The organism is Hydrogenophaga sp. (assembly GCF_030651625.1).
In the GTDB taxonomy this organism is placed as follows: domain Bacteria; phylum Pseudomonadota; class Gammaproteobacteria; order Burkholderiales; family Burkholderiaceae_C; genus Hydrogenophaga.
This window is the reverse complement of the sequence record NZ_JAUSCF010000022.1, coordinates 113,173-170,843: the sequence shown is the minus strand read 5'-3', so window position 1 is coordinate 170,843 and position 57,671 is coordinate 113,173. Positions and strand designations below refer to the sequence as shown.

The 57,671-nt window shown below is 62.8% G+C and carries 47 protein-coding genes and 2 pseudogenes (2 of these 49 only partly in view); 35 read left to right on the top strand and 14 right to left on the bottom strand.

Annotation, left to right across the window (positions count from 1 at the left end):
* From Q7V46_RS08720 to Q7V46_RS08690, 7 genes are all read left to right on the top strand, one after another.
* Window positions 1-721 carry the 3' portion of a nodulation protein NfeD gene (locus Q7V46_RS08720; protein ID WP_370690318.1) on the top strand. Its footprint begins 674 nt before the window's first position, so 721 of the gene's 1,395 nt are visible here — the last part of the coding sequence; the start codon falls outside the window, past its left edge; the stop codon is at window positions 719-721.
* Window positions 721-1,509 carry a slipin family protein gene (locus tag Q7V46_RS08715; RefSeq protein ID WP_370690317.1) on the top strand — a complete coding sequence of 263 codons (789 nt, stop codon included), beginning with the start codon at window positions 721-723 and terminating at the stop codon, window positions 1,507-1,509. The genes Q7V46_RS08720 and Q7V46_RS08715 overlap by 1 nt, the downstream gene beginning before the upstream one ends.
* Before the next feature lie 3 nt (window positions 1,510-1,512).
* Window positions 1,513-3,294 (top strand): acetate--CoA ligase, encoded by a 1,782-nt coding sequence (acsA, locus tag Q7V46_RS08710; RefSeq protein WP_304913133.1) that lies wholly within the window; start codon window positions 1,513-1,515, stop codon window positions 3,292-3,294.
* Window positions 3,291-4,301 carry a pyruvate dehydrogenase (acetyl-transferring) E1 component subunit alpha gene (gene pdhA, locus Q7V46_RS08705; protein WP_304913132.1) on the top strand — a complete coding sequence of 337 codons (1,011 nt, stop codon included), beginning with the start codon at window positions 3,291-3,293 and terminating at the stop codon, window positions 4,299-4,301. The genes acsA and pdhA overlap by 4 nt, the downstream gene beginning before the upstream one ends.
* Before the next feature lie 126 nt (window positions 4,302-4,427).
* A complete protein-coding gene (locus tag Q7V46_RS08700) occupies window positions 4,428-5,420 on the top strand; it encodes an alpha-ketoacid dehydrogenase subunit beta (RefSeq protein ID WP_304913131.1) in 993 nt (330 codons plus the stop codon).
* A gap of 2 nt (window positions 5,421-5,422) precedes the next feature.
* Window positions 5,423-6,652: a dihydrolipoamide acetyltransferase family protein gene (locus Q7V46_RS08695; protein ID WP_304913130.1), complete on the top strand. Its 1,230-nt coding sequence runs from the start codon at window positions 5,423-5,425 to the stop codon at window positions 6,650-6,652.
* Between the two features lie 21 nt (window positions 6,653-6,673).
* On the top strand, window positions 6,674-6,916 hold the full coding sequence (locus Q7V46_RS08690) for an acyl carrier protein (RefSeq protein WP_304913129.1): 243 nt from the start codon (window positions 6,674-6,676) through the stop codon (window positions 6,914-6,916).
* Window positions 6,917-6,922: 6 nt separating this feature from the next.
* On the opposite strand, the gene Q7V46_RS08685 is transcribed toward Q7V46_RS08690, so the two are convergent.
* A complete protein-coding gene (locus tag Q7V46_RS08685) occupies window positions 6,923-7,198 on the bottom strand; it encodes a VF530 family protein (RefSeq protein ID WP_304913128.1) in 276 nt (91 codons plus the stop codon).
* A gap of 153 nt (window positions 7,199-7,351) precedes the next feature.
* On the opposite strand from Q7V46_RS08685, the gene Q7V46_RS08680 reads away from it, so the two are divergent.
* Window positions 7,352-8,677, top strand: a complete 1,326-nt coding sequence (locus Q7V46_RS08680; protein WP_304913127.1) for an MFS transporter — start codon at window positions 7,352-7,354, stop codon at window positions 8,675-8,677.
* A 39-nt stretch (window positions 8,678-8,716) separates the two neighbouring features.
* Here the strand turns inward: Q7V46_RS08680 and Q7V46_RS08675 are convergent, their stop codons facing one another.
* The gene (locus tag Q7V46_RS08675) at window positions 8,717-11,560 is read right to left on the bottom strand and encodes an AMP-binding protein (RefSeq protein ID WP_304913126.1); all 2,844 of its coding nucleotides are present in this window, start codon (window positions 11,558-11,560) and stop codon (window positions 8,717-8,719) included.
* 119 nt (window positions 11,561-11,679) lie between these two features.
* Here Q7V46_RS08675 and maiA point away from each other — a divergent pair, with 119 nt between their 5' ends.
* Both maiA and pgeF read left to right on the top strand, forming a co-directional pair.
* A complete protein-coding gene (gene maiA / locus Q7V46_RS08670) occupies window positions 11,680-12,321 on the top strand; it encodes a maleylacetoacetate isomerase (protein WP_304913125.1) in 642 nt (213 codons plus the stop codon).
* A 20-nt stretch (window positions 12,322-12,341) separates the two neighbouring features.
* On the top strand, window positions 12,342-13,121 hold the full coding sequence (gene pgeF, locus Q7V46_RS08665) for a peptidoglycan editing factor PgeF (RefSeq protein ID WP_304913124.1): 780 nt from the start codon (window positions 12,342-12,344) through the stop codon (window positions 13,119-13,121).
* Here the strand turns inward: pgeF and Q7V46_RS08660 are convergent.
* Window positions 13,038-13,364, bottom strand: coding sequence for a hypothetical protein (locus Q7V46_RS08660; RefSeq protein WP_304913123.1), 327 nt, complete (start codon window positions 13,362-13,364; stop codon window positions 13,038-13,040). The two genes, pgeF and Q7V46_RS08660, sit on opposite strands and share 84 nt — an antisense overlap.
* A gap of 126 nt (window positions 13,365-13,490) precedes the next feature.
* Between Q7V46_RS08660 and Q7V46_RS08655 the strand changes: the two genes are divergently transcribed.
* The 5 genes from Q7V46_RS08655 to Q7V46_RS08635 all read left to right on the top strand — a co-directional run bounded on the left by Q7V46_RS08655 (window position 13,491) and on the right by Q7V46_RS08635 (window position 19,603).
* Complete coding sequence (locus Q7V46_RS08655) at window positions 13,491-15,344, top strand: alpha/beta hydrolase (protein WP_304913122.1); 1,854 nt, start codon at window positions 13,491-13,493, stop codon at window positions 15,342-15,344.
* A 143-nt stretch (window positions 15,345-15,487) separates the two neighbouring features.
* Entirely contained in the window at window positions 15,488-16,666 is a 1,179-nt protein-coding gene (locus tag Q7V46_RS08650) for an acetyl-CoA C-acetyltransferase (RefSeq protein WP_304913121.1), read from the top strand.
* Between the two features lie 97 nt (window positions 16,667-16,763).
* Complete coding sequence (gene phbB / locus Q7V46_RS08645; RefSeq protein WP_304913120.1) at window positions 16,764-17,501, top strand: acetoacetyl-CoA reductase; 738 nt, start codon at window positions 16,764-16,766, stop codon at window positions 17,499-17,501.
* Window positions 17,502-17,663: 162 nt separating this feature from the next.
* Window positions 17,664-18,698: a tRNA dihydrouridine(20/20a) synthase DusA gene (dusA, locus tag Q7V46_RS08640; protein ID WP_304913119.1), complete on the top strand. Its 1,035-nt coding sequence runs from the start codon at window positions 17,664-17,666 to the stop codon at window positions 18,696-18,698.
* On the top strand, window positions 18,695-19,603 hold the full coding sequence (locus Q7V46_RS08635) for an alpha/beta fold hydrolase (protein ID WP_304913118.1): 909 nt from the start codon (window positions 18,695-18,697) through the stop codon (window positions 19,601-19,603). The genes dusA and Q7V46_RS08635 overlap by 4 nt, the downstream gene beginning before the upstream one ends.
* A gap of 69 nt (window positions 19,604-19,672) precedes the next feature.
* On the opposite strand, the gene Q7V46_RS08630 is transcribed toward Q7V46_RS08635, so the two are convergent.
* Window positions 19,673-20,308 (bottom strand): GntR family transcriptional regulator, encoded by a 636-nt coding sequence (locus Q7V46_RS08630; protein WP_304913117.1) that lies wholly within the window; start codon window positions 20,306-20,308, stop codon window positions 19,673-19,675.
* A 138-nt stretch (window positions 20,309-20,446) separates the two neighbouring features.
* Here Q7V46_RS08630 and scpA point away from each other — a divergent pair, with 138 nt between their 5' ends.
* The 7 genes and pseudogenes from scpA (at window position 20,447) to Q7V46_RS08595 (ending at window position 29,193) form a co-directional block, all read left to right on the top strand.
* Entirely contained in the window at window positions 20,447-22,609 is a 2,163-nt protein-coding gene (gene scpA / locus Q7V46_RS08625; protein ID WP_304913116.1) for a methylmalonyl-CoA mutase, read from the top strand.
* Window positions 22,610-22,672: 63 nt separating this feature from the next.
* A pseudogene (locus Q7V46_RS08620) lies at window positions 22,673-22,930 on the top strand (GIY-YIG nuclease family protein); the annotation flags it as partial.
* A 255-nt stretch (window positions 22,931-23,185) separates the two neighbouring features.
* Window positions 23,186-24,199 (top strand): annotated as a pseudogene (gene meaB / locus Q7V46_RS08615) (methylmalonyl Co-A mutase-associated GTPase MeaB); the annotation flags it as partial.
* An 81-nt stretch (window positions 24,200-24,280) separates the two neighbouring features.
* On the top strand, window positions 24,281-25,813 hold the full coding sequence (locus Q7V46_RS08610) for an acyl-CoA carboxylase subunit beta (protein ID WP_304913115.1): 1,533 nt from the start codon (window positions 24,281-24,283) through the stop codon (window positions 25,811-25,813).
* A gap of 136 nt (window positions 25,814-25,949) precedes the next feature.
* Entirely contained in the window at window positions 25,950-27,998 is a 2,049-nt protein-coding gene (locus Q7V46_RS08605) for an acetyl/propionyl/methylcrotonyl-CoA carboxylase subunit alpha (protein ID WP_304913114.1), read from the top strand.
* Window positions 27,999-28,088: 90 nt separating this feature from the next.
* Entirely contained in the window at window positions 28,089-28,676 is a 588-nt protein-coding gene (locus tag Q7V46_RS08600) for a class I SAM-dependent methyltransferase (protein WP_304913113.1), read from the top strand.
* Between the two features lie 19 nt (window positions 28,677-28,695).
* Window positions 28,696-29,193, top strand: coding sequence for a VOC family protein (locus tag Q7V46_RS08595; RefSeq protein WP_370690308.1), 498 nt, complete (start codon window positions 28,696-28,698; stop codon window positions 29,191-29,193).
* On the opposite strand, the gene Q7V46_RS08590 is transcribed toward Q7V46_RS08595, so the two are convergent.
* Window positions 29,175-29,399: a cupin domain-containing protein gene (locus Q7V46_RS08590; protein ID WP_304913397.1), complete on the bottom strand. Its 225-nt coding sequence runs from the start codon at window positions 29,397-29,399 to the stop codon at window positions 29,175-29,177. The genes Q7V46_RS08595 and Q7V46_RS08590 overlap by 19 nt on opposite strands.
* A 316-nt stretch (window positions 29,400-29,715) precedes the next feature.
* Between Q7V46_RS08590 and Q7V46_RS08585 the strand changes: the two genes are divergently transcribed.
* Both Q7V46_RS08585 and Q7V46_RS08580 read left to right on the top strand, forming a co-directional pair.
* Window positions 29,716-30,027, top strand: coding sequence for a hypothetical protein (locus Q7V46_RS08585; RefSeq protein ID WP_304913112.1), 312 nt, complete (start codon window positions 29,716-29,718; stop codon window positions 30,025-30,027).
* 111 nt (window positions 30,028-30,138) lie between these two features.
* On the top strand, window positions 30,139-31,617 hold the full coding sequence (locus Q7V46_RS08580) for a methyl-accepting chemotaxis protein (RefSeq protein ID WP_304913111.1): 1,479 nt from the start codon (window positions 30,139-30,141) through the stop codon (window positions 31,615-31,617).
* A gap of 24 nt (window positions 31,618-31,641) precedes the next feature.
* On the opposite strand, the gene rsxB is transcribed toward Q7V46_RS08580, so the two are convergent.
* The 3 genes from rsxB to Q7V46_RS08565 form a co-directional block, all read right to left on the bottom strand.
* A complete protein-coding gene (gene rsxB / locus Q7V46_RS08575) occupies window positions 31,642-32,295 on the bottom strand; it encodes an electron transport complex subunit RsxB (protein ID WP_304913110.1) in 654 nt (217 codons plus the stop codon).
* Between the two features lie 82 nt (window positions 32,296-32,377).
* The gene (phaZ, locus tag Q7V46_RS08570; RefSeq protein WP_304913109.1) at window positions 32,378-33,880 is read right to left on the bottom strand and encodes a polyhydroxyalkanoate depolymerase; all 1,503 of its coding nucleotides are present in this window, start codon (window positions 33,878-33,880) and stop codon (window positions 32,378-32,380) included.
* 260 nt (window positions 33,881-34,140) lie between these two features.
* Window positions 34,141-35,337 (bottom strand): amino acid aminotransferase, encoded by a 1,197-nt coding sequence (locus Q7V46_RS08565; RefSeq protein ID WP_304913108.1) that lies wholly within the window; start codon window positions 35,335-35,337, stop codon window positions 34,141-34,143.
* A gap of 180 nt (window positions 35,338-35,517) precedes the next feature.
* Here Q7V46_RS08565 and Q7V46_RS08560 point away from each other — a divergent pair, with 180 nt between their 5' ends.
* On the top strand, window positions 35,518-36,624 hold the full coding sequence (locus Q7V46_RS08560) for an NAD(P)/FAD-dependent oxidoreductase (protein WP_304913107.1): 1,107 nt from the start codon (window positions 35,518-35,520) through the stop codon (window positions 36,622-36,624).
* On the opposite strand, the gene Q7V46_RS08555 is transcribed toward Q7V46_RS08560, so the two are convergent.
* Entirely contained in the window at window positions 36,625-37,713 is a 1,089-nt protein-coding gene (locus tag Q7V46_RS08555; RefSeq protein WP_304913106.1) for a quinone-dependent dihydroorotate dehydrogenase, read from the bottom strand.
* A gap of 40 nt (window positions 37,714-37,753) precedes the next feature.
* Here Q7V46_RS08555 and rpiA point away from each other — a divergent pair, with 40 nt between their 5' ends.
* Window positions 37,754-38,425: a ribose-5-phosphate isomerase RpiA gene (gene rpiA / locus Q7V46_RS08550; RefSeq protein ID WP_304913105.1), complete on the top strand. Its 672-nt coding sequence runs from the start codon at window positions 37,754-37,756 to the stop codon at window positions 38,423-38,425.
* Window positions 38,426-38,461: 36 nt separating this feature from the next.
* Here the strand turns inward: rpiA and Q7V46_RS08545 are convergent, their stop codons facing one another.
* The 3 genes from Q7V46_RS08545 to Q7V46_RS08535 all read right to left on the bottom strand — a co-directional run bounded on the left by Q7V46_RS08545 (window position 38,462) and on the right by Q7V46_RS08535 (window position 41,836).
* Window positions 38,462-39,148, bottom strand: a complete 687-nt coding sequence (locus Q7V46_RS08545; RefSeq protein WP_370690307.1) for a glutaredoxin family protein — start codon at window positions 39,146-39,148, stop codon at window positions 38,462-38,464.
* A 53-nt stretch (window positions 39,149-39,201) separates the two neighbouring features.
* Entirely contained in the window at window positions 39,202-41,295 is a 2,094-nt protein-coding gene (locus Q7V46_RS08540; RefSeq protein WP_304913104.1) for a M3 family metallopeptidase, read from the bottom strand.
* 70 nt (window positions 41,296-41,365) lie between these two features.
* Complete coding sequence (locus tag Q7V46_RS08535) at window positions 41,366-41,836, bottom strand: YhbY family RNA-binding protein (RefSeq protein WP_304913103.1); 471 nt, start codon at window positions 41,834-41,836, stop codon at window positions 41,366-41,368.
* Between the two features lie 43 nt (window positions 41,837-41,879).
* Between Q7V46_RS08535 and Q7V46_RS08530 the strand changes: the two genes are divergently transcribed.
* From Q7V46_RS08530 to Q7V46_RS08505, 6 genes are all read left to right on the top strand, one after another.
* Window positions 41,880-42,548, top strand: a complete 669-nt coding sequence (locus tag Q7V46_RS08530; RefSeq protein ID WP_304913395.1) for an RlmE family RNA methyltransferase — start codon at window positions 41,880-41,882, stop codon at window positions 42,546-42,548.
* Window positions 42,549-42,719: 171 nt separating this feature from the next.
* The gene (ftsH, locus tag Q7V46_RS08525; RefSeq protein WP_304913102.1) at window positions 42,720-44,633 is read left to right on the top strand and encodes an ATP-dependent zinc metalloprotease FtsH; all 1,914 of its coding nucleotides are present in this window, start codon (window positions 42,720-42,722) and stop codon (window positions 44,631-44,633) included.
* A gap of 68 nt (window positions 44,634-44,701) precedes the next feature.
* Complete coding sequence (gene folP / locus Q7V46_RS08520; protein WP_304913101.1) at window positions 44,702-45,547, top strand: dihydropteroate synthase; 846 nt, start codon at window positions 44,702-44,704, stop codon at window positions 45,545-45,547.
* 75 nt (window positions 45,548-45,622) lie between these two features.
* Window positions 45,623-49,672, top strand: a complete 4,050-nt coding sequence (gene purL / locus Q7V46_RS08515) for a phosphoribosylformylglycinamidine synthase (protein ID WP_304913100.1) — start codon at window positions 45,623-45,625, stop codon at window positions 49,670-49,672.
* A gap of 71 nt (window positions 49,673-49,743) precedes the next feature.
* Window positions 49,744-50,706, top strand: a complete 963-nt coding sequence (locus Q7V46_RS08510; protein WP_304913099.1) for a DUF808 domain-containing protein — start codon at window positions 49,744-49,746, stop codon at window positions 50,704-50,706.
* A gap of 114 nt (window positions 50,707-50,820) precedes the next feature.
* Window positions 50,821-51,360: a hemerythrin domain-containing protein gene (locus tag Q7V46_RS08505; protein ID WP_304913098.1), complete on the top strand. Its 540-nt coding sequence runs from the start codon at window positions 50,821-50,823 to the stop codon at window positions 51,358-51,360.
* Window positions 51,361-51,411: 51 nt separating this feature from the next.
* Here the strand turns inward: Q7V46_RS08505 and Q7V46_RS08500 are convergent, their stop codons facing one another.
* Window positions 51,412-53,382 carry a U32 family peptidase gene (locus Q7V46_RS08500; protein WP_304913394.1) on the bottom strand — a complete coding sequence of 657 codons (1,971 nt, stop codon included), beginning with the start codon at window positions 53,380-53,382 and terminating at the stop codon, window positions 51,412-51,414.
* A 58-nt stretch (window positions 53,383-53,440) separates the two neighbouring features.
* On the opposite strand from Q7V46_RS08500, the gene Q7V46_RS08495 reads away from it, so the two are divergent.
* The 3 genes from Q7V46_RS08495 to Q7V46_RS08485 are packed head-to-tail and all read left to right on the top strand — an operon-like array spanning window position 53,441 to window position 56,574.
* Window positions 53,441-54,196, top strand: a complete 756-nt coding sequence (locus tag Q7V46_RS08495) for an alpha/beta fold hydrolase (RefSeq protein WP_304913097.1) — start codon at window positions 53,441-53,443, stop codon at window positions 54,194-54,196.
* 43 nt (window positions 54,197-54,239) lie between these two features.
* Window positions 54,240-55,796, top strand: coding sequence for a hypothetical protein (locus tag Q7V46_RS08490; RefSeq protein ID WP_304913096.1), 1,557 nt, complete (start codon window positions 54,240-54,242; stop codon window positions 55,794-55,796).
* A gap of 13 nt (window positions 55,797-55,809) precedes the next feature.
* Window positions 55,810-56,574 (top strand): DUF1624 domain-containing protein, encoded by a 765-nt coding sequence (locus Q7V46_RS08485; protein WP_304913095.1) that lies wholly within the window; start codon window positions 55,810-55,812, stop codon window positions 56,572-56,574.
* 10 nt (window positions 56,575-56,584) lie between these two features.
* Here Q7V46_RS08485 and Q7V46_RS08480 read toward each other — a convergent pair whose 3' ends face one another.
* Window positions 56,585-57,671: the 3' portion of an aspartate aminotransferase family protein gene (locus Q7V46_RS08480; RefSeq protein WP_304913094.1), read on the bottom strand. 314 nt of this gene lie beyond the right edge of the window; only the last 1,087 of its 1,401 coding nucleotides appear in the window; its start codon lies off the right edge, out of view; its stop codon occupies window positions 56,585-56,587.

Below are 57,671 nucleotides of genomic sequence, written 5' to 3'. Positions count from 1 at the left end.
TGGCCGCACGGTGCGCACCGCCAGCGGTGAGCTGAAACTGGCCACCACCGGTCTGGCCGTGGTCATGCAGCCGCCTGACTGGCGGCACCGGCTGCTCGGTGTCATTGCCAACCCCAGCTTCGCGCTCATTCTCCTGATGATCGGTGTCTATGGGCTGATGTTCGAATTTTCGTCGCCGGGCTTCGGGATTCCGGGCACGCTGGGTGCGATCTGTCTGTTGCTGGCCATGTTCGCGCTGCAGTTGCTGCCGGTCAACTACGCGGCGCTGGCCCTGATCCTGTTGGGGTTTGCCTTGCTGGCAGCCGAACTCCTGACACCGGCGTTCGGCGTGCTGGGCGTGGGCGGCGTGATCGCCTTCATGGCCGGGGGCTTGCTGCTGTTCGACAGCGATGTGCCTGGGGTCGGGATCCCCTTGCCGCTGCTGTTTGGCATTTCGCTCACTTCGGCTGCGGCCGTCCTGCTGGGTGGAAGCATGGCTCTGCGGGCCCGCCGGGCACGGGTGGTCAGCGGCAGTGAAGCCCTGGTGGGGGCCACAGGCCGGGTCACGGCAGTGGATGGTCCCAGAGCCTGGGCTCAGGTGCAGGGCGAGCGCTGGCAGGTGGCCGGTGAGCACCCGTTGACCCTTGGGCAAGCCATTCGCGTGCGGGCAGTCGAAGGATTGGTGCTGCACGTGGAACCCCCGGACGATCAATCGGTGCAGTCACACAAGGAGAACGCATGATGCTGGATTTCAACATTGGACTCGGGGGCATCCTGCTGCCGGTGGTTCTGGTGCTTCTGGGTGCCTCGATCCGCATCCTGCGAGAGTACGAACGTGGCGTGGTGTTCCAGCTCGGTCGCTTCTGGAAGGTCAAGGGGCCCGGTCTGGTGATCGTGGTGCCGGGTCTGCAGCAGATGGTGCGGGTTGATTTGCGTGTGGTGACCATGGACGTGGAACCGCAGGACGTGATCTCGCGCGACAACGTCTCGGTCAAGGTCAATGCGGTGGTTTTCTTCCGGGTGATCGATCCGCAGAAGGCCATCATCCAGGTCGAGAACTTCCTGATGGCGACCAGCCAGCTGGCACAGACCACCTTGCGGGTGGTGCTGGGCAAGCACGAACTCGACGAGATGCTGGCCGAACGCGAACGGCTGAACCTGGACGTGCAGCAGATTCTGGATGCACAGACAGATGCCTGGGGCATCAAGGTCACGAACGTGGAGATCAAGCACATCGACCTGAACGAGTCGATGGTGCGCGCGATTGCGCGCCAGGCCGAGGCCGAGCGTGAGCGGCGCGCCAAGGTGATCCACGCCGAAGGTGAAAAGCAGGCCGCGGTATCGCTGCTGGAGGCGGCGCAGATGCTGGCCCGGCAGCCTGAGGCCATGCAACTGCGGTATTTGCAGACCATGACCCAGGTGGCCGGCGATCGGGCGTCCACCATCGTGTTCCCGCTGCCCATGGACCTGCTGGGGCGTCTGCTGGACAAACCACCGGGCGTGCAGGCACCTTCGAAGCCGGAGGATTGAGGCATGGAGACGATTCGAAAGAAGCCGGCATCGCAGGTCGTCCAGCCGAACCTGCGCGATCACAGCGAGGCAGCGGCCAGCTTCACCTGGGAAGCCGCCGCTCGCGACCTGGACGGTCTGCCCGAAGGCCGGGGTCTGAACATCGCCCATGAGGCGGTGGACCGCCACGTGCAACATGGCCGCGGCGAGCGCGTGGCCATCCGCTGGTTGGGCAAGCGTGGCGACCGGCGAGAGTTGAGTTATGCCACGCTGGCGCAGGAGACCAGCCGTTTCGCCCATGCGCTGGAGAAGCTTGGGCTGGCGCCAGGCGAGCGCGTGTACGTGCTGATGGGCCGCCTGCCTGAGCTCTACGTGGCGGTGCTCGGGGCGCTGAAGGCGCGCTGTGTGGTATCGCCGCTGTTTCCCGCCTTCGGACCAGAGCCGATCGCCACCCGGGCCGAAATGGGCGACGCCCGGGTGCTGGTGACCACTCCCGAGCTGTACCGGCGCAAGGTGCAGGCTCTGCGGGATCGGCTGCCCGGCCTGCGCCATGTGATCCTGGTCGGTGATGTGGACGACAAGCTCGCCGCCGAGCCCGGGGTCCACCGGTGGTCTGCCCTGGTGGAGGGCATGCCGACGCAATACGTGATCGGCCCCACCACGGCAGAGACCATGAGCCTGCTGCACTTCACCAGCGGCACCACCGGCCGGCCCAAGGGCGCGGTGCATGTGCATGGCGCGGTGCTGGCCCATCTGGTGACGGGCCGCTACGCGCTGGACCTGCACGACGAGGACGTGTTCTGGTGCACCGCCGACCCGGGCTGGGTCACCGGCACCAGCTACGGCATCATTGCGCCCCTGGTGTGCGGCGTCACCAATGTGGTGGTGGAGGCCGAGTTCGACCCGGCCACCTGGTACGGCGTGCTGGAAACCGAGCGGGTCAGCGTCTGGTACACCGCGCCCACGGCCATCCGCATGATGATGAAGCTGGGCACCGAGACCCTGCAGGGGCGTGACCTGTCGGCCCTGCGTTTCATGGCCAGTGTGGGCGAACCGCTCAACCCCGAGGCGGTGGTCTGGGGCGTCAAGGCCTTTGGCATGCCGTTTCACGACAACTGGTGGCAGTCGGAAACCGGCGGCATCATGGTCTCGAACTACGCTGCCATGGACGTCAAGCCTGGCTCCATGGGCAAGCCGCTGCCGGGTATCACCGCAGCGGTGGTGCGGCGAGAGGCCGATGGCATCCTGACCGTCATCGGCGAGCCCGATGTCGATGGGGAGCTGGTCCTGCGCGCGCCCTGGCCCTCGATGATGCGTGGTTACCTTCACGAAGAAGAGCGCTACCGCAAGTGTTTCGTCGACGGCTGGTACCTGACCGGTGACTTGGTGCGCTGCGACGCCGACGGTTATTACTGGTTCGTGGGCCGGGCCGACGACGTGATCAAGTCGGCCGGGCACCTGATCGGCCCCTTCGAGGTCGAGAGCGCGCTGATGGAGCACCCCGCCGTGGCAGAGGCCGGCGTGATCGGCGTGCCCGACCCGATGGCGGGCGAGGTGGTCAAGGCCTTTGTGGCGCTCAAACCCGGCTTCGGGGCCAGTGAGGCACTCAGCCGCGAGCTGCTGGGCCACGCCCGCCAGCGCCTGGGGGCTGCGGTGGCGCCCAAGTCGATCGAGTTCAAGGCCAACCTGCCCAAGACGCGCAGCGGCAAGATCATGCGCCGCCTGCTCAAGGCGCGCGAGCTCGGCCTGCCAGAGGGCGACCTGTCCACCCTGGAAAGCGATGACCTTCCAGCCAAACAGCCATGACCAGCAAGATCCATCTCGACCGGGCCCACCTGCACCACCTGTGGCACCAGATGCTGCGCATCCGCCGCTTCGAGGCCAAATGCGTTGAGCTCTACCAGGCGCAGAAGATCCGGGGCTTTCTGCACCTGTACGACGGCGAAGAGGCGGTAGCGGTGGGCGTGGCCGCTGCCCTGGAGCCCCGTGATGCCATCGTGGCCACCTATCGCGAACACGGCCAGGCCCTTGCGCATGGTGTGCCCATGCGGCCACTGATGGCCGAGATGCTGGGCAAGGTGGAAGGCTGCTGCCGCGGCCGTGGCGGCTCCATGCACCTTTTCAGCTGCGAGCACCGTTTCTATGGCGGTAATGCCATCGTGGGCGGTGGCCTTCCACTGGCGGCCGGCATTGCCATGGCCGACCAGCGCCTGCGGCCAGGCGCAGTGACCGCCTGTTTCTTCGGTGAGGGCGCCGTGGGCGAGGGTGTGTTTCACGAGACCATGAACCTGGCGCAGCTGTGGAGGCTGCCGGTGCTCTTTGTCTGTGAGAACAACCTGTATGCGATGGGTGTGCCGTTGGCCCAGTCGGATGCGGAAACCGATATCTGGCGCAAGGCAGCGGCCTACCGCATGCCCGCCGAGCAGGTCGATGGCATGGACCCGGTGCAGATGGAAGCCGCCGCGCATCGCGCGGTCGCGCACATCCGCCAGGGGGAGGGTCCGTTCCTTCTGGAAGCGCGGACCTACCGCTTCCGGGCCCACTCGATGTTCGACACCCAGGCTTACCGCAGCCGCGACGAGATCGACGACTGGCGGCAGATCGACCCCATCGAGCGCCTGCGCCGCTGGATGCTCGACAACCACCAGATCACCGACGAACAGCTGCAGGCGATCGAAGCCGAGGTGGCTGCAGAGATCGACGATGCTGTGGCCTTTGCCGAGGCGGGCAACCTGGAGCCTCTCGACGAGCTGGAGCGCTTTGTGCTGATGGACAGCGTGGTGCAGGAGCAGGGCACGGAGGTGAGGTCATGAGCGCCGCACGGCCGCTCCGAAGGCGCTCAGCCCCGCAGGGCGTAGCACGGAGGGTAGTCCAGTGAGCGCCGCACGGCCACTCCGAAGGCGCTCAGCCCCGCAGTGCAAAGCACGGAGGGTAGCCCGGTGAACACCTCGCAGCGTATGACCTACCGCGAGGCCTGCCGACAGGCCATCCGCGATGCCCTGACCACCGATCCGCGCGCTTTTGTGATGGGCGAAGACGTGGGCCGTTACGGCGGCTGCTACGCCGTGACCAAAGGCCTGCTCGAAGAGTTCGGTCCTGAACGCATCATCGACACCCCACTGGCGGAGAACGCCTTCACCGGCATCGGCATTGGCGCCGCGCTGGCGGGCCTGCGACCCATCGTCGAGATCATGACCTGCAATTTCAGCCTGCTGGCGCTGGACCAGATCATGAACAACGCGGCGACCCTGCCGCACATGACCGGCGGACAGTTCGCGGTGCCGCTGGTCATTCGCATGGCCACCGGAGGGGGGCGGCAACTGGCGGCCCAGCACTCGCACAGTCTGGAGGGCTGGTACGCCCACATCCCCGGCCTGAAGGTGCTGGCGCCGGCCACGGTGGAAGACGCCCGCTTCATGCTGGCGGCCGCCCTGGCCGATCCCAATCCGGTGCTGGTCTTCGAGCACGTTGTGCTCTACAACACCGAAGGCGATCTGGACCCGGCCGTGCAGGCGGTGGATATCGCACGGGCCCGTGTTCGCCGGGACGGACGCGACGTGTCCCTGGTGACTTATGGCAACAGCCTGCCCAAGTGCCAGACCGCGGCTGACGCCCTGGCCAGGGAGGGCATAGAGGCCGAGGTGATCGACCTGCGCGTGCTGCGCCCGCTGGACATGGAAACGGTGGTGGCCTCGGTCTGTCGGACACGTCGCGTGGTCATCGTGGACGAAGGCTGGAAAAGCGGCTCGGTCTCGGCCGAGATCGCGGCGCGCCTGGCCGAAGACGCGCTGTACGAGCTGGACGCACCGGTTCGCCGCGTCTGCAGCCGCGAGGTGCCAGTGCCCTATGCGCAGCACATGGAAGATGCCGCATTGCCATCGGTCGATGGCATCCTGGCGGCCGTGCGGTCCATCGTGCCGGTCAGGAGCTGAGCATGGCCGATTTCACGATGCCGGCCCTTGGCGCCGACATGGAGTCTGGCAAGGTGGTGCAGTGGCTGGTCAAGCCGGGTGACCGGGTCAAGCCGGGCGATGTGGTGGCTGTGGTCGAAACCCACAAGGGCGCCATCGACGTCGAGTGTTTCCTGAACGGCGTGATTGATGATCTGGCGCCGCTGGGCGAGTCGCTGCAGGTGGGCGCCGTGCTCGCCCGTGTGCAGCAGGCAGGCGAGGGCGACATGGTCAAGGAAGGGCCAGTGGCGAGAGGCCCTTTTGCGTCCGTTCGGGCCAAAGCCGCTGCCAGAGTTCCGAAGGCAGGCATCGCACCTCCTTTGCCAGCCGCGCAGCCGGTGTCCCGCCCGCTGCGTACCCGCGTGAGTCCTGCGGCTCGACATCTGGCACAGACGCAAGGCCTGAACCCCGACACGCTGCAAGGCCATGGCGCCGACGGGGCGGTGATCTGTGCCGATGTCGAACGGGCCATCGCGCTGGCTGCCGCGGTGCCGGTGACCCAGTCTGCTGCGGCAGTCACCGCGCCACGAACCCGGCCAAGCGGCTTTGACCCGACACAGATGCGCCAGGCCATCGCGGCCGCCATGGCACGTTCCAAGCGCGAAATCCCGCACTACTATCTGGAAGAGGCCATCGATTTCGGCCCGGCCACCGACTGGATCGAGGCCTTCAACCGCGACCGCCCACCCACGGAACGACTGCTGCCAGCGGTGCTCATGCTCAAGGCGGTGGCGGTGGCCCTCAAGGCCGCGCCCCAACTCAACGGTTTTTGCATCGACGGTCGCTTTGAGCCGGTCCCGGACATTCACGTCGGCTGGGCGATTGCCCTGCGTGGTGGCGGTTTGGTGGCGCCCGCCATCCACCATGCCGATCGGCTCGGTCTGCCAGCCCTGATGGCGGCCCTGCGAGACCTGGTGCAGCGTGCGCGCGCCGGTGGTCTTCGCAGTTCCGAAATGACCGATCCGACCATCACCGTCACCAACCTCGGCGACCGGGGTGCCGAACGCGTGCAAGGTGTGATCTACCCGCCGCAGGTTGCCATCGTCGGCTTCGGACGTGTGGTGCAACGTCCCTGGGTGGTGGGCCAGACACTTGCCATGCGACCGCTGGTGCACTGCAGTCTGGCGGCCGACCACCGCACCAGCGACGGGCACCTGGGCAGCCAGCTGCTCGCCGCCATCGCCCAGAACCTGCAACAACCCGACCAACTCTGATCTCACCTCGCGACACACGCCATGACACCCGAAGACATCCGCCAACTGGCCAGCGACGTGCTCGCCGGCATCGCCCCCGAAGCCGATTTGGGCACGGTCGCAGACCATGAAGATCTGCGCGAGGCATTGGATCTCGACTCCATGGACTTCCTGAACCTGATCATCGGCCTGAGCCAGGGCAGCGGAGTCAACATTCCCGAGAGCGATTACCCCCGGTTGTTCACCCTGGCCGGCATGCAGGTCTATCTGGGCGGGGAGGCCTAAAAATCCTCAGGGTCGCTGCGCGCGGCGGTTTTCGCGCTGCATGAACAGGTACAGGCTTTCGGTTTTCTCACGCGCCCACGGCGTGCGCCGCAGGAACTTCAGGCTTGAGCCCACACTGGGCTCGTGTGTGAAGCAACGCACGGGGATGCGCTGACCCAGGCCTTCCCACCCATAGTGATCGGCCAGTTCGGTCACCATGCGTTCGAGCGTGACGCCGTGCAGCGGGTTGCGCGGCTGGTTGGCCGATGCTTCTGGGGGTGAGGTCGGTGAAGAGTCAGACATGCTCGACATTGTCGGGCTTTCCGGTGCGCTTCAGTGTGGATGACCCATGCGCAGGGCAATTCGGACGGAATAGGCAGTGGGCCCTGCAGTTGGCCGCTGTGGCTCTAAACTGGTCGCCTGTTTCGGCAACGGCGCTGGTCGCCTCCACTGGTCATGTCCCTGTTTCCCCAGAATGCCCTGAAGCCTGGTGTGCGCAAACGCGAGGTGTTTGGCTGGGCCATGTACGACTTCGCCAACTCAGGCTACACCACGGTGGTTCTGACCGCGGTGTTCAGCGCCTACTTCGTGGGCGGGGTGGCTGGTGGCGAGGCCTGGGGCACCCTGGCCTGGACCAGCGCGCTGGCGGTGTCCAGCCTGATCGTCATGCTCACCATGCCCGCCATTGGTGCCTACGCCGACCTGCGCGCGGCCAAGAAGCGCCTGTTGGTGCTGTCCACGCTGGGCTGCGTGGTGGCCACCGCCGCGCTGGCCGGTGCCGGGCCGGGTGACGTGGCCTGGGCGCTGGTGGCGATCGTCCTCTCCAACGTGTTCTACACCTATGGCGAATCGCTGATCGCTGCCTTTCTGCCCGAGCTGGCGAGCGAGGACCGCATGGGGAGCGTGTCGGGCTGGGGCTGGGGTTTCGGTTACCTGGGCGGCATGCTCACACTGGGATTGAGTCTCTGGTATGTGCTCTGGGCGCAAGGGCAGGGCTTGCCCGCCTCGCATTTTGTGCCGGTGACGATGCTCATCACCGCCGGTATCTTCGGTGCGTCGGCCCTGGTGACCTTTGCCCTGCTCAAGGAACGGGCCCAGCCGCAGGTCAAGGCAACGGAGGAAGCCGGCGTGAAGGCCTCGCTGGCTCGGCTCAAGCGCACCTGGCGTGAGGCGCGCTCCTTTCAGGATTTCTCCGCCTTGCTGGCCTGTTCGGTGGCCTACCAGGCCGGTATTTCGGTGGTCATCGCGCTGGCCGCTGTCTACGCAGAACAGGTGCTGGGCTTTCAGCAGACCCAGACCATGATGCTGATCTTTCTGGTCAACATTGCAGCTGCAATGGGCGCCTTTGCCTGGGGCTATGTACAGGACGGCATCGGTCACCGGCCGGCCCTGGCCGTCACGCTGGCCGGCTGGATCGTCATGATCGTGCTGGCCGCATTGGCCACCGGGCCCGGCCTTTTCTGGGTCGCTGCCATCATCGCCGGGCTGTGTATGGGCAGCAGTCAGTCGGCCGGCCGTGCGCTGGCCGGTGTGCTGGCACCCGAGTTGCGCCGCGCCGAGTTCTTCGGTCTGTGGATGTTCGCTGTGCGTCTGTCGGCCATCATCGGTCCGATGACCTATGGCCTGGTCACCTGGCTGACCGATGGCAATCACCGACTGGCCATTGTCTCGACGGGGGTGTTCTTCGTGGCGGGCCTGGGCCTGCTGACCCTGGTCAATGTGCAGCGGGGCATCGCGGCGGCCGCCGCTGCCAACGAGCAGGGGAACGGATCGTCAATTTGACCGGAAATGCACTTTGGCAACGCCGGCCAGTGAGTGAGCTCATGTTTCGGTGAAGGCCAAACCCCGGGTGATCACACGGCGTGCCTTGTCGCGCAATTGAACCGCGGCCGCAAACGGCGTCAGCGAAGGGTCGGCCAACAAGGGCGCACCGACGCGCACCGTCAGCGTGGTTTTGCGTGGCCACCAGCGATCAGCGCCCAGCAACTGCCTTGTGCCGCCGAGCGTCACCGGCACCACCGGCACCCCGGCATGTGCCGCTGCCAGGAAGCCGCCGAGCCTGAAAGGCAACAGGCCTGGCGCCGCCACGAAGGTGCCCTCGGGAAACACCAGCAGCGGCGCACCGGACTGCGCCGCTTTGGTCATCTGCTGCGCATCGGCCACGCTGCGTTTCGGATCAAACCGCTCCACAAAGGCCACGCCCAGGCGCTTGAGAAAACGTCCTGCCACGCGCTGATGTTCCAGCTCCCGCTTGGCCACGAAGGTATGTGGGCTGGGCAGGGCTGCCACCAGCACAAGTCCGTCCAGGTAGCTCGCGTGGTTGCACACCAGCACGCAGCGGGCATTCGCCGGCAGGTGCTCCAGCCCATGCAATTCGAGCCTCACGCCCGCCAATCGCAGGAGCATCCGGGCTGCCTTGTGGCAGAAGTGCCAGGCCGCGGCCGCGGTCGACAACCGCACGGTGATCAGCCATGCGACAGGCACCATCAACCCGAAAAGGGCCAGGGCGCGCAAGGCAAACCATACGCCCGAAATGGCCTGCAGTGCGTGGGACAGTCTCAGCACCAAGGCGCCGCCGGCCAACCTCAGCCACTGTGTCCGGACACTCGCCGAGGCTGTTCCCAGGCCGCCTTGTTCAACCAGGGTCCGGCAGGCCGAGCGCCGCACTTTGCCGCTGGAGGTCTTGAGCACCGTGTGGGGCGGGGCCAGCAGGATTTCGTCGGCCGGCTCGCCAATGGCCGACAGCACCGCCCCTGCCACCGCCTTGCGCAGGGCCGCAGTGTCGCGATTGGCGCGCGGACTGACCTCGGCCAGCACGACCAGACGCTCGGTACCGGTCTTTGCATCGCGCCGCCCGAACACGGCCACGCAGCCCTTGCGCACGCCAGGAACCTCGCCCACTACCTGCTCGATCTCCTGCGGGTAGAGGTTGCGCCCGCCACGGATCACGATGTCCTTGACCCGCCCGGTCACGAACACGTCGCCCTCGGCCACGTAGGCGCGGTCGCCGGTGTCCAGCCACTGGCCCTGGTCGTCCGTGTACAGGCGGGCGGTCAGTTCCGGAGCACGCCAATAGCCCGAGGTGGCCGATGGACCACGAAACTCCAGCCGGCCTTCGACCCGTTCGGGCACTGGGTGGCCCGTGTCGTCCACGATGCGGACCTCGTGCCCGGGCAGTGCCCGTCCACACGCAACAAAGCGCAATGCCGAGGCGTCTCGACTTGACACGGCACGCCGCTCGGCCTCGAAGGTCTCGCGGGCAATGCTGTCGATGCGCGGGCCTCTGCCCAGTGGTGGAAACAGAAGGCCCACCGACGACTCGGCCAGGCCGTACACCGGGGTCATGGTCGTGGGGTGCAGTCCACAGGATGCAAAGCGTTCTGCGAAGCGCGTGACCGTATCCGGGCTCACCGCTTCCGCCCCGTTGAAGGCCAGGCGCCAGCGGCTCAGGTCCAGGCCCTGCAGCGCGGCGTCGTCGATCCGGTTCAGGCACAGCTCGTACGCGAAGTTGGGACCTGCCGACAGCGTGCCGCCGTGGCGCGAGAGCGCTTCCAGCCAGCGCCGGGGTCGCCCCAGAAAGGCCAGCGGCGACATCACCACCAGGCGAAAGCCCACGGTGAAACTGCCGAGCCAGGCACCGATCAGACCCATGTCGTGGTAGAGCGGCAGCCAGCTGACGAACACGTCTTCTGGCGTGGCGTCGATGGCTATCACCATGGCGCGGATGTTGGCCAGCAGATTCGCATGGGTCAGCGCCACACCCTTGGGCTGCCCGGTGCTGCCCGAGGTGTACTGGATGAAGGCGACGTCGTCTGCGGTGATCGCGACAGGGGCGGTTGGGTGTCCCTGACCCGATGCCATCAGGTCTTCGGGCGTGTGCAAGGCATGCAGGCCAGGCACCCGTGCCTGGAGCAGACGGGCCACCTGCATCGCTTCGGGCACACTCACCAGCAGGGCCACCTGTGCATTGGCCAGAATGCCTGTGTGGCGTCGCACGTGGTCTTCCAGTTGCGAGGGGCGTGCCGGAGGGTAGATCGGCACCGGAATCCCGCCGGCACGCAGGATGCCCAGGTAGGTAAAAAAATAGGCAGGCGATGTGGGCAGCATGATGGCCACCGTCTGTCCCGGCTTGAGCCCGGCCTGCTGCAGACCGGCCGCCAGCGCCGCCGATCCGTCGTGCAGCTGCCGGTAGGTGAGGGGGGTCTCCGTGTCGTTGGTCAGGTACACAATCTGGACCTGATCCGGATGAACCGCCACATGGCCATCGAATACCTCAAGCAGGGTCTGCGCCGGGCGTTCCCCATCCATGTTCGCGATGGATGGAGCAGACGATCCGGAAAGCGCAGGCGCTTCAGGCAAAGACCGTCCGGCCGCCGTCCATGTGCGTCCCCGCTGGACGGCACGCCAGAGGTCTTCCACGGTCTCGGCAGTTTCCAGTGTGTCTTCAGGCAGGGTCAGGCCGGTCGCCGCCTCGATGCGCAACAGCAGCTCCATGCGCCCCAGGCTGTCAAAACCAAGGTCGCGGTCGAGCGAGGCGGACAGGTTCACGGGGCGATGGCACTCGCTGCCCTCCGGGTACAGATCTTTCTGCGCCCGCAGCACCAGCTCGCACAAGCTGGCCTCGCCCCAGGCTGAATGGCGGTGGTGGGTCTGCGGGCGGGTCATTCTGCTGCCATCTGCGGTGGTGCGCGGCGTCCTGGTCGGGGTGGTTGCCCCCGGGCCAGAGGGTTGCCGGTTTTGAGCATTGTCATACAGCAGGTGGCTGTACGGGATATGCTTCCAGCATGAAGCTCTACAACTACTTCCGATCCTCCGCTTCCTTCCGTGTGCGCATTGCGCTGGCAATCAAGGGCATTGCCTACGAATACCTTCCAGTGCACATCGCCAAGGGCGAACACCGGCAGGGCGCTTTTGCCGACGTCTCGCTGGAAGGTCTGGTGCCTGTGCTCGAACTCGACGACGGAACCCGTCTGACCCAGTCGATGGCCATCATCGAATACCTTGAAGAAGTGCAGCCTGAGCAAGCCTTGTTGCCCGGTGATCCTTTGGCCCGTGCCCGGGTGCGCGCCCTGTCCCAGATCGTGGCGTGCGAGATTCATCCCATCAACAACCTGCGCGTGCTGAAGTACCTCACCAAGGAACTGAAGGTGGAAGAGGAGGCCAAGAACACCTGGTACAGACACTGGGTGCGCGAGGGGCTGGAGTCTTTTGAGCGCCAGCTCGCGGCCGTGCCTGCGTCACCGTACTGCCACGGGGACACACCGACGATGGCCGACTGCTGCCTGGTACCGCAGATCTTCAACGCGCAACGGTTCAAGACCCCGCTGGACGGCCTCCCGAGAACCATGGCAGTGTTTGACGCCTGCATGGCGCATCCGGCATTCCAGGCAGCCCAGCCTTCGGCTTGTCCCGACGCAGAGGCCTGATGGGCGGGTCTGGAGATCACATGGTTCCCGACTGGCCCGCTCCTGCGGGTGTGCGAGCCGTGTTCACGACCCGCCGTGGCGGTGTGTCCCAGCCACCATTCGACAGCTTCAACCTCGGCCACCACGTGCGCGACGATCCTGCCTCGGTGGCTCTCAACCGAGCCAGCCTGCGTGCCATCACATCACCCGCAGCGCCCGTCTTTCTGCAGCAGGTGCACGGCAACCACATCGCCTGCCTTGACGCCAACGCGCCCGATGGCATCGAGGCCGACGCCTGTGTGGTGCAGGCGGGTACAGGCGTGGCCGCCACCATCATGGTTGCGGACTGCATGCCGGTGTTGTTCGCGTGCGTGTCAGGCGCGGCTGTGGCGGCTGCACATGCCGGATGGAGAAGTCTGGCGGGTGGGGTGATAGAGGCCACAGTGCACGCGCTTCGTGAGGCGGGGTCTGTCACCACTCCCTCGTCGCATGGCGGGCATGCAAACATCGTTGCATGGCTCGGCCCCTGCATCGGGCCGCAGGCTTTTGAGGTCGGGTCAGAGGTCGTGGATGCATTTGTGGCGCTTGATGCCGGCGCGATCGAATGCTTCAGCGCGCAGTCTGCCAATAAATTTCTTGCAGATCTGCCAGCGCTGGTCAGGCGTCGGTTGCAGGCGGTCGGCGTAACGTCGGTGTGGGGCAACGACGGTTCGCTTCCCTGGTGCACCGTGAGCCAATCAGCCCGGTTCTTTTCCCACCGGCGCGACGCCGTCCGTCTTGGTAGCACTGGCCGCATGGCCGCCTGCGTCTGGTTCGGCTGAATGCGCCTGCGCATGAGGTTCACTTTGTTCCGATTGGCGCGCACGGTCCTCCTCGACTTCGCGCGCCTTGATGGCCTTTCTTCGCTGTGGCGTGCGCATCAGGTAAACCACCAACGTCACCGGCATCAAACCGTAAAGAAAAAAGGTCACAATGGCTCCAAGCACGGTACCGGTGGTGTTGGAGGCTTCCGCCACCGACATCATCAGAACCACATAGAGCCAGCCAATCACAACCAGATACACGTTTCACCTGCAGCCCGAGTCAATCTGTCAGGTGACTGGAAGCCAGCCACCCGACACTAGGGAAAACCCGGAATGCGGCCCTAGACCCGAAATCATAAGTCTGCGGCCAAAACACAGGAGACAAGCATGACATCAGGGAAAAATCCCCAGCAACCCTGGCTGGAAGCGGCGCAGCAGTTTCAACAGAATCTGGTGGCCCAATGGACGCAGATGGCCCAGGCCATGCCGGGGGCTGCGGCCCAGGCCGGGGCCAATGGCGGCGCCGATCCCTTCGCGGCGTTCAAGGCCTTCATGCCGCAGAGTGGCGCAGCCAATCCGTTTGGCATGAACATGGCAAACATGGCCAGTGGCATGCCAGGCATGCCTGGCATGGGCGAGCTGTTCAGCAATGCCAACGGTCAGCAGGTCTCTTTCGACTCCGCAAAGTTGCTGGAAATCCAGAAGACCTACATGCAGGAAATGGCAGGCCTCTGGAACCAGGGGCCCCATGTCAAACCCGCGGGGGACCGGCGGTTCGCTTCCGAGGCGTGGGCGAGCAACCCCGTGGCCGCTTTCGCTGCGGCTTCGTATCTGCTCAATGCACGTACCCTCATGGCCATGGCCGATGCGGTACAGGGCGACGCCAAGACCCGCAGCCGCGTTCGCTTTGCGGTGCAGCAGTGGATCGACGCCAGCGCGCCCAGCAACTTCCTTGCGTTCAATGCCGAAGCCCAGAAGAAGGCCATCGACACCCAGGGCGAGAGCATCGCCAAGGGCGTGGCCAACCTGCTGCACGACATGAAGCAAGGTCACGTGTCCATGACCGACGAAAGCGTGTTCGAGGTTGGCAAGAATGTGGCCACCACCGAAGGCGCGGTGGTCTTCGAGAACGAACTGTTCCAGCTCATTGAATACAAACCCCTGACTGCCAAGGTCTATGAGCGGCCCTTTCTGCTGGTGCCACCCTGCATCAACAAGTTCTATATCCTCGACCTGCAGCCCGAGAATTCGCTGATCCGCTACTGCGTGGAGCAAGGTCACCGCACTTTCGTGGTGAGTTGGCGCAACCCTGATGAGTCGCTTGCTCAAAAGACCTGGGACGACTACATCGAAGATGCGGTGATCAAGGCCATCGATGTGACGCAAGACATCACTGGTGCCGAGACCATCAACGCGTTGGGCTTCTGCGTGGGTGGCACCATGCTGGGTACGGCGCTGGCGGTGCTGGCGGCACGTGGCGAAGAGCCTGTGAATTGCGCCACGTTTCTCACCACACTGCTGGACTTCAGCGACACCGGCATCCTCGACGTGTTCATCGACGAGAACTTTGTCAAATACCGCGAGATGCAGTTTGCGCAGGGCGGCCTCATGCCAGGGCGTGACCTGGCGACCACCTTCAGCTTCCTGCGTCCGAACGACCTGGTGTGGAACTACGTGGTGGGCAACTACCTCAAGGGCGAAACCCCGCCGCCTTTCGATCTGCTGTATTGGAACTCCGACAGCACCAACCTGCCCGGTCACTACTACGCGCACTACCTGCGCCAGATGTACCTGGAAAACAACCTGGTGAAACCCGGTCACATGGTGGTCTGTGGCGAGAAGGTCGACTTCCGCAAGGTCAAGATGCCGGTGTACATCTACGGGTCGCGTGAAGACCATATCGTGCCCATTGGAGGCGCTTACGCCAGCACCCAGGTGTTTCCGGGCAAGAAGCGCTTCGTCATGGGTGCTTCCGGTCACATCGCTGGCGTGATCAACCCTGCATCCAAGAACAAACGCAGCCACTGGATCGGCTCTGCCACCAAATACCCGGCTGACGTGAATGACTGGATCGAAAGCGCCACCGAACACCCCGGCAGCTGGTGGACCGACTGGGCCGCCTGGCTCAAGCCGCAGGCGGGCAAGCTGGTGGCGGCGCCCAAGAGCTACGGCAAAGGCAAGACCTACGCTGCGATCGAGCCCGCGCCGGGCCGGTACGTGAAAGCAAAAGCAAAAGCCTAGAGATGACCCACTGCTGCAGCGCTTCGCGCTACCCCCTCAAGGGGGCGATGCGGTGCGGCTCGGCGAAGCCGGTTCCGCCGCATCCTGGGTTCGCACAGTTCGCGCCGGACAGATTTTGATTTTTTCTCACTATGGAGACACACATGGAAGACATCGTCATCGTTTCAGCCGCCCGCACCGCAGTGGGCAAGTTCGGCGGCTCGCTCGCCAAGACACCCGCCACCGAGCTGGGCAGCATCGTCATCAAGGCCTTGCTGGAGCGCAGTGGCGTGCCCGCAGACGCCATCGGTGAAGTGATCATGGGTCAGGTTCTGGCAGCAGGCGTGGGCCAGAACCCGGCCCGCCAAGCCATGATGAAGGCCGGCGTGGCCAAGGAAACGCCCGCACTCACCATCAACGCCGTGTGTGGCTCGGGCCTGAAGGCCGTGATGCTCGCGGCTCAGGCCGTGGCCTGGGGCGACAGTGAAATCGTGATCGCTGGTGGCCAGGAAAACATGAGCGCCAGCCCACACGTGCTGAACGGTAGCCGCGACGGTCAGCGCATGGGCGAATGGAAAATGACCGACACCATGATCGTGGACGGCCTGTGGGATGTGTACAACCAGTACCACATGGGCATCACCGCCGAAAACGTGGCCAAGGCACACGGCATCACCCGCGAGATGCAGGACGCCCTGGCTGCTGGCAGCCAGGCAAAGGCCGCCGCTGCGCAGGCCGCTGGCAAGTTCAATGACGAGATCGTCGGCGTGAGCATTCCGCAGCGCAAGGGCGATCCGGTGCTGTTCAACAGCGACGAGTTCATCAACGCCAAGACCACCGCCGAAGTGCTGGCCGGTCTGCGCCCCGCCTTCGACAAGACAGGTTCGGTGACCGCCGGCAACGCATCGGGCATCAACGACGGTGCCGCCGCCGTGATGGTGATGAGCGCCAAGAAGGCCGCTGCCCTGGGCTTGACGCCACTCGCGCGCATCGCCGCCTTCGGCACCAGCGGCCTGGATCCCGCCACCATGGGCATGGGCCCGGTGCCCGCATCACAGAAGGCACTGGCCAGAGCCGGCTGGAAGGCCGCCGACGTGGACCTCTTTGAACTCAACGAGGCCTTTGCCGCGCAGGCTTGTGCAGTGAACAAGGCGCTGGACATCGATCCGGCCAAAGTCAATGTCAACGGTGGCGCCATTGCAATCGGGCACCCGATTGGTGCGTCGGGTTGCCGCATTCTTGTGACGCTGTTGCACGAGATGCAGCGCACGGGCGCCAAGAAGGGCCTGGCCGCCTTGTGCATTGGTGGTGGCATGGGGGTTTCCCTTGCTGTGGAGCGCTGATTTACTGGTTACAGTGAATCAGCCGGATCACAGGGCGTGATCTGCTATCGAATTCATATCAACTGCCAGCAAGGCACACTTCAGAGGAGCAAACAACATGAGTCAAAAAATCGCGTACGTCACCGGCGGCATGGGTGGCATCGGAACCGCCATCTGCCAGCGGCTTCACAAGGAAGGCTTCAAGGTCATTGCCGGTTGCGGCCCCACGCGCGACCACCAGAAGTGGATCGATGAGCAGAAAGCCCTGGGCTACACCTTCTACGCCTCGGTGGGCAACGTGGGTGACTGGGATTCCACTGTGGAAGCATTCACCAAGACCAAGGCCGAGCATGGTGTCATCGATGTGCTGGTCAACAATGCCGGCATCACCAAGGACCGCATGTTCCTGAAAATGACGCGCGAAGACTGGTCGGCCGTGATTGAAACCAACCTGAACTCCATGTTCAACGTCACCAAGCAGGTGGTGCCCGACATGGTCGAAAAAGGCTGGGGCCGCATCGTCAACATCAGCTCGGTCAACGGCGAAAAAGGACAGGCCGGGCAGACCAACTACTCGGCCGCCAAAGCCGGTATGCATGGTTTCTCCATGGCACTGGCGCAAGAGTTGGCCACCAAGGGTGTAACGGTCAACACCGTGAGTCCCGGCTACATCGGTACCGACATGGTCAACGCCATTCGTCCCGACGTGCTGGAAAAGATCGTGGCTACAGTGCCCGTGAAGCGCCTGGGCAAACCCAGCGAGATCGCATCCATCATTGCCTGGTTGGCGAGCGAAGAGGGCGGTTATGCCACCGGTGCCGATTTCTCGGTCAACGGTGGATTGCACATGGGCTGAATGTGCCCACCCCCGCGCCGCGCCTGCGGCGCGTCACCCCCTCAAGGGGGCAACATCTGCGGCCCGGCAAAGCCGGTTCCGCGATGTTCTGGATCGAGGCACTTCGCCTTTCCCAAACCCGCTTCGGCGGGTTGTTTTTTGATGGCTGGGATAATCGCCGTCATGTCATCTGAACCTGCTTTGTCTCCCTGGCGCCTGTCCGTCGCGCCCATGATGGACTGGACCGATCGGCATTGTCGTTACTTCCACCGTCTGCTGACCAAGAAAACACTGCTTTACACCGAGATGGTGACGACGGGTGCGCTGATGCATGGCAGTGTGCAACGGCACCTGCGGTTCAATGAGGAAGAGCATCCGGTGGCCCTGCAGCTTGGTGGGAGTGATGCGGTGGAGTTGGCCGCAGCGGCAAAGCTGGGCGAGCAATGGGGCTACGACGAGATCAACCTGAACTGCGGCTGTCCCAGTGACCGGGTGCAGCGCGGTGCCTTCGGCGCCTGCCTCATGGCGGAGCCTGCGCTGGTGGCCGATGGGGTCAAGGCCATGGTGGATGCGGTGTCGGTACCGGTCACCGTCAAGCACCGCATCGGTATCGACAAGACCGAGAGCTATGCATTCGTGCGTGACTTTGTGGGCACGGTCAGCGAGGCAGGTTGCTCGGTCTTCATGGTGCATGCGCGCAATGCGTGGCTGCAGGGCCTGTCACCGAAGGAAAACCGGGAAGTGCCCCCGCTGCGCTACGAACTGGCCTACCAGCTCAAGCGCGACTTTCCTCAACTCACCATCGGCGTGAACGGCGGTATCACGACCAACGAGCAGATCGACATGCACCTGGCTCACGTGGACGGTGTGATGGTGGGGCGAGAGGCGTACCACCATCCCTGGCTGATGACTTCATGGGACGCGCGATTCTGGGGGGCGGCCGCTTCCGAGGTGACGCGCGATGAGGTGGAGGAGTGGATGGTGGCTTACATGGAGCGCGCCCATGCCGAGGATGGATGCCCCTGGTACGCGATTGCCCGGCACATGCTGGGCCTGCGGCACGGTTTGCGCGGTGCGCGACTTTGGCGGCAGGTGTGGAGCGACCACCGCCTCAAGCCCCTGCCTCCCCGGGAGGTCTGGGCCTTGGCAAGGGCTCATGTGGTGGCAGAAGAACACCGCTCGCCTGAGTCGGTGGCCTCGGGCGTGGTGACGGCATGAGCGAAAAGGCGCGGCTCGAGCCCTTGCCTTGGCCATTGGAGTCCGTGCACATTTACCTGGACTCGCCTGCAGGTCGTCTGGCTGTCTATGCAGCGAACGACGTCATTGGCGGCTCGCGGGTGCCACTGTTGCTGGTGCACAGCGTCAATGCAGCGGCATCGGCCATCGAAATGGCCCCGTTGTTCGAACACTACCGAGTCAGCCGCCCGGTCTGGGCGTTGGATCTGCCGGGATATGGGCATTCTGATCGCGCCGACCGCCTGTACACGCCCAGGCTGATGACCGATGCGGTGCTGGCCGTGGTCCAGCACATGGTGGAGAGAGCCGGCTGCAGCCGCGTCGACGTGCTGGGCCTCTCGCTGGGCAGCGAGTTCGTGGTCCGCGCGCAGCTTGAGTCGAAGGGGTGTATCCGCCGTGTGGCCTTGGTGAGCCCTACTGGCTTCAACGCACGAAAGCCGCGTCGGGGGCCACCCGGCAGCACACTCATGGTGCCGTGGCTGTACCGGTTCTTCACCAAGCCGTTTTGGGGTGAGCGTCTCTTCCGGCAACTGACCCGCCCCGGCGTGATCCGTTATTTCCTGCGCCGCACTTTCGGACGAAAAGAGATCGATGAATCGCTCTGGCGCTACGCCGCGGCGACGGCGCGCCAGCCTGGTGCCCATCACGCGCCGATCTGTTTCCTGTCTGCGGTGCTGTTCAGTGGCGACATTCAGAATGTTTACGAAGCGCTGAAATGCCCTGTCTGGGTGAGCATGGCGACCCGGGGTGATTTCACCCGCTATCAGGGCAGGCACACGCTGGATGGACGCACCAACTGGCAATTTCACGAAATAGAAGGCGGCGCCATGCCATATTTTGAAGATCTCAAGGGTTTCACAGATCGGCTAGATCCATTCTGGCGCTGAGCTACACCGCCCCGGCGCGGCAGGTCGATCCACATTCGAGTGAGCGATCCGGGTGCTGTCTGCCCTGCTTCAGGTTGCGGCTTCGAGGCCGTTCTGAAAATGCTCACGCATGCGGGCCATCGCCAGTTCGCCGTTGCGGGTGCGCAGTGCCTGCATGACCGCCCGATGCTCAGCCAGCGAGTCGCTGATGCGCCCTGCCTTGAAGAGCGAATGGTGGCGGTTGAGTTTCATCACCTTGCGCAGGTCGCCCACCATCTGCTGGCGCCAGCGGTTGTCGGCGATTTCCAGCAACTTCAGGTGGAAGCGTTCATTGACGGAAAAGAATCGCTCGCGCTCGGCTGTGGCAGACTCCAGTTCGTCATGCAATGCCTGCAACTCGATCAGCTGGGCATCAGTGGCCTTCGTGGCGACCACGCCTGCCGCATCGGATTCGAGCAGCGACAGCAGGTGGTAGACATCACTGAGGTCTTTCTCGGACACTTCAGTGACGTAGGCGCCTCTTCTCACCTTCATGGTCACCAGGCCCTCGGCGGCCAGCACCTTCAATGCTTCACGCAAGGGCGTGCGGCTGATACCGTAGGCTTCGGCGAGCTTGAGTTCGTCGATCCAGCTGCCAGGTTCGAGCTCCCGGCTGAAAATGCGCTGACGCAGGAGCTCCGCCACTTCTTCATACAGTGCGCGGGGGGCAAGTGACTGGACAGGCATGGAAAGGTGGATGGTTGTTGGTGCGTGTGACGGACCAGATTGTAAGCCGGTCGGAATATTCTGCATCAATAATTATGAATCATGTAAAATCCGTGCCGACATTGCCACGGCCTTCCTGATACCTTTCACGCCACGACCATGACCTCCAAGCACCCTGAATTCGCACCCGTCAACCTGGACGCCTGGACGCAGGCGGCGCGCAAATCGGCCCCAGGGGGCGACCTGCAGGCGCTGAACTGGGTGACCCCTGATGGCATCACAATCAAGCCGCTGTACACCGCTCAGGACACGGCCCACCTGCTGCACACCGATACCTTGCCAGGCTTCGAGCCTTTCCTTCGCGGCCCGCAGGCCACGATGTACGCGGTGCGCCCCTGGACGATCCGCCAGTATGCAGGCTTCTCTACCGCCGAAGAGTCCAACGCTTTCTACCGCAAGGCGCTGGCAGCGGGTGGACAAGGCGTGTCGGTGGCGTTCGACTTGGCCACCCATCGCGGGTACGACAGCGACCACCCGCGTGTGACGGGTGACGTCGGCAAGGCCGGTGTGGCCATTGACTCGGTGGAGGACATGAAGGCCCTGTTTGACCAGATCCCGCTGGACAAGGTCAGTGTTTCCATGACCATGAACGGTGCGGTGCTGCCGGTGCTGGCCGGCTATGTGGTGGCGGCCGAAGAGCAGGGCGTGGCCCAAGACCAGCTCAGCGGAACCATACAGAACGACATCCTCAAGGAGTTCATGGTTCGCAACACCTACATCTACCCGCCTGAGCCGTCGATGAAGATCATCGGCGACATCATCGAGTACACGGCGCAGAAGATGCCGAAGTTCAACTCGATCAGCATCAGCGGCTACCACATGCAGGAAGCCGGCGCAAATCAGGCGCTGGAACTGGCCTTCACGCTGGCAGATGGGCAGGAGTACGTGAAAACGGCGATCGCCAAAGGCATGGACGTGGATGCCTTTGCCGGACGGCTGAGTTTCTTCTGGGCGATCGGCATGAACTTCTATCTGGAGATTGCCAAAATGCGCGCAGCCCGGCTGCTGTGGACGCGCATCATGAAAGGCTTCAACGCCAAGAACCCCAAGAGCCTGATGTTGCGCACGCATTGCCAGACCTCCGGATGGAGCCTGACCGAGCAGGACCCTTACAACAACGTCGTGCGCACCACCATTGAAGCCATGGCTGCGGTGTTTGGCGGCACGCAGAGCCTGCACACCAACAGCTTTGACGAAGCCATCGCACTGCCCACCGAGTTCAGCGCCCGCATCGCGCGCAACACGCAGCTGATCATCCAGGAAGAGACTCACATCACCAGCGTGGTAGACCCCTGGGCGGGCAGCTACATGATGGAAAGCCTCACACAGGAAATGGCCGACAAGGCCTGGGAGATCATCGAAGAAGTGCAGGCCATGGGCGGCATGACCAGGGCCGTGGACAGCGGCTGGGCCAAGCTCAAGATCGAGGCTGCGGCCGCCGAGAAGCAGGCGCGCATCGACAGTGGCAAAGACGTGATCGTTGGTGTCAACAAATACAAGCTCAAGACCGAAGACACCATCGAGGCGCGCGACATCGACAACGTGGCGGTGCGGGATGGGCAGATTGCCCGCCTGCAACAGATCAAGGCCAGGCGCGATGCTGCCAAAGTGCAGGCCGCGCTCGAAGCGCTCACGGCCGCCGCCGAAAGTGGCGAAGGCAACCTGCTCGATCTGTCGATACAGGCGATCCGTTTGCGCGCCACGGTGGGCGAGGTGAGCGACGCGCTGGAGAAAGTCTACGGGCGCCACCGCGCCGATACACAAAAGGTGACCGGTGTGTACGCTGCTGCCTACGATTCCGCCGAGGGCTGGGACGCCCTCAAGACCGAGATCAATGCCTTCGCTGAAGCGCAGGGCCGCCGACCGCGCGTGATGATCAGCAAACTCGGCCAGGACGGCCACGACCGCGGCGCCAAGGTGGTGGCCACGGCCTTCGCCGACCTCGGTTTCGACGTCGACATGGGTCCGCTGTTCCAGACGCCCGAGGAATGCGCGCGCCAGGCCATCGAGAACGACGTGCATGCGGTGGGCGTGTCGACGCTGGCCGCCGGCCACAAGACCCTGGTGCCGGCCATCATTGCCGAGCTGAAGAAGCAGGGCGCTGACGACATCATCGTGTTCGTGGGTGGTGTGATACCGCGCCAGGACTATGAGATGCTGTATGAGGCTGGCGTGAAGGGCATCTACGGCCCAGGCACGCCGATTCCGGCCAGTGCGAAGGATGTGCTGGAGCAGATCAGGAAGGCGCTGCGTGCAGCTTGAGTATGCGCCTCGAACACAGGTTTGTTTGGTCGCGCAGAGTCAAATGTTGTTTGAGCTGAGCCAATGTCCGTTCGGGCTGAGCCTGTCGAAGCCTTCACCCACACAGTCCGCGTGAAACCCTTCCACGTCTATCTGTTGCTGTGCCGCGATGGCACCTACTACGTCGGCCATACCGACGAACTGGAGGCGCGCCTGTCGCATCACGAAACCGCGAACGAGGGGTACACCGCGACGCGCAAGCCAGTCCAGCTGGTATGGCAGGGCCAGTTTGAGTCGCGTGAAGGTGCCTTGGCTTTCGAGCAGCAGATCAAGGGATGGTCGCGGGCCAAGAAAGAAGCGTTGATTGCGGGCGACTGGGAGCGGGTTCAGGCGTTGGCGCGTTCGAATCAGGGCCTGGATGGGCTTCGGCCAGCTCAGCCCGAACGGAGCGTGGTGCCGTCCGAATGGAGTGAAGCGCAGGCCGAACGAATTGGAACGCAGCTCAACCGGGGTAGCGCACCGCCCGAAAGGAAAGTTTTCCCTCGCGAACCCACCATTCCCGTTCGTCCTGCGCCTGTCGAAGGGCTTACCCACAAGGTGGCGTCCATTCTCGACGCGATCGTCAGCGGTCAGGCCATGCTCCAGCGCCGTGCTATCGCCAAGGCCATCACATTGCTGGAGTCCACCCGCGCTGACCACCGCGCGCAGGGAGACGAGCTGCTCACCGCCTTGCTGCCCCACACCGGCAATGCCTTTCGCCTGGGCATCAGCGGGGTGCCGGGCGTGGGCAAGAGCACCTTCATCGAGGCGCTCGGCCTGTACCTGATAGAGCAAGGCCACCGCGTCGCGGTGCTGACCGTCGATCCGTCCAGCACGGTCTCGGGCGGATCCATCCTGGGCGACAAGACGCGCATGGAAAAGCTCTCGGTTCATGAGCAGGCCTATATCCGACCCAGCCCTAGCAGCGGCACTTTGGGTGGCGTGGCTGAGAAGACTCGCGAAGCCATGCTGGTGTGTGAAGCCGCCGGTTACAACATTGTGATCGTTGAGACCGTGGGAGTGGGCCAGAGCGAAACAGCGGTGAGTGGCATGACCGACATGTTTGTGCTCATGCAATTGCCCAACGCGGGCGACGACCTGCAGGCGATCAAGAAGGGTGTGATGGAGCTTGCCGATCTGGTGGTCATCAACAAGGCCGATCTCGATCCCGACGCCGCAACACGTGCCCGTGCGCAGATCACGTCGTCGCTGCGCCTGCTCGGGCTGCAGGGCCACCCCGAGCATGCCCACCACGACGAACGCATCTGGCACCCGCAAGTGATCCAGCTCAGCGCATTGAAAAACCAGGGTGTCGAAGCGTTCTGGAGCGAAGTGACCCGATTTCGCCAACTCAGGAGTGCCGGCGGACAGCTCGCTGCCCGTCGCCAGCAACAAGCCCGCGCCTGGATGTGGGAGCGCATCGACGCAGGACTCAAGCACCGCTTCCGCACCCACCCGGCTGTGCGTTCCGCGCTGGATGCCACCACGCAGCAGGTGCTGGCGGGTACATTGCCAGCGAGCACCGCAGCGCGTCAACTGCTTTCCGTTTACGAATCCGACGCCGTTCGGGCTGAGCCTGTCACAGCCCTTGAACCACCCCCACTCCGCCCATCGACAGGCTCAGGGCGACCGGAGATTTGAGCGACCCTCACCATGCAAGACATCCTTCAACAACTCGAAGAAAAGCGCGCCCGGGCCCGATTGGGTGGCGGGCAGAAACGCATCGACGCGCAGCATGCCAAAGGCAAACTCACGGCGCGCGAGCGTCTCGATGTGCTGCTGGACGAAGGCAGCTTTGAAGAATGGGACATGTTCGTCGAACACCGCTGCACCGACTTCGGCATGCAGGACAACAAGATTCCCAGCGATGGTGTGGTCACCGGCTACGGCATGATCAATGGCCGTCTGGTGTTCGTGTTCAGCCAGGACTTCACCGTGTTTGGCGGCGCCTTGTCCGAGGCCCACGCTGAAAAAATCTGCAAGATCATGGATCAGGCCATGAAGGTGGGTGCCCCTGTGATCGGTCTCAACGACTCGGGTGGCGCCCGCATCCAGGAGGGTGTGGCGTCGCTGGGCGGGTACGCCGAAGTGTTTCAGCGCAATGTGATGGCCAGCGGCGTCGTGCCGCAAATCAGCATGATCATGGGGCCGTCGGCCGGCGGTGCGGTGTATTCGCCTGCCATGACCGACTTCATTTTCATGGTGAAGGACTCGTCGTACATGTTTGTGACCGGCCCCGAGGTGGTGAAGACCGTGACGCACGAGGAAGTGACGGCAGAAGAACTGGGCGGTGCCATCACGCATACCACCAAGAGTGGCGTGGCAGACCTGGCGTTCGACAACGACGTTGAAGCGCTGCTCATGCTGCGCCGGCTTTACAACTACCTGCCACTCTCCAACCGAGAAAAGGCGCCGGTGCGGCCCAGCGGTGACCCCATCGACCGGGTGGAGGTGAGCCTGGACACGCTGGTGCCCGATAACCCGAACAAGCCATACGACATGAAGGAACTGATCGTCAAGACGGTGGACGATGGCGATTTCTTCGAGTTGCAGCCCGAATACGCGAAGAACATCATCATCGGCTTCGCGCGCATGGACGGCCAGACCGTGGGCATTGTGGCCAACCAGCCGCTGGTGCTGGCCGGGTGCCTGGACATCAAGAGCAGTATCAAAGCCGCGCGCTTCGTGCGCTTCTGCGACGCCTTCAACATCCCAGTGATCACTTTCGTGGACGTGCCAGGCTTCATGCCCGGTACCTCGCAGGAGTACGGCGGCATCATCAAGCACGGCGCCAAACTGCTTTATGCGTACGCCGAGTGCACCGTGCCCAAGATCACCGTGATCACCCGCAAGGCCTATGGTGGTGCCTACGACGTGATGGCTTCCAAGCATCTGCGAGGTGATGTGAACTTCGCTTGGCCCAATGCAGAGATCGCGGTCATGGGCGCCAAGGGGGCGGTGGAGATCATCTTCCGCGAGGACAAGGGCGACCCCGAAAAGCTCGCGGCGAAGGAAGCCGAATACAAGGCCCGCTTCGCCAACCCGTTCGTGGCCGCCAACCGGGGCTACATCGACGACGTGATCATGCCGCACAACACGCGCAAGCGCATTTGCCGATCGCTCGTGATGCTCAAGGACAAGAAGATCGAGAACCCGTGGCGCAAGCACGGAAACATACCGCTTTGAGATGGCCCACCCCCGCGCCGCGCTTCGCGAGTCACCCCCTCAAGGGGGCATGCCAGCGGCCCGGCAAAGCCGGTTCCGCGGCACGCCTGGAATTGCGCTCCGGAAATGACACGGTATTGAAATGACTGGACAAATGATGTTTACCAAGATACTGATTGCCAACCGTGGCGAAATCGCCTGCCGCGTGATCGCCACTGCCAAGAAGATGGGCATCGCCACCGTGGCGGTGTATTCCGAAGCCGACAAGGAAGCGCGCCACGTGCAACTGGCCGACGAATCCGTGCTGCTGGGCCCGGCGCCTTCGCGCGAGTCTTACCTGGTCGCAGACAAGATCATTGCCGCAGCCAAGGCCACGGGAGCGCAGGCCATCCACCCGGGCTACGGCTTTCTGTCAGAAAACGAGGCCTTTGCCAAACGCTGTGAGGACGAGGGCATTGCCTTCATCGGTCCGCGCCACTTCTCTATCGCGGCCATGGGCGACAAGATCGCCTCCAAGAAGCTCGCCAATGAGGCCAAGGTCAACACCATCCCGGGCTGGAACGACGCCATTGAGAGCGCTGAACGCGCCGTGGAGATCGCCCGGGACATTGGCTACCCCGTCATGATCAAGGCCAGTGCCGGCGGTGGTGGCAAGGGCCTGCGTGTGGCCTTCAACGACAAGGAAGCGCTCGAAGGCTTCACCGCGTGCCAGAACGAAGCGCGCAACAGTTTCGGCGACGACCGCATCTTTATCGAGAAGTTCGTGCAGGAGCCGCGCCACATCGAGATCCAGGTGCTGGGCGATTCGCATGGCAATGTGATCTATCTGAATGAGCGCGAGTGCTCCATCCAGCGTCGCCATCAGAAGGTGATCGAAGAGGCGCCGTCGCCCTTCATCAGTGAAGCCACCCGCAAGGCCATGGGCGAGCAGGCCGTGGCACTGGCCAAGGCCGTGAAATACCAGAGCGCCGGTACGGTGGAATTTGTGGTCGGCAAGGATCAGGACTTCTACTTCCTGGAGATGAACACCCGCTTGCAGGTGGAGCATCCGGTCACCGAATGCATCACCGGGGTGGATCTGGTGGAACTGATGATTCGCGTGGCGGCTGGCGAAAAGCTGCCACTGACGCAGGCGCAGGTGCAGCGCAATGGCTGGGCCATCGAATGCCGGATCAATGCCGAGGACCCGTTCCGCAACTTCCTCCCCAGCACGGGTCGCCTGGTGCGTTTCAATCCGCCACAGCAGACCATGCATCAGGCAAACACCGCGAACCTCTATGGCGTGCGGGTGGACACCGGCGTGCAGGACGGTGGCGAAATCCCGATGTTCTACGATTCAATGATCGCCAAGCTCATCGTGCATGGCAGCGACCGGAACGACGCCATTGCCAAGATGCGCGAAGCGTTGAATGCTTTTGTCATTCGAGGCATCAGCAGCAACATCCCCTTCCAGGCGGCGTTGCTTGCTCATCCGAAATTTGTGGCGGGGGACTTCAACACCGGCTTCATTGCCGAGCACTACGCCCAGGGGTTCAGGGCAGAGGACGTCCCGCACGATGATCCGGACTTTTTGGTGGCTCTGGCCGCGTTCGTGCGGCGCAAGTCGCGTGAGCGCGCCGCTGGTCTGTCGGGGCAGTTGCCAGGTTACGGGGTGAAGGTCGGCCACGACTACACCGTGATCAGTCTGGCGACCGACGGTGCTCACCGCTACACACCTGTGCACGTGGACGAAGTCGTCGGTGAAACCGGTGCTGCGCAAGTGCTGGTGTCGGGCAAGCGGTACCAGATTTCATCGCCTTCACGATTGAACGACGTTGTCATTACCGGTGAGTGCAATGGCAAGGCCTTCACCGCGCAAATGGAGCGAGGTTCGAAAAAGAATCCACTGGCCCTGGTGGTGCAGCACAACGGTACCCGGTTGGAGACCATGGTGGTCTCTCCCCGCATGGCGGAGTTGCATGCGCTCATGCCGTTCAAAGCGCCCGCCGACATGAGCAGGTATGTGCTGTCGCCCATGCCGGGCCTGCTGGTGGATGTGGCGGTTCAACCGGGCCAGAAGGTGCAGGCAGGTGAACGGGTGGCGGTCATCGAAGCCATGAAAATGGAAAATGTGTTGTTTGCCGCTGCCGACGGCATCGTGGGCAAGGTGCTGGCAAGCAAGGGCGAGTCTTTGGTGGTGGATCAGCCCATTGTCGAATTTGAATGAGCATTTCGATACCTCGGCATTTGACACACGATGCGCGCTGCCCCGGATTTAGGCTACGCTCTGCCGCTTGACGACAAGCAAGGAATCCGCATGAGGCAACGACTGGCTTTTGCACTCGGGTATTTGCGCAACCCGCGCCATGTGGGCGCCATTGCGCCCGCGTCCCGCGCGTTGGCACAAGCCATTCTGGCCGAGGTGCTCCGCAATGACGCACAGGTGTTGATTGAAGTGGGTGCTGGTACGGGCGCCATCACACGCGCTTTGATGCCTGCTCTGGATCGCCTCGACAGATTTTTGGTCATTGAGCGCGACCCTGGATTCGCACGAATGCTCAGCGCCCATTTCCCTGAGCTGGAGGTGCTGAACTGCTGTGCATCCAGTGTGGACCAGCTTCCTCTGGATGCGTCGGCTCCTGTGACTCTGGTGTCGTCCCTGCCGTTGCTGTCCATGCCCAAGGCGGAGGTCCAGAAGTGCGTCTCTGCCATGCTGTCCCTGATGACCCACCGGCCAGGATCGAAATTGATCCAGTACACCTACGCCGCTCCACATCTGCGTCCGTTCGCCAACATTCCCTATGGCTGGCGCTGGCGGAGGGTGGTCTCCATCTGGGCAAACCTTCCCCCCGCCACGGTCTGGTCGCTGGAGCAGACGCCGCGCGGCGCCAGCATCGTTCATTGACACCGTCCCATCTTTCGCCATGCAAGACATGCAACGCCCATTCAAGGTGCTGGGTATCCAGCAGATCGCCATCGGCGGACCTGACAAACAGCGCCTGAAGGCCCTCTGGGTCGATATGCTGGGCTTGGAGGTCACCGGCACCTTCCGGAGCGAGCGTGAGAACGTGGATGAAGACATCTGCGCCATCGGCAGCGGGCCGTTCAAGGTCGAGGTCGACCTGATGCAGCCACTGGATCCCGAGAAAAAGCCAGCGGTTCACACCACGCCACTCAACCACGTGGGCTTGTGGATCGACGACCTGCCCGCTGCAGTGGAGTGGTTGACCGCACAAGGTGTTCGCTTCGCACCCGGTGGCATACGCATGGGCGCTGCGGGGTTTGATATCTGCTTCCTGCATCCCAAGGCCAACGAAGCCTTTCCGGTGGCAGGAGAAGGTGTGCTGATCGAGCTGGTGCAGGCGCCGCCCGATGTGGTGGCGGCCTTCTCCAAACTGGCAGCTCACTCCGTGATCATGTAGGTATTGGTGAGGTGCTCGAGCACCTTGAACTCACCTGCAAAGCACGACGGAAAGTAGAGCCCCTCGCCAGCGCCCACCTCTTCGTACCCACCCTGAGCGTCGTGCACCCGGCAGCGCCCAGCCAGAACGGTGAACAACTCGCGTTCCGACGCACCCATGGCAATGCTCCAGCGAGCTGACTCGCATCGCCACACCTCGCTGTAGATATTGTCTTCTGGCAGGTCTGTCTCCTCCCTGTTTCAGGTTTCGCGCAGGGGATTGCCGTGAGTGAGCCGGTCTGGTCGAGGGCGGTCGATCTCAGGCGCTGTGTTCGCCAGGGCGACCCGTTTGATCAGGCGTGCGGTGTTGGTGGTCATCAGCAAAATTTGCCGAAGCGGACAAAAACCAGGGAGCTGCCCGGTATTTCACCCGCTGTTCCAGCCTATGCCCGCGCCGAAGCGTCCTACGATTCAGGCACTGAGCAAACACGTTCCACCAGACCTGCACCACTGATTGCAGCCCTACCGTTCACAGGAGCCCGCCATGCGCCAGGTCTCATCGCCACAGCCGATGGATTCCGCATTCCATGCGCATCGCGTCGTCGATGCGTCGACCAGGTGCCGCCAGCCAGCTCCGGCACAAGCCTGGCCGGCCGATCTTCTGAAAGCCTTCTGCCTGCGCATGTCGAGTCAGGGCATGTGCGTGAGCCAGGTGCTGATGCAGAACGACCGCCGGTACGGACTGGAACAGCTCTCGCACGCGCACAACATGGCCGATGACACTCTTCGCGCAATGGCGGTGCAGTTGTTCCGACATTTTGAAGCCTATCAGTCGGGTATCTCCGACCCCCATTGAGCGATGTCTGCGCCTCAAGATTCGGTTCCGGCGGTCGATACAGACACCAATACGTAGAGGAGCGAGAAACCCATGTCAAGAATTCACCCCCTTTCGCCAGGTGTCTGGCTGATGAGACGACTGCACCTTCGCAGCAAGCTCTTGTTGCTGGTGGTGACTTCAGCCGTTCCGCTTCTGCTGGTCTGGGCCATCTCGGGCACCCCCTCGGCTGCCCGCTGGACAGCGATCACCACCGTTTTGGGGATCGGCTTGCTTGGTTATCTCATGCTGAGCTTCTACGCCAGCTTCATGGGTGATTTCAGGCAGGTGCTGGCCAGCATGGAGCAGACAGCATCGGGGAATCTGCGCACGGTCCTGAAGGCGAACGGCAACGATGAGCTGGCCGAGCTCACCCGGCTGCTTGACCGCATGATCGGCAACCTTTCGTCCATGGTGGCCGAAGTGCGATCAAACTCGGCACTGGTGGCACATGCAGGCAAGAGCCTGGCCATGGGCAATCGCGACCTGGCAGACCGCACCGAACAACAAGCTGCCAACCTGGAGCAGACGGCCGCGAGTGTGCACGAGTTGTCGAGTACCGTTCACCAGAATGCGGAAACGGCGGGTAATTCTGACCAGCAAGCCGCGCGCGTGCGCGATGTGGCCGAGTCGGGGGCCCAGTCCATGGGCCGGGCTGTGAGTTCGGTCGAAGTGATTCAGAAAAGCGCTCAGCAGATGAACGAAATCATCGGTGTGATCGACAGCCTGGCATTTCAAACCAACATTCTGGCCTTGAATGCAGCTGTGGAAGCGGCGCGTGCGGGTGAGCAGGGCAGGGGATTTGCAGTGGTGGCCAATGAAGTGCGTACCCTGGCGCAGCGTTCTGCCGCATCCTCAAAGGAAATCAGGCAGTTGATTGAAACTTCCCGCATGCAGGTGGACGCCAGCGTTTCGCAGATCCGCACCGCCGGCAGCAGCATTGCTGAGATTGTCAACGGTGTGCGCGGCGTGGCGGCCAACATGTCGCTCATTTCTGCCTCCAGCGCCGAACAGAGCAGCGGACTCTCTGAAATATCTTCTGCCGTGACGCAACTTGATCAGATCACCCAGCGCAACGCACAGATGGTCGAGCGGGCCGTGGTTCAGGCCAATCAGCTGGAACACCGGGCCGCCCATCTGTCGAAGGCGGTGTCCTCTTTCATGTTGCAACAAGGCACCGCCGAGGAGGCGATGGTGCTGGTGGACCGGGCGATCGAGCACCGCAACCGCTGCGGTCGCGATGCCTTTGTGCGGGAGCTGACCGAGCCTGCCAAAGGTTTTCACGATCGGGACATGTACGTCTTCGCGCTGGACCGTCAAGGCGTCTACCGGGCTTTCGGTGGCAAGCCCGAAAAGGTCGGCAGCCGGGTTCAGGATATTGCAGGTGTGGACGGCCAAGCCTTGCTGGAGAACATCGTGGCGCAGGCAGAAGTGGAACCCGGCTGGGTGGAGTACGACATTGCCAACCCGGTCACTGGCGCCATCCAGGGAAAGATGTCCTACGTGGTCAAGGTGGATGACCTCTACGTGGGCTGCGGTGTGTACAAAACCGTGGCCGCTCGCGCAGCCTGATACCCCAGGAGCCGCTCACAGCGCTCACTCGTTGCGCCTGGCGCGCGCCCGGGTCAGGGCGGCTTCGATGATGGCCCGTTTCTTGTCCAGTGTCGCCGGATCGGTGTGCAACGAATGCGCCGGGAGGTCTGCCAGTTTCTGTTGGGCTTTCGCTTCCAGCCGCGCCTCGTTTTCCATTTTCTCCCGCTCCAGGCGCTGCTGGCGCAGAAGGTAGCGTTCCTTTGCCTGTTCCGCCTGTGCAGTGGTCCATGCCTGCCAGCCGCTCACGGAGGGATCGACGACCTCCAGCGTGATGCAGTCCACCGGACAAACAGGCAGGCACAGCTCGCAACCCGTGCAGTGCGGCTCGATCACGGTGTGCATGCGTTTGTTGCTGCCCAGAATGGCATCGGTCGGGCAAACCTTGATACACAAGGTGCACCCGATGCACCAGTCTTCGTCGATCACCGCCACCGTCACAGGACCCTCGATGCCGCAGGAAGGGTCCAGTGGCTCGACGGGGCTTCCCGTGATGACCGATAGCCTCGCTATGCCCTCAACGCCGCCTGGCGGGCACTGGTTGATTCGTGCGTCCCCATCGGCGATGGCTTGTGCGTAACTGGCGCAATCCGGGTAGCCGCACCGTGTGCACTGGGTCTGGGGCAGTGCGGCATTGAGCCGCTGAGCCAGGTCGTTCATGGGCAAGCGAGCAGACTCTTCGAAGCCTACGCGTCAGCTCTCAAGGCTGCCTCGTTGGCTCAGCGCCATTTCAGAGTCCGGCTCAGGTGGTCTGCTTGCGGGCGCGTGGCTTCGCAGGCGCTGACGTCTTGGCAGGGCGCTGAACGATCGCGCGATCGCTCGCGGCGGGCGTCGTCTGGGTGGCTCCCTTGCCGTTGACCGCTGACAACTTCGTGGTGATGGTCTGTGACTTCGCTTGTGCTGGAGCGCTTGCGCGCGGTGCCGGCTTTGGTCTCACCCCAGCAGCGGCGACCGTACCTGAGGGTTCAGCCTCGGTCACTTTGGGTTGGTGGGCCAGAAGGAAGGCCTTCATCACCGGGTAAACCATGTCGCGCCACCGGCGACCGCTGAAAATGCCGTAGTGGCCTGCGCCCTTGGCCTCGTAGTGCATGTGCTGCGCCTTGGGCACCCCCGTGCACAGGCCATGCGCGGCTTCGGTCTGTCCAGATCCCGAAATGTCATCCAGCTCACCTTCTACAGTCAGCACGGCCGTGGTGGTGATGTCCTGCGGACGCACGCGCTCGAGCTTGCCTTTCGGGTTCTTCACATCCCACGTGCCATTGATCAGCTTGAAATCCTGGAACACCGTGTCGATGGTTTCCAGGTAATAGTCGGCGTCCATGTCGAGCACGGCGTTGTACTCGTCGTAGAACTTGCGATGACTCTCGGCGCTGGAGTTGTCGCCCTTGATCAGATCCTTGAAATAGTCGTAATGGCTGGTCGCATGGCGATCGGGGTTCATGGCAACGAAACCGGTGTGCTGCAGGAACCCGGGGTAAACCCGGCGACCTGCACCGGGAAATTTGTCAGGCACCCGGTAGATCACGTTGTTTTCGAACCAGCTGTGACTGCGCTGGACGGCCAGGTTGTTGACGGCCGTGGGTGAGCGCCTGGCGTCGATGGGGCCACCCATCATGGTCATGGAGTACGGGGTGGTTTCTCCCCTGCTGGCCATCAGCGAAACCGCAGCCAGCACGGGAACCGTGGGCTGGCAGACGCTGATCACGTGGCAGTTGCCATAGGCACCTTGCAGGTGGCGGATGAACTCCTGCACGTAATTGACGTAATCATCCAGGTGAAACTCACCTTCCGACAGCGGCACGAGACGGGCGTTTTTCCAGTCGGTGATGTATACCTTGTGGTCCTTGAGCATGGTGCGGACCGTGTCGCGCAGCAGCGTGGCGTAGTGGCCCGACAAGGGCGCCACCACCAGCACGACCGGCTGCCCTTTTAGTTTGGCAAGGGTGTCTGTGTCGTCCGAGAAGCGCTTGAACCGGCGCAGTTCACAGAATGGTTTGTCGATCTCGATGCGTTCGTGGATGGCCACGTCGACACCGTCCACATCCACCGTGCGAATGCCAAACTCCGGCTTTTCGTAGTCCTTGCCCAGCCGATGCATCAGGTCGTAGGCGGCCGACACACGCTGTGCAATCGGAAACTGCGACAACGGCAGCATGGGATTGGTGTAGAGCTTGGCTGCGACTTCGGCCAGGTCAGCGAACGGCTCCATGATGGAACGCTGGGTTTCGTATATCTGGTAAAGCATGGTGGTGTAACTCGTTATGTTGCAGTGCAACAATATAGCAGCTTGCTCCATTCCGTGAGCAGGTGAAAACACCTAATTTCACCCGGGTATTGTCACGTTGGCGAAAGGTTCGGGCAGCGGGAGGCGAAATGTTAGCCGCTGGTCGAATCCCTGAACTGATTTGCTGGTGTCTGGCGGCGGACAGGAGACCTGAAAAAAGAGCAAGGGCCCGCATCGCCACGCGGACCCCTTTGCGCCAGTTCAGAGTGACCGGCTTCGGGTCAGACCACCTTGGCAATGGCTTGGCAGACGTGGTCGATGTTCTTGCTGTTGAGGGCCGCCACACACATGCGACCTGTGTCGGTGCCATACACACCGAACTCCGTCCGGAGCCGCACCATTTGCTCTTTGGTGAGCCCGGAGTAGCTGAACATGCCGATCTGGCTGGTGATGAAGCTCATGTCCTGCTTCACTCCCGCCGACTTCAGGCCATCCACCAGTTTCTGGCGCATGGCCTTGATGCGCACCCGCATCTCTGCCAGTTCGTTCTCCCAGACGGCGCGCAGTTCCGGATCGTTGAGAACCGCCGCTACCACCGCACCACCGTGAATGGGTGGGTTGGAGTAGTTGGTGCGAATCACGATCTTGAGCTGTGACAACACCCGCGCAGCTTCTTCCTTGTTCTCGCAGAGCACAGACAGGGCGCCCACCCGCTCGCCATAGAGGCTGAAGCTCTTGGAAAAGGAGGTCGAAACGAAGAAGCTCAACCCAGCGGCCACGAATTTTCCGATCACCGCGCCGTCTTCGGCAATACCGTGTCCGAAGCCCTGGTAGGCCATGTCCAGAAACGGAGTCAGGCCGCGTGCCTTGACCACAGCGATCACCTGATCCCACTGCTCGGGCGTGATGTCGTAGCCGGTGGGGTTGTGGCAGCAGGCGTGCAAGACCACGATGGTTCCTGGCGCGGCATTGCTCAGGCTGGCCAACATGCCGTCAAAGTTCACTCCTCGTTTGGCGGCGTCGTAATAGGCGTAGGTCTCGACGGTGAACCCGGCATTGCCGAACAGAGCGCGGTGGTTTTCCCAGCTGGGATCGCTGATCATCACCTTGGCATCGGGGTTCAGTCTTTTCAGAAAATCGGCTCCGATCTTCAAGCCGCCCGTACCGCCAATGGCTTGCACCGTGGCCACCCGACCGGAAACCACTGGTTCGCTGCCAGCACCGAACACCAGGCTTTTGACGGCTGTGTCATAGGCCGCAATGCCGTCGATGGGCAAGTAGCCACGCGCGGCTGGCTTTTCCATCATGGCCTTTTCCGCCGCTTGCACGCATTGGAGCAAAGGCAGCTTCCCGTTGTCGTCAAAGTAGACACCGACACCCAGGTTGACCTTGTTGGGTTTGTCATCACTGGCGAACTGTTCGTTCAGCCCCAGGATGGGGTCGCGTGGCGCCATTTCGACGGCTGAAAAAAGAGACATGCTGAAGTTCCGTTGGTGAGATACAAGAAGGCTCAATTTTACTGGCTCTGATGTGGCTCACCACCGGCCACTGCATGCCTTCTCTTCATCTGTAAGATCGCAAAATTTCGATGGACGCCTGCGTCCGAGGGTGCGCAGTGGCGGCATCCCGACCGAAAGTCGGTATTGAACGGAGCGTGTGTGGAACAGGTGGATGTGGTCGTGGTGGGTGCGGGCGTGGTCGGGCTGGCCATTGCCCGGGCTTTTGCTTTGCGTGGACGCGAGGTGCTGGTGCTGGAGCGCGAAGCAGGCATCGGCATGGGAACGAGTTCGCGCAACAGCGAAGTCATTCACGCTGGCATCTACTATCTGCCGGGCTCCCTGAAAGCCAGGCTGTGCGTTCAAGGCAAGCAGATGCTCTACCGTTATTGCCAGGAGCGGCGTATTCCCCATCAGCAATGCGGGAAGCTGATTGTTGCCCTGACAGATTCGCAGCGCATGGCCTTGCCTGATCTTGTGAGGCAGGGCGCCATCAATGGAGTGGACGACCTGGTGGTGATTTCCCGCGAGGAGGCCATGGCGCTGGAGCCCAGTCTGGCGTGCATGGGCGCCGTGAAGTCGCCTTCCACCGGCATCATCGACAGTCACAGCCTCATGCTCGCCTTCCAAGGCGATCTTGAACACAAAGGTGGACTGGTCGTTTGCCACACGCCGGTGTCCGGTCTGCGCGCTCTCGATGGAGGCTTGGAGGTCGGTTGCGCGGACGGCACCCTCCTGCGGGCGAATTGCGTGATCAATTCCGCCGGTTTGGGCGGCTGGAACCTTGCGCTGCAGACGCACGGGTTACCGGCATCGTTTGTGCCAGGCGCCTGGTACGCCAAGGGAAGTTACTTCACCCTGGAGGGGCGCTCGCCCTTCAAACAACTGATCTACCCGGCGCCAGAGCCCGATCGCCACCTGGCCGGTCTCGGCGTGCACCTGACCATCGACCTTGGAGGACAGGCCAAGTTTGGCCCCGACGTGCAATGGACGACGTCGGCCGATGATCTGGACGTGGACGCTGCGCAGGGCGAGCGCTTTTACGTCGAAGTCAGAAAGTACTGGCCCGGCTTGCCTGACGGCGCACTGCATCCCGGCTATGCGGGCATGCGACCCAAGATCAGCGGGCCAGGGCAGCCGGCCGCCGATTTTTTGATTCAGGGTCCCGAAACACACGGGGTGCCGGGCCTGATCAACCTGTTCGGCATTGAGTCGCCCGGCCTCACCAGCTGCATGGCCCTTGCCGAGCATGTGACCCATCTGGCGTGATCAAAGGCTCGGCTTGCATGCCTTGATCGCCAGCGCCGATTCCCTCACCAGTGCCGCGCCTTTGTAGATCAATCCAGTGTAGATCTGGACCACGTCGGCACCTGCGTCGATCTTGCTCACAGCATCTTCGCCGCTCAGGATGCCACCCACGCCGATGATGGGAAAGGCCTTTCCCAGCCCGGCGCGCAGTTGCCGGATCACCTGATTGCTGGCTGCCAGCACCGGGGCACCAGACAATCCACCCGTTTCGGCGCCATGAGGCAGGTGGGCCACCGCCTCCTTGTTCAATGTGGTGTTGGTGGCAATGACGCCGAGTGCGTTGTTGGGCGTGCCCGAGCTGTCTGCGCCGTACCGGAGCAGCGTCTTTGCGATGATCTCGATCTGGGTGGCGTCGAGGTCCGGGGCAATTTTCAGGAACACAGGGGTGCGACGCTCGAGGCGCTGGGCCAGATACTCCCGCCGTTCCATGACAGCCCCCAGCAAGCTGTCGAGTACCTGATCACTTTGCAGGCTGCGCAGGTTCTGGGTGTTGGGACTCGAAATGTTGACGGTGACGTAGTCGGCGTGCGGATACACCGCATCCAGGCAGATCAGGTAGTCATCCGTCGCCCGCTCGATCGGTGTGCTGGCGTTCTTGCCGATGTTCAACCCCAGCAACATGGGGTGCTCTGCGCGGGTCTTTCTAAAGCGTGCGCGCTGCACATTGGCCAGAAACACCTCCAGCCCTTCGTTGTTGAAGCCCAGGCGGTTGATCAGCGCGTGGGCTGCAGGCAACCGGAACATGCGCGGTTTGGCATTGCCCGGCTGCGCTTTCGGCGTGACCGTTCCCACTTCCACAAAACCGAAACCCATGGCAGCAAGCCCGTCAATGCAGCGGGCGTTCTTGTCCAGACCAGCTGCAAGTCCAACCCGGTTGGGGAACGTGAGGCCGGCCAGAGAGACTGGATCATCCACGCGATCCTCACCGTAGAGACAGGTCAGAGGTGAGTGTTGAAATCTGGCGATGGCGCCGAGCGTCAGCTCGTGTGCCGCTTCAGGGTCCATGCCGAACAGGACGGGACGTGCGAGGGCGTAGGGCAGCAGGGACATTGGATAATCGATGGTTTAGTCTTTAGCTCGATTGTCTCAAATGACCCAAGATGAACTCAAAACCCTGGTCGGCCAGGCGGCCCTGAAGTACGTTGAGCCAGGTGAAATCGTCGGGGTGGGCACGGGCTCAACCGTCAACAAGTTCATTGACGCGCTGGCCAGCATGCGCGATCGCATTCCTGGCGCTGTCTCCAGTTCAGAGGCGACAACGGCCCGCCTCAAGTCCTTGGGCATTCCGGTGTTCGAAGCGAACGATGTCGGCGAACTGGCCGTCTACATCGATGGCGCCGATGAAATTGACGAGCGTGGCCACATGGTCAAGGGCGGTGGCGCTGCCCTGACACGAGAAAAAATCGTTGCCGCGCAGTCACGGCTGTTTGTCTGCATCGCGGACGAATCCAAACTCGTGAAAGTCCTGGGCGCGTTTCCGCTGCCTGTCGAAGTGATTCCGATGGCCGCAGAACGCCTGAAGCGCCAGTTTGCAGCGAAGGGCGGTCAGGCTGCCATTCGGCTCAAGGACGGGGTACCCCTGGTGACAGACAACGGCCAGTTCATTCTGGACGTGACCGGTTTGCACATTGCAGATCCGCTGGCCTTCGAGGCCGAAGTGAGTCAGTGGCCCGGTGTGGTCACGGTGGGGGTGTTTGCCTACCAGAAGGCCGGGGTGTGTCTGCTGGGCACCGCATCTGGTGTGAAAACACTGGAACTGTGACGCGCGACCGCAGGGCGTCGGATCGACCTCGCCAGTTCAGAACCGGATACCGGATGGGCTGCTCACCGGGGGGGCAACCGGGACGGCTGGCTCAGGGCTCGGGGGTTGGCCATTGGCAGAGGGTGTAGCCGTTCTGTCACCAGCGGCAGGGGTTGCCGCCTGGGCGCTCACCAGCGGGCTGGGGTCTGGCCGGCGGTAGCCCGCTGGCAAGGCAGACTGAGCGGGGTACCCCGCGGCATTCAAAAACTGCGTCCATTCGGTGTCCGAATAGCCTTTGATGTGCTGGCTGCCAATGGTCAGGAACGGCAACGATGCGTCACCGCTCAGCCGTTTCAGGGCGTCGGCGTCGTTGTTGGTCGTGATGGTCTTCTCGGCATACGGAATACCCCTGGCATTGAGCAGATTGCGCCCACTGTTGCAAGGGGCGCAATCTGCACTTGTGTAAAGAGTGACCGGATATCGAGTGACCACCTGTCTCAGCGCAAAGGGCAACTGAGCGTTGCCAGTGGTCGACGGCGCTGCTGCCGTTGGGGTGCGAGGTGCAGCGTCTGCGGCAGGTGGCTGGTCTGAGAACGTCACGCGGCCATCCGGACCAACGATCCGGTACACGCCCTGCGCGAGCGCCGGCGCCATGGCCATGACCAACAGCACGCCTGCAGCTCGCTTGCACCAAGCGGGTGCCGACGCGGAAGCATGTTGCGACGAAAAAGGGACGACGTTCATCTCAGCTCCTTGAATCGGTTGCCGAGGGTTCTCTGAAAACCCCCTGTCAGCAATCATGCCATGCCCTGGTGGCGCATCAACGCTTCAATGCTGGGTTCCCTGCCACGGAATGCCTTGAAGGATTCCATGGCCGGGCGACTGCCTCCCGCTTCCAGAATGGCTTGCCGGTAGCGTCGCCCGGTGGCCACATCCAGGGTGCTGCGACCGTTGGCCTTGGCAGCTTCTTCAAACGCGGCGTAGGCATCGGCAGACAGCACTTCGGCCCACTTGTAGCTGTAGTAGCCGGCAGAATATCCGCCGGCAAAGATATGGCTGAAGGTGTTTGGCGTGCGGCTGTAAGGGGGAGGGTTCAGCACGGCCACTTCTTCTCTGACCTTCTGCTGCAAGGCCAGAATGGCTTCAGGGGTGGTGGCGGGCTCCGGCAGGCTGTGCAGAAGCATGTCGAACAACGAGAACTCCACCTGGCGCAGGGTTTGCAGTCCGCTCTGGTAGTTCTTTGCTGCCAGCATCTTGTCAAAAAGCGCACGAGGCAATGCCTCGCCGGTGTCTACGTGGGCGGTCATGTGCTTGAGCACATCCCATTCCCAGCAGAAGTTTTCCATGAACTGGCTCGGCAGTTCCACCGCATCCCATTCAACGCCACTGATACCAGAGACGTCGCGTTCATTGACCTGCGTGAGCATGTGGTGCAGACCGTGCCCGAACTCATGGAACAGGGTGATCACGTCATCGTGCGTCAACAAAGGCGGGCGCACGATGCCGTTTTCTGCCACGCCCTCAGCGAAATTGCACACAAGGTGTGCCACTGGTGTCTGCAGGGCCCCCGTATCGGGGCGCAGCCAGCGGGCCCGCACATCGTCCATCCAGGCGCCGCCGCGTTTGCCTGTGCGTGCCGATGGGTCCAGGTAGAACTGACCAACCAGCTGTGTCCCTTCGGCGGTCTTGCGTTCGATGCGGTAGAAAGCCACGCCATCGTTCCAGACCGGTGCGGAATCAGGCCGGATGGCCACTTCAAACAAGGTCTCGACGATCTGGAACAAGCCTCCCAGGACTTTTGGAGCCGTGAAATACGGCTTGACTTCCTGTTCGCTGAAGGCGTAGCGGGCTTCCTTGAGCTTTTCGCCGATGTACGGCCAGTCCCATGCCTGAGGATCGTCAAGGCCGAGCTCAGCAGCGGCAAAGGCGCGGAGGTCAGCCAGGTCCTTCTCTGCAAAGGGGCGGGACTTCACCGCCAGGTCGCGCAGGAAGGCGATCACCTGTTCAGGCGATTCGGCCATCTTGGGCACCAGTGAAACATCAGCATGGTGTCTGTAACCCAGCAGTTGTGCTTCTTCGTGTCTCAGTTTCAAGAGCTCGCCCATGATGGCGCCGTTGTCAAACCTGATCGCGTCGCCCGGCGCCTGGTCGCTGGCCCGGGTGACGTAGGCCCGGTACAGCGTTTCACGCAGCTTGCCGCTGTGAGCGAACTGCATGACGGGAAGATAGCAAGGCATCTTCAGCGTGAGTTTGTGGCCCGACTTGCCCTCTGCCACTGCCGCCGAAGCGGTTGCTTGAACCACATCGCCCGGCACACCGGCCATTTCCTCTGCGGTTGCAAAATAAGCGAATGCGTCGGTGGCATCCAGGGCGTTTTCGCTGAACTTCTGAGCCAGTTCCGCCTGTCGTTCCTGCAGCCAGGCAAACCGTGTCTTGGCTTCCCCTACCAGGTCTGCGCCACCCAGTACAAATCCCCGCATGGCGTTCTTGTGTGCCTGTGCCTGTTCCGACGTCAAGGCACTGGGGTCCATGGCCTTGTACTTGGCGTACAGGCGTTCGTCCGCCCCCAGACGTGTCCAGAATTCGGTCACTTTGGGCAGGGACGCGTTGTAGGCGGCCCTCAGCTCGGGGGAATCGGCGACGCTGTTGAGATGGCTCACTGCACCCCAGGCCCGAGACAGACGCTCAGCGGGTACGTCAAGCGTCCTTGACAGCAGTGCCCACTTGGCAGGAAAGGACGCTTCCGTCACTGTTTCCAGTGCCTCGCTCGCCTGCTGAATCAGCTGATCGATGGCGGGCCCCACACACTCCGGTGTGATGGCGTCGAACCTGGGCAGGTCAGGCGAGCCCAGCAGGGGATTTCGGTCCAGTGTGGCGGTGTTGGCGTTCATGCAGGCTCAGATAGGGCGCTGGGTCGTAAGTTCAAGACAGCGGGGTTTGACCTCGACAGAAAACCAGCGCCTATTGCGCCGACTTCTTGATGCTCTTCTTGACGACCTTGGCCCGCTTGACCTGGCCGCCTGGGGTGAGGCGCTGATTCCCCAGCACTCTGACCACTTTCACCTCTGGCCGCTGCCCGCCTCGCTTGCTGAATTTCAGCACCTTCACGTCCCGAGGTCCTGGCTTGCGGTCTTCGTCGACCGCTCTGACTTTCTCGGGCATCTCGCGCCACAACACCAGCAACTTGCCAATGTGCTGGATGGGTGCGGCATTGAGTTCGTCGGTCAATGTTTGCAGCATGGCTTCTCTGGCGGCTCTGTCATCGCTGAACACACGCACCTTGATAAGGCCATGAGCGGTCAGAGCGGCGTCGACTTCTTTCTTGACCGCAGGGCTGAGACCGTCGCCTCCAACGAGCACGACCGGGTCGAGATGATGTGCGTCGGCACGGTGAAGTTTGCGCTGGGCGGGGGTGAGTGTGATCTGGGGCATGGGACAATTATCGTTTAGTCAGCCCGAGAGTGTCCCCATGGGAATGAAAGTCAAGTCGCAGAGCAAGAAGGTCAACAAGGCGTGGCTGAATCAACATGTCAACGATCCTTACGTGCGCCTGGCCAAAAAAGATGGTTACCGTGCCCGCGCGGCATACAAGCTCAAAGAGATTGACGAAACGCTGGGATTGATCGAGCCGGGTGATTGCGTGGTGGATCTGGGTTCCGCGCCAGGGGCCTGGAGCCAATACATCCGCCGGCGCCTGAGCCCGAGTGGGGCGGCCGTCGGGGAACTGCACGGTCACATCATTGCCCTCGACATGCTTCCCATGGATCCGGTTGAGGGCGTGCAATTCATCATGGGTGACTTTCGCGAGGGGAGTGTTTTGGCCGAACTTGAAGGGGCGCTGATTGAAAAGGGCGTCCAGGCGGTGGATGTGGTGGTCTCCGACATGGCGCCCAACCTTTCTGGAATTGGCTCGGCAGATGCCGCACGCATCACCGATCTGGTGGAGTTGGCGGTGGATTTTTCCGTGCGTCATCTCAAGTCCGATGGCGCACTGGTGGTCAAACTGTTCCATGGCGGGGCCTACGATCCCATGGTCGCGCTGTTTCGACAGCGCTTCAAGGTCGTCAAGACTTTCAAGCCGAAAGCATCGCGCGACAAGTCTTCTGAAACCTTTTTGGTCGGTATGGGTCTGAAACCAGCATAGCCCTTTTGGTTCTTGCGCCGGTTGCGTTGCAACCACGCGAACGGCCTACAAAACATTTCCTAACCCCTTCATTGACATTGCCAAGTCATATATCAAGGGCATTGCTGCTTGAAAGTCCTAAAATGGGCTCAACATGCAAATCTCTGAATTCCTTTTTGCCAGGAGCTGCACTTGAATAACCAGTGGTTCTCGAAAATCGCCGTGTGGATGGTCATCGCCATGGTGCTTTTCACCGTCTTCAAGCAGTTCGATGGCCGGGCGGTCGCCAGCGCAGGCTACATGGGCTATTCCGAGTTCATCGAAGAGGTGAAGGGTCAACGCATCAAGAGCGCCACGATTCAGGAGGGTCAAGGCGGCACCGAGATCATCGCCATCACCCAGGATGATCGTCGCGTGCGCACCACGGCCACTTCGCTGGATCGTGGTCTGGTCGGTGACCTGATCAACTACAACGTGAAATTTGACGTGCGCCCTCGTGAAGAAGGCTCGCTTCTGATGACGCTGCTGGTCAGCTGGGGCCCCATGCTGCTCCTGATTGGTGTGTGGATCTATTTCATGCGGCAAATGCAGGGCGGCGGCAAGGGTGGCGCTTTCAGTTTTGGCAAGAGCAAGGCCAGAATGCTCGACGAAAACAACAACACGGTCACATTTGCGGATGTTGCCGGCTGTGACGAGGCCAAGGAAGAAGTGAAGGAAGTGGTCGACTTCCTGAAGGACCCGGCCAAATTTCAGAAGCTGGGAGGCCGCATTCCCCGCGGGTTGTTGCTGGTTGGGCCTCCGGGTACCGGCAAGACCTTGTTGGCCAAGGGCATTGCTGGCGAAGCCAAAGTGCCGTTTTTCAGCATCTCGGGTTCTGACTTTGTGGAAATGTTTGTGGGCGTGGGCGCGGCCCGAGTTCGCGACATGTTTGAAAACGCCAAGAAGAACGCACCATGCATCATCTTCATCGACGAAATCGATGCGGTGGGTCGCCAACGTGGCGCTGGCCTGGGTGGTGGTAACGACGAGCGCGAGCAGACCTTGAACCAGATGCTGGTCGAGATGGATGGATTCGAGACCAACCTGGGTGTGATCGTGGTCGCAGCCACCAACCGCCCCGACATTCTGGATGCGGCCTTGCTGCGCCCAGGTCGTTTTGACCGGCAGGTGTATGTCACGCTGCCCGACATTCGCGGCCGCGAGCAGATTTTGAACGTGCACATGCGCAAGGTGCCCCTCGGTACCGACGTGAACCCGAGCGTGATCGCGCGCGGCACACCGGGCATGAGCGGCGCCGACCTGGCTAACCTGTGCAACGAAGCGGCGCTGATGGCCGCCCGCCGCAATGCCCGTGTGGTGGAAATGCAGGACTTCGAGAAGGCCAAGGACAAGATCTTCATGGGCCCCGAGCGCAAGAGCATGGTCATGCCGGAAGAGGAACGCCGCAACACCGCATACCACGAGTCCGGTCATGCCCTGATCGGCAAGCTGCTGCCCAAGTGCGATCCGGTCCACAAGGTGACCATCATTCCGCGCGGCCGTGCGCTGGGTGTGACCATGAGCTTGCCGGCTCAGGACAGATACAGCTACGACAAGGACTACATGCTGAACCAGATCAGCATGCTGTTTGGTGGACGCATCGCTGAAGAAGTGTTCATGAACCAGATGACGACGGGTGCCAGCAACGACTTCGAGCGCGCCACCACGATTGCCCGCGACATGGTGATGCGCTACGGCATGACAGATGCGCTGGGCCCGATGGTTTACGCAGAGAACGAGGGTGAGGTCTTCCTGGGCCGTTCGGTGACCAAGACCACCAACATGAGCGAGTCGACCATGCAAAAGGTGGATGCCGAGGTTCGCCGCATCATCGACGCGCAGTACAAGTTGGCTCGCGACCTGATCGAAAGCAACAGCGACAAGATGCACGCCATGGCCAAGGCCTTGCTCGAGTGGGAAACCATCGATGCCGAACAGATCGATGACATCATGGCCGGCAAGCCGCCACGTCCTCCCAAGGACTGGACGCCCCGAAATCCTTCGGTGGGCGGTGGTGGAAACGGTACGCCTCCGGTTGCACCCGACCCAGCGCCGACGGTGGCTTGAGCACTCGGTGTCGACGTTTTCGTGATCTCAAACGGGGCTTCGGCCCCGTTTGCTTTTGGGGCAGCACCATGCATTGGCAAACCACGCGATTCGATGTCGACCTCACGACGCCCAAGGTGATGGGTATCGTCAATGTGACGCCTGATTCCTTTTCGGATGGGGGTCTGTACACCACCACGGCCACGGCACTGAAACTGTGCGAGCGGCTCCTGGACGAGGGGTCGCACATGCTGGACATTGGCGGCGAATCCACCCGGCCCGGCTCACCCGCGGTTTCGCTGGAGGATGAACTGCATCGTGTGCTACCTGTGGTGAAGGCGGCTGTGCGGCTGGGCGTTCCGATTTCGGTCGACACCTACAAACCCGAAGTGATGCGCGCGGTGCTAGATGCAGGCGCCGACGTGATCAACGACGTGTGGGCGCTTCGCCAGCCAGGTGCACTCCAGGCTGTGGCGGACCATGCACGCTGTGGTGTGTGCCTGATGCATATGCATCGCGACCCGCAGACCATGCAGGTGGCACCCATGACCGGTGGTGTGGTGGGCCCAGTGGCCCATTTCCTGCGCGATCGTGCGGATGCCTTGTTGACTCTCGGCGTGGTCCGGCAGCGGATTGTTCTGGATCCTGGGGTCGGTTTTGGAAAAACGGTGGACCAGAACTTCAGCCTGCTGGCGCAGCAGCAAAGGTTGTTGAAGCTGGGCTTTCCCTTGTTGGGGGCATGGTCGCGCAAGTCATCTCTGGGCGCGGTGACGGGCCGCGAACGCCCTGCGGATCGCGTGTCAGCCAGTGTCGCGGCGGCGCTGATGGCGGTCGAGCGAGGTGCTCGCATCGTGCGCGTTCACGACGTGCTACAGACGGTTGATGCCCTGAAGGTCTGGCAGGCGGTGCAGGCAGCAGCCACCGCCGAGGCTTGAGGCGCGCTCAATGCACAGAGATAAAATTCACCGTTTCTTTCCCCGACGGGATCACTCAGTCCATAGGCCCCCATCGTGACCTTGCCCCTGTGTTTCTTCGATGGCGGCAATGCCATCAGCGCCTTCAAAGTCCAGCAACTCCTGCCCCGATTGCAGGGTATTTCAGACAAGATCACCGGCCTTACAGCACGTTTTGTGCACCTGGCCTCGTTTTCCGATCCGCCAAGCGATTCAACGCTGGAGCGCCTGGGGGAATTGCTGACTTATGGCGATCCATGTGCAGAGGCACACGTGTTGGCCGAAAAAGCGGGTGCTGCGGTCGTCCTGGTGATGCCCCGACTCGGCACCGTCTCACCCTGGGCCTCCAAGGCGACCGACATCGCGCACAACTGTGGGCTGGCGGTGAAGCGGGTGGAGCGCCTGGTGGAGTACCGCATACACCTCAAGACGGGCCTACTGGGCAAAGGGCGACTCACCGAGGAGCAACTCCTCGCCGTGGCCGACCTGCTGCACGACCGCATGACCGAGGCGGTCACCACCGAACGAAAACAGGCGGAAGCCCTGTTCACGGAACTGCATCCTGCGCCCATGGAACATGTGGACGTGCTCGCTGGTGGCAGGGCTGCTTTGGAAGCCGCGAACCTTGCATGGGGGCTGGCGCTGGCAGATGACGAGATCGATTACCTGGTGAATGCCTTTCACGGGCTGAAGCGCAACCCCACCGACGTTGAGCTGATGATGTTCGCCCAGGCGAACAGCGAACACTGCAGGCACAAGATTTTCAACGCCGAATTCACCGTGGACGGCGTGGCCCAGGACAAGAGCCTGTTCGGCGTGATCCGCCACACGCACCAGACGAATCCGCAGTACACCATCGTGGCGTATTCAGACAACGCCTCCATCATGGAGGGCAGTGCGGTCGAGCGTTTTGTGGCCCGTGCGGGCACCAATGAAGCGCCTGCCTACACCGCCGAGGCGGCCGTTCACCATGTGCTGATGAAGGTGGAGACGCACAACCACCCCACCGCCATTTCACCCTTTCCCGGGGCAGCCACAGGCGCGGGCGGCGAGATACGGGACGAAGGCGCCACCGGGCGTGGCTCCAGGCCCAAGGCGGGTCTGACAGGTTTCACCGTGTCCAAACTCTGGGGTGGCGCAAGCGACCAGCCCGGAGGAAAACCGGAGCACATCGCCAGCCCCCTGCAGATCATGACCGAGGGCCCTCTGGGCGGCGCGGCTTTCAACAACGAGTTCGGCAGGCCTAACCTCCTGGGCTACTTCCGCGAATACGAGCAGACGGTGGACGGCGTGAGTCGGGGCTACCACAAGCCCATCATGATCGCTGGGGGCCTGGGCGTGATCGATGCCCAGTTGACGAAGAAGATCGACTTTCCTGCTGGCAGCCTGTTGATCCAGCTCGGTGGCCCGGGCATGAAGATCGGTATGGGTGGCGGTGCTGCCAGTTCGATGGCCAGCGGCACCAATGCAGCCTCGCTGGACTTCGATTCCGTTCAGCGGGGGAATCCCGAGATCGAGCGACGCGCTCAAGAGGTGATCAACCATTGTTCGGCCCAGGGTGCGGACAACCCGATTCTGTTCATCCACGACGTGGGTGCCGGTGGTCTGTCGAATGCGTTCCCTGAACTGACCAACGATGCCGGGCGCGGCGCGCGTTTCGACCTGCGGGCCGTGCCGCTCGAGGAGTCGGGTCTTGCGCCCAAGGAGATCTGGTGCAACGAAAGCCAGGAGCGCTATGTGCTGGCCATTGCGCCGGAGTCGCTGGCGCAGTTTCAAGCATTTTGCGAACGTGAACGCTGCCCCTTCTCTGTGGTGGGCGTGGCCACCGAAGAGCGGCACCTGTTCGTGGGCAACGAAGACGCTGCGCGTTTGGGGGGCAGCGAACCACACCAAGTGGGGAGCGTGGGAGCTGCAGTCGACATGCCCATGGATGTGTTGCTGGGCAAGCCACCCAAGATGCACCGCGATGTGAAGTCGGTGGCTCGTGAGGCGATTCCCATGGACCTGACAGGGATAGATCTTCAGCAGGCGGTCATCGACGTGCTCAGCCATCCCACGGTGGCGTCGAAGCGGTTTCTGATCACCATCGGCGACCGGACCGTGGGCGGGCTTTCTCACCGCGACCAGATGGTGGGGCCATGGCAGGTTCCCGTGGCCGATTGCGCCGTGACATTGGCCGATTTCTCGGGCTTTGCAGGTGAAGCCATGAGCATGGGTGAGCGCACACCACTGGCGGCGCTGAATGCACCGGCATCGGGCCGCATGGCGGTGGCCGAGGCCATCACCAACCTGCTGGCGGCACCCATCGAGTTGTCACGCGTGAAGCTGTCGGCCAACTGGATGGCCGCCTGCGGCGAGCCCGGCGAAGATGCCGATCTGTATGCCACCGTGCGTGCCGTGGGCATCGAGCTTTGTCCGGCCCTCGGCGTCTCCATTCCGGTGGGCAAAGACAGCCTTTCCATGCGCACCCAGTGGCAGCACGACGGCGCGTCGCACAAGGTGACTTCGCCTGTGAGCCTGATCGTCAGCGGCTTCGCCACCCTGGCCGACGTGCGGGGCACGCTCACACCGGTGTTGAACAGCGACCTCGAAGACACCACACTGGTCCTTATCGATCTGGGCAAAGGCCAGAACCGCATGGGTGGCAGCATCCTCGGGCAGGTGCTCGGCCAGTTCGGCGATACCGTGCCGGACCTTGACGACCCGCAGGACCTGGTGAATCTGGTGAATGCCGTCAATGCGCTGCGTTCGAAGGGGTGGGTGCTGGCCTACCACGATCGCAGCGATGGTGGTCTGATCAGCACGGTGGCAGAGATGGCCTTCGCGGGCCATGTGGGCGTGTCACTCAACGTTGACATGCTGGTGACCGAAGGCGACGGCATCAGTGACAGCCGGGCCGACCATGGCGACGCGAAAAACTGGGCAGGGCAGGTCAGCGCCCGTCGCGAAGAACTCACCCTCAAGGCCTTGTTCAGCGAAGAGCTGGGGGTGGTGCTGCAGGTCGAAACAGCGCATCGCAACGAGGTCATGCAGGTGCTGCGCGAGCACGGACTTTCCAAGCACAGTCATTTCATCGGCAAGACCCGTCCGCTGTCCTCGATCATGGATGCCGGCAAGGGACAGTTGCAGGTCTGGCGCGACACCAAGGCGGTATTCAGTGCCAGCCTGCAAGACCTGCATCAGGTCTGGGACAGCGTGAGCTGGCGCATCAACCAGCAACGCGACAACCCTGCGTGCGCCGACTCGGAGCATGCTGCGGCTGGTCAGCCGGACGATCCAGGGCTGCACGTTGCGCTCACGTTTGATCCGGCCGAGGACGTGGCGGCCCCGTTCCTGAACCTGTCGCGGCCCCGAGTGGCCATTCTGCGCGAGCAGGGCGTGAACTCGCATGTCGAGATGGCCTACGCGTTCTCGCAGGCCGGATTTGAGGCCTTCGATGTGCACATGACCGACCTGCAAAGCGGTCGCGCGCAACTGGCGGATTTCAAGGGCGTGGTCGCATGTGGCGGCTTCAGCTATGGCGACACGCTCGGAGCCGGCATTGGCTGGGCCCGCAGCATCACCTTCAACCCGGCGCTGGCCGACCAGTTCAAGGGTTTTTTTGAGCGGCCAGACACCTTCGGTCTGGGCGTTTGCAACGGTTGCCAGATGTTTGCCGAGCTGGCAGACATCATCCCCGGTGCAGAAGCATGGCCGCGGTTCACCACCAACCAGAGCGAACGGTTCGAAGCCCGTTTGTCGATGGTGGAAGTGCTCGACTCGCCCAGCGTGTTTCTGCAGGGCATGGCGGGAAGCCGGCTGCCCATTGCGGTGGCGCACGGCGAGGGGTTCGCCAATTTTGCCTACCGTGGCAATGAGGCCAAAGCCATGGCAGCGATGCGTTTCGTGGATAACAGCGGAGCGCCTACCGAGCGCTACCCGTTCAATCCGAACGGCAGCCCCGCTGGCTTGACTGCCGTGACCACCGCCGACGGCCGCTTCACCGCCATGATGCCGCATCCTGAACGGGTGTTCCGCAACATCCAGATGAGCTGGACCAGCGGTGATCCGGCGGCCTTCAGCCCCTGGATGCGGATCTGGCGCAACGCGCGCAAGTGGGTGCGATAGCCTCATTGGAGGCGGGTGCGATCTGCTAGCATCGCAGCCGCTCCTTTGAAACCGCATCGCGGTTCACGCCCATGGCCACCAGCCTGCTTGCCCTGATTGACGACATCGCCACGCTGCTCGACGATGTGGCCGTGATGACCAAGGTGGCTGCCCGCCAGGGCATGACCGCTGCCGACGATGTGGCGCTGATGACGAAAATGGCCGCGAAGAAGACGGCCGGTGTGCTGGGGGACGACTTGGCACTCAATGCCCAGCAAGTCACTGGCGTGACGGCCAACCGGGAGCTGCCGGTGGTCTGGGCGGTCGCCAAGGGCTCCATGGTGAACAAGGCCATTCTGGTGCCGGCTGCGTTGGCCATCAGCGCTTTTGTGCCCTGGTTGATCACGCCACTGCTCATGCTGGGTGGTCTGTTCCTGTGTTTTGAGGGGGCAGAGAAGCTGCTGCACGCCTTCATGCACTCAAAGGAAGAGGAGGTCGCGCGCCACACAAAACTGGCACGCGCATTGGCCGATGAGCAGGTGGACATGGCGGCTTTTGAGAAGGAGAAAATCAAGGGCGCAGTGCGCACCGATTTCATTCTCTCTGCTGAGATCATTGTCATCACCCTCGGCACGGTGGCCGCCGCCAGCTTCGCACAGCGCATCTCGGTGCTGGTGGGCATTTCCCTGATCATGACTGTAGGGGTCTACGGCCTTGTGGCCGGTATCGTCAAACTGGACGATGCAGGGCTGTACCTTGTGCAGCGCAAGGCTGGCTGGCAGCAGGCAATGGGGCGGGGTATTCTGGCCATGGCGCCCTGGCTGATGAAGACGCTTTCGGTGCTGGGTACGGCTGCCATGTTCCTTGTGGGGGGTGGCATCCTGCTTCACGGCGTGCCTGCCTTGGGCCACGTGGTCGAACTCTGGGTTGCGGACATGGGCTGGATGGGGGCCTTGCTCAACAGCGTGGCCGGTGGCGCGGCAGGCATTGTGGCCGGTGCTGTGGTGGTGATGTTCGTTACTGGTTTCCAGCGCATGCGTGGCGCCAGCCATTGACCTGAGTCAAGGTGTTGCGGGCCGCAGGGCCTAGACTGGAGCGACGGTTCTTCATGGGTGTGCTGAGCATCCGCATCCAGTGCCCGCGAAAAATGTGCCTTTCAGGAGCGAATCATGTCTGCCCAGTCACCCGTTGACACCCAACATCCTCTGAACAACTTCAACAACTGCCATGTGGGCATCATCCAGCGCCTCAAGGCACTCGATGAACTTCCCGCCCTGCTGGAGCCTGCTGCCCGGGCGCGGCAGATCGCCGAGCAATCGCTGGAGTTCTTTCGCGAGGCCATTTTTGAGCACCACCTGGAAGAAGAGCGCGAGCTGTTTCCCGCCGTACTGGCCAGTGCGGAGCCGGGAGAGGAGCAGTTGAAGGTCAAGGCCATGGCCAAGCGCCTGACCGACGAACACCGGTCGGTCGAAAAGCTCTGGAAAAGCCTCGAAAAAGGCCTCAAACAAGTGGTCAAGGGGCAGTCGTCGGAGCTGGATGTGAGCGATCTGCAGCGACTGGTCACCGAGTACCAGGCGCACGCCCACTATGAAGAAACCGAGTTTTTGCCACTGTCAGAGAAGATCTTGAGTCGCAACAGCAACCACATGGCGGCCCTGGGACTGAGCCTGCACATGCGGCACGTCAAGCCGGTCAACGCCTACATCTGAGCAGGCGGTTTTTCGCCCATTGCGGACCGCCGGAACCGAGGCACGGGCTGGTCAGTGCGGTGCAACGGGCCGGGTCCGGTAAAACTTGACCGGGCTGGTGGGCACCGCGTTCACCACGCTGCGCTTGATTTTGCCCACCACGTGCATTTCGCAGGGCTTGCAGTCAAAGCGCAGAGTCAGTTTTTCCTTTCCATTGATCAGCTGCATCGGCTCGGCGCGCACCGTGCCCTGAACCCCTGTCACGCCCTTGGCTTGCTTGGGACACAGACTCAGTGAAAAGCGCACGCAGTGTTTGGTGATCATCAGGCTGACTTCACCTTCTTCTTCATGGCTCTCGTAGGCCGCTGCGATGACCTTGACACCGTGTTTTGAATAGAAGTCGCGCGCCTTTTGGTTGTAGACATTGGCCAGGTAGCTCAGCGTGTCTTCAGGGTACGGCACCGGCGGTTCGACCGGCAGGGCTCGGGGCAGGCGCTGCCAGGCTTCGGCACGTGCGGCCTCCAGCGCGTCGATGGCCTCGCGTCGCAGTGCGTTGAGCTGCGAAGCCGGCACGAACCGTGGGCCCCACATGTCGAGGTGGATGTCGATGGGTGCGAAGATGGTTTCGCCCAGGCGCCCCAGCGCTTCGCGCAGCCTGGCCTCGGCCTGCGCCGGGTCCTTGGCTTCTGCGGGTGTGCCGGGCAGGGTGGCGCTGCCGCTGTGACCGTCTTCATCCGTCAGGTTCAGGGTCAGCGCGTCAGCCTCTTCCGTGAGCTTGATCCATGTGCCAATGCGCCGTTCAGAAGATTTTTTCTCCAGGCTGCGCACCCAGTCCATGTCGCGATTGCGGTTGACCTGGGTGTTCTTGCGCAAGTCCTTGAAGCTGGCGATCGGATCTTTCGGGAACACGCGCCACTGGCCCCTGGCGGCATCAATGGCGTCTGCGCGGTTGATCTGCAGGCCCACCAGTTCTTTCTGCAGATCCAGATAGCACAGGCCATCGCCGTTGTGCACCACCGTGGCGGCGTCGTCGAGTTGCAGATCCACCGAGTGCGCCCCCACCTGTGTGACCCAGCCGATGGGACGGCCCGGGTTCTTGGGCGTGTCAAAGGCGCCAATGTCTTCTTTGCGCCCTTGCACAAAGTAGTCGGTGAATTCGCGGTTGAAATTCTGGTGGGGATCGGGCTGGAAGAAGAAAGTGCAATGGCCGCTGGAGGCGCGAGCCAGTTCCGGTCGCTCTTCCAGAATTTCGTCCAGCAGCAGGCGGTAGTGGGCCGTGATGTTCTTGACGTAGGCCATGTCTTTGTAGCGGCCTTCGATCTTGAAACTGCGGGCGCCGGCGTCGATCAGCGAGCGCAGGTTGTCGCTCTGGTTGTTGTCCTTCATCGAGAGCACGTGCTTGTCGTGAGCGACGATGCGGCCCTGGCTGTCCTTGACCTCGTAAGGCAGCCGACAGGCCTGGGAACAGTCGCCGCGGTTCGCGCTGCGCCCGGTGTGTGCATGGCTGATGAAACACTGGCCGCTGTAGGCCACGCACAGCGCGCCATGGATGAAAAACTCCACGATGCAGCGTTCGGCATCGAGGGCCTGGTGGATGGCCTTGATCTGCTGCAGCGTGAGTTCTCGTGCCAGCACCAGCTTCGAAAGGCCGGCATCTTGCAGGAAGCGGGCTTTCTCGGGGGTGCGGATATCGGTCTGTGTGCTGGCATGCAACTGGATGGGCGGCAGGTCCAGCTCCAGCAAGCCCATGTCCTGGACGATGAGCGCGTCTGCACCCGCATCAAACAGTTGCCAGGCCAGCTTGCGCGCTGGTTCCAGCTCGTCGTCGCGCAGGATGGTGTTCAGGGTGACGTAGATGCGGCTGCCAAAGCGGTGGGCGTGCCGCGCCAGACGGGCGATGTCCTGCACCCGGTTGTCGGCGCTGGTGCGGGCGCCGAAAGACGGACCGCCGATATAGACCGCGTCGGCCCCATGATTCACCGCCTCGATGCCGATGTCGGCGTCGCGGGCAGGCGAGAGCAGTTCGATGTGATGAGGCAGCATGGCGGGTCGGTGCAGAATCGGGTGCGAATGCAGCCCGATATTGTCCTGGAGAATCAACATGAATGCAGCTTCTTCACCACCCACCATCGCCGTGGTGCTGGTCCACGGTGCCTGGCATGGGGCCTGGTGCTGGCGCCGGGTATTGCCGCTGCTGCGCTCCGGCGGTGTGCAGGCACATGCCGTGACGCTGACAGGCGTGGGCGAACGGGCGCACCTGCTGAGCCCTGCGGTCGATCTGCACACACACATTCAGGACGTGATCGGTCTCATCGAGGCAGAGGAACTGGAGCGGGTGCTGCTGGTCGGGCACAGCTACGCCGGCATGGTGATCACTGGCGTGGCGGACCGCATGCAACGGCTACGGCCCGGCCTGCTGACCCGCTTGGTTTACCTGGATGCGGCCGTGCCGTACCCTGGCGACAGCTGGAGCAGTCACCATTCGGATGAGACCCGCCAGGCACGCATCGAGGCGTCGAAGGCCAGCGACGGTCTGAGTTTCCCCCCGCCCGACGCGGCCCTCTTTGGTCTGGCCGGTGCCGACCGCGATTGGGTCAACCGCCGCCAGACGCCGCAGCCGTTCAGGCTTTACCAGCAACCGCTGGACTTCGATGGAGCACTGGTGGCACAGATTCCACGTACCTTCATCGACTGCAACCAACCGGCACTGGCCACCATTGCACCTGCCCGCCAGCGGGTGCGCAGCGATCCGGGCTGGCAGGTGCTGGAGATGGCCACCGGACACGATCCCATGGTGAGCCAGCCGGAGGAACTGGCTGAGCAACTGCTGAGCTTGCGGGCCTCACCGTCTGCCTGAATACATCCAAGAAACCCAAGAAACCAGTCTCGGAGGATTGCATTTGAGCCCGTTCGTTTTTGGCCGCGCATGGGGTGCGGCATCGCTGTGTCTGGCCCTGCTGTCTGTCCACCCCGTCTTAAACGCACAGCAGGCCACCTGTGAAAAGGGTGACCGCGATTGGGAGCTGGAAACCTTTGGTGTGACCTTGCCTTCACCACCCCCGGTGGACCTGTCGCGCCTTCCCACCCCACTGATCGAGCGGCACTACCTGGGGGCCTACCGCATGGCTTCACAACTGGTGCGTGGCGACTTCAATGGCGTGCAGGCGCACTGGGACGGCATCGCCGCCATGCAGGACCGGACCGAGCAGATGCGGGCGATGGTCCGCAGCCTGGATGTGCTCGAAGGCCGGGGCTTGTCCATGCTGCACCCGCTGCAGACCTGGCACGCGCGCAACCCCGCGTCGCAGGCGGCCCAGCTCATGCTGGCAGCAGCCTGGGTGCACGCGGCCTATGAAGTGCACCGGGACCGGTACGCGCCTGAGCGCGCGGGGGGCTACTACCACCGACCCCGCAACCGGGTGCAACAAGCGCTGCCGCTGGTGGACGCGTTGATGGCGCAAGGCGGCTTCTACGGCATGGCGGCTCGCGAGGTCGACCTGCCGGCCCGCTTCCTGCTTGACGGCGCCCAGCGCCAATCGGCCTGGGACCGCTACCTGGCACTGATCGAATACGCTCCTCATGATGAGTGGCTGTACCTGCGCGCGGCCAGTCACGCAGGCGGGCCTCAGGAGCGGGAGATTCGCGATCAGCGGTTCGCCCGGCTCAGGGCCCTGGCGGACAAGCTGGCACTACCGCAGCCACACCGCCGCTCGCTGGAGCAGGCGCTGGACGAACACATTCGACCCACGGGAAGAGACCCCAACCCACTGACCTGGCGGCCCTACTGGGAAGCGAGGGTGAAGATGGCGCCCACGCTGGCCAATCTGACTGGCTGGCTCGATGCTGAAAATCGAGTGAACAACTGGCCGGTCATGGTGGCATTGGCCGACCGCATTCTCGCGCTTCATCCGCATCACAAAGCGGCTCTTGAGCGCAAATCCTGGGCGCTGCGTCAGCAGGGGCGGAACAAGGAGGCTTACGAGACTGCCTTTTCGGCCATGGTCATCGGCAGCGACTGGGCCATGAAGCAAATCGTGGAGGCGCACGTGCTTGGGGGTCTGGGTTTGACGCAAGGGGATTTCGCAAGCCTGCTTGCGCATTGCAAACTGGGTGCCTCGCTCGGGCTTGCCAGCGCCGCCCATTGCATGGGGTCTGCCCACACGGACGGTTTTGCCAGCGTGGCGCGCAACGATGCCCAGGCGCTGGGCTGGCACCTGCTGGGTGCGCAAGGTGGCAACATGGCATCTGCCCACGATGCGGTGGTGTTGCTGCCCCGGGTGGTGATCGACCCGGCCCGCCACGCAGAGGTCGACCTGGCCTCTGCCCACTGGATCCGGAAGGCCGCCAGCCACGAACACGCTGCAGCACATACGAGGCTCGCAGAGCGGCCGGACTGGGGGTTGCTGTGTCTGCCAGGCAGTGGGCCTTCGGTGTTTCAGCGCCTTTTCGGCAGATAGTGAACGCGCCCGCATGATCATGCCTGTGGCTCACCCCCAGCACCGGCTCGACCGCATCGACCAGCTGCGCGCCGTGGCCATGCTGTGGATGACGGTGTTTCATTTCAGTTTCGACCTCAACCATTTCGGACTGATCCACGAGAACTTCTACCGTGACCCGTTCTGGACCTGGCAGCGCACACTGATCGTGAGCCTGTTTCTGTTCACGGCAGGGCTCTCTCAGGCAGTGGCCAGCAGCCAGGGGCAGGGCTGGCCGCGCTTCTGGCGGCGCTGGACTCAGGTGGCGGCTGCCGCGCTGCTGGTCACCGCCGGCTCGCTGCTCATGTTCCCCAAAAGCTTCATCTATTTTGGTGTGTTGCACGGCATCGCGGTGATGCTGGTGCTGGCGCGTCTCACGGTGGGCTGGGGTCGCTGGCTTTGGCCGCTGGGCGCCTTGGCCGTCTGCTTGCCGTGGCTGGCAGCCACCGTCATTGCGCAATGGCCGGTGCTGGAGGTGTTGAACTCGCGCGGCTTGAACTGGCTGGGCTTCATCAGCCGCAAGCCGATTACCGAAGACTATGTGCCCCTGCTGCCCTGGCTGGGCGTGCTCTGGTGGGGTGTGGCTGCAGGGCAGTGGGTGCTGCGCCACCGCCCTGGCTGGCTGGGATCGGGGGCAGCGCCCGCTGGTGGGGTGTCGCGCGGTCTGGCCATGCTGGGTCGATGGAGCCTGAGCTACTATCTGCTGCATCAGCCAGTGATGATCGGCCTGATTGGGCTGGCCGTTTACCTGGTGCGTTGAGCGAATAGGCTCAGGTCGTCTGCAGCACGACATCGTCGAGCACCGACGCCAGCGCTGCCAGCAGCCGATCCACGTCGGCAACTGTGGTCTGCGGACACACCAGCATCATGTTGTGGAACGGCGTGATCAGCACGCCCCGGTTGAGCAGCCCCAGGTGGATCAGGTGTTCCAGCTCCGCGTCCAGCCTGGCACCGGCTTCGCTGCCGTTGTGCGGGGGTGCGGAGCAGAACTGGAATTCCACCCGGGCACCCAGTTCCGTCACGCACCAGGGGAGTTGACGCTCGGCCAGGATGTGCCGAATGCCCTCGGCCAGTTGGTGGGCCAGGGGCAGCATGTGGGCGTAGGCGGCGGGCGTCATCACCTCGGTGAGGGTCGCCCGCATCGCCGCCATGGACAGCATGTTGCCGGTGAGCGTGGTGCCGATGCCGCTGTGCCCGGGCGGTGCGTCTGCCTTGGCGTGCACTGCACGGCGGGCCAGTTCGGCGCTCATGCCGTAGACGGCGCAGGGCACGCCGCCGCCCACCGGCTTGCCCAGCACCAGGGCGTCGGGCTCAAGGCCATGCACCTGGCAGTAGCCGCCTGCACCGGTGCTGATGGTGTGGGTTTCGTCCATCACCAGCAGAGCACCTTGCTGCCGTATCAGCGCCTGAGCCGCCAGCCAATAGCCGGGTGAGGGCAGCACCATGCCGATGTTGGTCATGGCCGGCTCTGCCAGCACACAGGCCACATCACCAGCTTGCAAGGCAGCCTCCAGCGCCGGCAGGTCGTTGAATTCGATCACCACCGTGTGTTCCAGCAGGTTGTGCACCTGGCCCAGCAGACTGTCGCGCTGGACGGCTTGTCCATCCACCAGATCGACGAACACGTCTTCGATGGTGCCGTGGTAACAACCGTTGAACACCAGCAGTTTCTTGCGCCCGGTCGCAGCGCGTATCCAGCGCACGATGTAGCGGTTGGCATCGGTCGCGCTCAGCGCAAATTGCCAGTAGGGCAGGCGGAAGCGTTCGCTCAGCGCTTTCGCCACCACGGAGGCGTCTTCGGTCGACAGCATGGTGGTGAACCCCCGCGTGGCCTGCTGTTGCAAGGCCAGCTGCACA

Excerpts from the sequence above, each read along its gene's own strand:
- Q7V46_RS08535 (WP_304913103.1), bottom strand. The coding sequence starts at position 41,836 with ATGCCCCAGATCACACTCACCCCCGCCCAGCGCAAACTTCACCGTGCC.
- Q7V46_RS08555 (WP_304913106.1), bottom strand. The coding sequence starts at position 37,713 with ATGTCCCTGCTGCCCTACGCCCTCGCACGTCCCGTCCTGTTCGGCATG.
- Q7V46_RS08580 (WP_304913111.1), top strand. The coding sequence starts at position 30,139 with ATGAGACGACTGCACCTTCGCAGCAAGCTCTTGTTGCTGGTGGTGACT.
- Q7V46_RS08650 (WP_304913121.1), top strand. The coding sequence starts at position 15,488 with ATGGAAGACATCGTCATCGTTTCAGCCGCCCGCACCGCAGTGGGCAAG.
- folP (WP_304913101.1), top strand. The coding sequence starts at position 44,702 with ATGCATTGGCAAACCACGCGATTCGATGTCGACCTCACGACGCCCAAG.
- pdhA (WP_304913132.1), top strand. The coding sequence starts at position 3,291 with ATGACCAGCAAGATCCATCTCGACCGGGCCCACCTGCACCACCTGTGG.
- Q7V46_RS08655 (WP_304913122.1), top strand. The coding sequence starts at position 13,491 with ATGACATCAGGGAAAAATCCCCAGCAACCCTGGCTGGAAGCGGCGCAG.
- dusA (WP_304913119.1), top strand. The coding sequence starts at position 17,664 with ATGTCATCTGAACCTGCTTTGTCTCCCTGGCGCCTGTCCGTCGCGCCC.
- scpA (WP_304913116.1), top strand. The coding sequence starts at position 20,447 with ATGACCTCCAAGCACCCTGAATTCGCACCCGTCAACCTGGACGCCTGG.
- Q7V46_RS08495 (WP_304913097.1), top strand. The coding sequence starts at position 53,441 with ATGAATGCAGCTTCTTCACCACCCACCATCGCCGTGGTGCTGGTCCAC.
- Q7V46_RS08675 (WP_304913126.1), bottom strand. The coding sequence starts at position 11,560 with ATGACCCGCCCGCAGACCCACCACCGCCATTCAGCCTGGGGCGAGGCC.
- Q7V46_RS08530 (WP_304913395.1), top strand. The coding sequence starts at position 41,880 with ATGAAAGTCAAGTCGCAGAGCAAGAAGGTCAACAAGGCGTGGCTGAAT.
- phaZ (WP_304913109.1), bottom strand. The coding sequence starts at position 33,880 with ATGCTTTACCAGATATACGAAACCCAGCGTTCCATCATGGAGCCGTTC.
- Q7V46_RS08545 (WP_370690307.1), bottom strand. The coding sequence starts at position 39,148 with ATGAACGTCGTCCCTTTTTCGTCGCAACATGCTTCCGCGTCGGCACCC.
- Q7V46_RS08680 (WP_304913127.1), top strand. The coding sequence starts at position 7,352 with ATGTCCCTGTTTCCCCAGAATGCCCTGAAGCCTGGTGTGCGCAAACGC.
- rpiA (WP_304913105.1), top strand. The coding sequence starts at position 37,754 with ATGACCCAAGATGAACTCAAAACCCTGGTCGGCCAGGCGGCCCTGAAG.
- Q7V46_RS08690 (WP_304913129.1), top strand. The coding sequence starts at position 6,674 with ATGACACCCGAAGACATCCGCCAACTGGCCAGCGACGTGCTCGCCGGC.
- acsA (WP_304913133.1), top strand. The coding sequence starts at position 1,513 with ATGGAGACGATTCGAAAGAAGCCGGCATCGCAGGTCGTCCAGCCGAAC.
- Q7V46_RS08715 (WP_370690317.1), top strand. The coding sequence starts at position 721 with ATGCTGGATTTCAACATTGGACTCGGGGGCATCCTGCTGCCGGTGGTT.
- Q7V46_RS08485 (WP_304913095.1), top strand. The coding sequence starts at position 55,810 with ATGATCATGCCTGTGGCTCACCCCCAGCACCGGCTCGACCGCATCGAC.
- Q7V46_RS08635 (WP_304913118.1), top strand. The coding sequence starts at position 18,695 with ATGAGCGAAAAGGCGCGGCTCGAGCCCTTGCCTTGGCCATTGGAGTCC.
- pgeF (WP_304913124.1), top strand. The coding sequence starts at position 12,342 with ATGGTTCCCGACTGGCCCGCTCCTGCGGGTGTGCGAGCCGTGTTCACG.
- Q7V46_RS08595 (WP_370690308.1), top strand. The coding sequence starts at position 28,696 with ATGCAAGACATGCAACGCCCATTCAAGGTGCTGGGTATCCAGCAGATC.
- phbB (WP_304913120.1), top strand. The coding sequence starts at position 16,764 with ATGAGTCAAAAAATCGCGTACGTCACCGGCGGCATGGGTGGCATCGGA.
- Q7V46_RS08600 (WP_304913113.1), top strand. The coding sequence starts at position 28,089 with ATGAGGCAACGACTGGCTTTTGCACTCGGGTATTTGCGCAACCCGCGC.
- maiA (WP_304913125.1), top strand. The coding sequence starts at position 11,680 with ATGAAGCTCTACAACTACTTCCGATCCTCCGCTTCCTTCCGTGTGCGC.
- Q7V46_RS08605 (WP_304913114.1), top strand. The coding sequence starts at position 25,950 with ATGTTTACCAAGATACTGATTGCCAACCGTGGCGAAATCGCCTGCCGC.
- Q7V46_RS08505 (WP_304913098.1), top strand. The coding sequence starts at position 50,821 with ATGTCTGCCCAGTCACCCGTTGACACCCAACATCCTCTGAACAACTTC.
- Q7V46_RS08540 (WP_304913104.1), bottom strand. The coding sequence starts at position 41,295 with ATGAACGCCAACACCGCCACACTGGACCGAAATCCCCTGCTGGGCTCG.
- Q7V46_RS08610 (WP_304913115.1), top strand. The coding sequence starts at position 24,281 with ATGCAAGACATCCTTCAACAACTCGAAGAAAAGCGCGCCCGGGCCCGA.
- Q7V46_RS08685 (WP_304913128.1), bottom strand. The coding sequence starts at position 7,198 with ATGTCTGACTCTTCACCGACCTCACCCCCAGAAGCATCGGCCAACCAG.
- Q7V46_RS08695 (WP_304913130.1), top strand. The coding sequence starts at position 5,423 with ATGGCCGATTTCACGATGCCGGCCCTTGGCGCCGACATGGAGTCTGGC.
- Q7V46_RS08630 (WP_304913117.1), bottom strand. The coding sequence starts at position 20,308 with ATGCCTGTCCAGTCACTTGCCCCCCGCGCACTGTATGAAGAAGTGGCG.
- Q7V46_RS08585 (WP_304913112.1), top strand. The coding sequence starts at position 29,716 with ATGCGCCAGGTCTCATCGCCACAGCCGATGGATTCCGCATTCCATGCG.
- Q7V46_RS08565 (WP_304913108.1), bottom strand. The coding sequence starts at position 35,337 with ATGTCTCTTTTTTCAGCCGTCGAAATGGCGCCACGCGACCCCATCCTG.
- Q7V46_RS08510 (WP_304913099.1), top strand. The coding sequence starts at position 49,744 with ATGGCCACCAGCCTGCTTGCCCTGATTGACGACATCGCCACGCTGCTC.
- Q7V46_RS08500 (WP_304913394.1), bottom strand. The coding sequence starts at position 53,382 with ATGCTGCCTCATCACATCGAACTGCTCTCGCCTGCCCGCGACGCCGAC.
- rsxB (WP_304913110.1), bottom strand. The coding sequence starts at position 32,295 with ATGAACGACCTGGCTCAGCGGCTCAATGCCGCACTGCCCCAGACCCAG.